The organism is Pseudomonas sp. PGPR40 (assembly GCF_022014505.1).
Lineage (GTDB): Bacteria > Pseudomonadota > Gammaproteobacteria > Pseudomonadales > Pseudomonadaceae > Aquipseudomonas.
Genome location: NZ_JAKLSP010000020.1, coordinates 1 through 55166 on the forward strand (window position 1 = coordinate 1; position 55166 = coordinate 55166).

Genomic DNA, 55166 nt, shown 5'->3' on the forward strand with positions numbered 1-55166 from the left:
AGTGAAACGATGCATCGCCGATGGTAGTGTGGGGTTTCCCCATGTGAGAGTAGGTCATCGTCAAGATTAAATTCCGAAACCCCTATCTGCATCTGCAGGTAGGGGTTTTGTTTTGTCCGCAGGAAAATCTCGCTTGCAGGGTTTCTATGCAACAGCCCGGGGCATGGCTATTATGCGGGCCTCATTGTGAGGCGGGACTTGCATGCTGACGTTGTTAAAGCTTCTTAAGGATGGTCGATTCCATTCAGGTCAGGCCCTGGGTGCTGCCTTGGGCGTCAGTCGTAGCGCTGTATGGAAGCAGCTTCAGCACTTGGAAGCCGAACTCGGTTTATCCATTCACAAAGTGCGCGGTCGCGGCTATCAACTGGCTGTGCCATTGACACTGCTTGATCCTGCGGAAATAAGCGCGCGGGCGTCTTCTTGTGAGTGGCCCATTCTAGTCTTCGATTCAATTGACTCCACCAACGCTGAAGCCTTGCGCTCTATCGAGCGTGGTCAGCCTGCGCCATTTCTGGTGCTAGCTGAACGGCAAACGGCCGGTCGCGGACGGCGTGGACGCAAATGGGTGAGCCCGTTTGCAGAAAACCTCTATTACAGTCTGGTGCTGCGCATTGATGGTGGGATGCGCCAATTGGAAGGCTTGAGTCTTGTCGTTGGGCTTGCCGTAATGCAGGCCTTGCGAGAGCTTGGTGTTTCAGGTGTGGGGTTGAAGTGGCCGAATGATCTTCTGGTGGGGCAGAAAAAGATCGCTGGAATACTGCTCGAATTAGTGGGCGACCCTGCTGATGTGTGTCACGTGGTAATCGGTGTCGGAATCAATGTAAACATGCAGATGACCGATGAGGTTGATCAGCAATGGACGTCCATGCGACTCGAGTCGGGTATGGCGGTTGATCGCAATCATCTGGTTGCGGAGTTAGGGGTGATGCTCCAGGCCTATTTAAATCGCCACCAGGCCGGCGGATTTCCTGCTATCCAGGCGGAGTGGGAGCAAAATCATCTATGGCAGGGGCGGGCGGTGTCGTTAATTGCCGGTGTTAGTCAGATAGATGGTGAGGTGCTGGGTATCGATAGTCAGGGTGCCTTGCGCTTGAAGGTGAATGGTGTGGAGAAGGTCTTTAGTGGTGGCGAGCTCAGCCTGAGGTTGCGTGATGATTCTTGAGCTCGATTGTGGAAACAGTTTCATCAAGTGGCGTGTGCTCGGCAAGGATGTCCGGCGGGTGGTTGGTGAGGGGGTCGTTGATTCGGATCTCGCACTGCTGGAGAGTTTGAAGGGGCTCAAGGGGCTCGCTCTCATGCATTGTCGTTTAGTCAGTGTCAGAACTGCCGAAGAAACCAGTGCGCTGATTTCTCTGCTGGCCGAGGTTTTCGGCGTTTCCGTAGTGTGCGCGACGCCGGCTCGCGAAATGTCCGGGGTTCGAAATGGCTATGAGGAGTTCGAGCGGCTAGGGCTTGATCGCTGGCTTGCAATGCTCGGAGGATTTCATCTGGCTTCGGGTGCTTGTCTCGTGTTCGATTTTGGTACGGCTGTTACGGCTGACTTTATTGCAGGGGATGGTGAGCATCTCGGAGGATTTATCTGTCCGGGGATGCCTTTGATGCGCAACCAGCTGCGTACCCATACCCGTAGAATTCGTTATGGAGATCTTGCTGCCGAGCGCGCTTTGGAGAGTCTCGTTCCTGGGCGTACAACCGTCGAGGCGGTCGAGCGAGGTTGTTTGCTAATGTTGAGAGGGTTTGTCCTGACTCAGCTAGAGTTGGCGCGTAGCTATTGGGGAGAAGATTTCGCAGTTTTCCTGACTGGAGGGGATGCTGATCTGGTCTCTGAGATTGTACCCAAGGCCAGGGTGGTTCCAGACCTGGTATTTGTAGGTTTAGCGATGGCCTGTCCCTTGTCCTGAGGTTTTTATGCGTTGGTTGTTCCTGCTGTTGCTTGTTCTCAATGTGCTCTATTACGTCTGGCACCAACAGGAGGCTCCGCTTCGAGCGAAAGATGTAACCCCTTTGAGTTTGTATCGCGGCTCGCAGCAGGATATTCGTTTGTTGAGCGAGGCAACTGATACGGCTCGAGACAAAGGAAAATCTACGCAGGCGGATAGCAGTTGTCTCTATCTGGGAGGTTCTGCTCGACAGGAAATCGCCCAGGTAATCGAGCGTCGATTGAATGACATGGATATCAAGTTTCAGTCCCTGTCGAAGGACCTCCCCGAATATGCGGGTTACTGGGTGCGCATAGCCCCGGAAAGCCGGCGTTTGCTGGGTGATTCGCAGTTGCAAAACCTTTCTAAAGAATTCAATGAGTTAAAACATAAAATAATGCCATGCGAGGGGGTTGCACCCATCGAATAGTTTGCATAGAATGGCGCCCGCTCCGCAGTGAAGACCTTTAACGGTTGACAGTGCGAAGCGAGGTCAACGCAGCTAAGCTCAGGTTTTTAATGAGAAAAATGCTTGACAGAAGGCTGGCATGATGTAGAATGCCGGCTCGCTTAGGAGGGGTTCCCGAGCGGCCAAAGGGATCAGACTGTAAATCTGACGTCTACGACTTCGAAGGTTCGAATCCTTCCCCCTCCACCATTTTTAGCGAGAGCTGCAAGCCTCGCGGGTATAGTTTAGTGGTAGAACCTCAGCCTTCCAAGCTGATGATGCGGGTTCGATTCCCGCTACCCGCTCCAAGTTTGCAGGTTTTGCAAAGTGTTACGCTCTTGTAGCTCAGTTGGTAGAGCACACCCTTGGTAAGGGTGAGGTCAGCGGTTCAAATCCGCTCAAGAGCTCCATATAACAAGGCAGATATGAAAATATCTGCCTTTGTTTTAATGGCTTGTGGTTGTTCTGTGCTGTTCGCGAGGGTGGTTGTTTGCTCTGGTGTCGGTGGGGCGGTCGAGGTCATTGAGTAAGTTGTTGTAAAGTCTTTTTCGGATCGGCATAATCGTCGGCCTGATTTCGTTTTAGGTCAGTAGCTCAATTGGCAGAGCGACGGTCTCCAAAACCGTAGGTTGGGGGTTCGATTCCCTCCTGACCTGCCAGATTCACCAGGTGTGTCTGGCTTTCTTTTCACAGGATCTTCATAGATGACTCCTAAAGCTGAAGCTCAAGGCTCTCGCTTCGATCTGCTCAAGTGGCTAGTAGTAGTCGCTTTGGTGGTTGTTGGCGTTGTTGGCAATCAGTATTACTCTGCTTCGCCGATCCTGTACCGCGTACTCGCTTTGCTCGTGATTGCTGCTGTAGCTGCCTTTGTAGGTCTGCAGACAATCAAGGGCAAGTCTTTCTTTGTGCTTGTCAAAGAGGCACGCACCGAGATTCGTAAAGTCGTATGGCCAACTCGCCAGGAAACCACGCAGACCACGTTGATCGTTGTGGCTGTTGTTCTGGTTATGGCGTTGCTGTTGTGGGGGCTTGATTCCCTGCTCGGCTGGCTTGTTTCTTTGATCGTCGGCTAAGGGTGTCCCGTGGCTAAGCGTTGGTATGTTGTGCATGCTTACTCCGGTTACGAGAAGCATGTAATGCGCTCGCTCATTGAGCGCGTAAAGCTGGCTGGCATGGAAGATGGCTTCGGCGAGATTCTGGTCCCCACTGAAGAAGTGGTTGAAATGCGCAATGGCCAGAAGCGCAAAAGCGAGCGCAAATTCTTCCCAGGCTATGTGCTGGTGCAGATGGATATGAACGAGGGTACTTGGCACTTGGTCAAGGATACGCCTCGGGTGATGGGTTTCATTGGCGGTACCGCCGACAAGCCAGCCCCAATCACCGATAAAGAAGCAGAAGCGATTCTGCGTCGTGTTGCTGATGGTAGCGATAAGCCGAAGCCGAAGACGTTGTTCGAGCCAGGCGAGTCGGTGCGTGTCAATGACGGACCGTTTGCTGATTTTACTGGCACGGTTGAAGAGGTTAACTACGAGAAGAGCCGGATCCAAGTGGCAGTGCTCATTTTCGGTCGCTCTACTCCGGTAGAGCTAGAGTTCAGTCAGGTCGAAAAGGTCTAGCTGAGCAAGCATCCCAACCCCACAGCCTTAGGCTGTGGGGTTTTGTCGTCACTGGGATAAACGCGCAAGTAACCGGGGAGCCTTTCGAGGCGTTCGAACCCGTAATTGGAGTGCCTCATGGCCAAGAAGATTACCGCTTACATCAAGCTGCAAGTGAAGGCCGCTCAGGCTAACCCAAGCCCACCTGTTGGTCCTGCTCTGGGTCAGCACGGCGTGAACATCATGGAGTTCTGCAAGGCTTTCAACGCCCGTACTCAGGGTCTTGAGCCAGGTCTGCCGACTCCAGTGATCATCACTGTCTACAGCGACCGTAGCTTCACTTTCGAAACCAAATCCACCCCTGCTTCGGTTCTGCTGAAGAAGGCGGCCGGTCTGACTAGCGGTTCCGCTCGTCCGAACACCGTTAAGGTTGGCACTGTGACCCGTGCTCAGCTGGAAGAAATCGCGAAAACCAAAAACGCGGATCTGACTGCAGCTGATATGGAAGCAGCCGTGCGTACCATCGCCGGTTCTGCTCGTAGCATGGGCCTTAACGTGGAGGGTGTGTAATGGCTAAGTTGACCAAGCGTCAAAAGGCTATCGCCGGCAAAATCGAAGCAGGCAAGGCCTACAACTTTGTAGATGCTGCTGCTCTGCTGGCCGAGCTGTCGACTGTCAAGTTCAGCGAGTCGTTCGACGTTGCTGTGAACCTGGGTGTTGACCCGCGTAAATCCGACCAGGTCGTTCGTAGCGCTACTGTGCTGCCACATGGCACTGGCAAGACCGTTCGCGTTGCTGTGTTCACCCAGGGTCCAGCTGCCGAGGCTGCTCTGGCTGCCGGCGCTGACCGTGTAGGTATGGACGACCTGGCTGCTGAAATGAAAGGCGGCGACCTGAACTATGACGTAGTTATCGCATCCCCGGATGCCATGCGCGTTGTTGGTCAGTTGGGTCAGATCCTCGGTCCACGTGGTCTGATGCCTAACCCTAAAGTCGGCACTGTAACTCCAGACGTAGCTACCGCGGTTAAAAACGCCAAGGCTGGTCAGGTTCGTTATCGCACCGACAAAAACGGCATCATCCACACTTCCGTTGGCAAGATCGGCTTCGACGCCGTCAAGCTGAAGGAAAACGTTGAAGCCCTGATCGCTGATCTGAAGCGTATCAAGCCAGCTTCCTCGAAAGGCATTTACGTCAAGCGCGTTACCCTGAGCACCACTATGGGCCCAGGTCTGGTCATCGACCAAAGCTCGCTCGACGCGTAAGACACAAATTGGCGCAAGCGATTGCGCCAATTGAAAAATTGGGGTCCCTGCCTGGCGGGGGCTATCCAAGACCGTAGGCGACGCAAGTCTTAAACCACAAGCCTACGCAGATGGTGCTCCCGGTTCCTTACCGAATCAGACACCAAAACGACATCCGGCTCCGGCCAGATGAAACGGTAACAAGCAGGAGTTAAACCCGTGGCAATTAAACTCGAAGACAAGAAGGCCATCGTCGCTGAAGTCAACGAGGCTGCCAAAGTCGCTCTGTCCGCTGTCGTGGCTGATGCCCGTGGCGTAACAGTAGGCGCGATGACCGGACTCCGTAAAGAGGCTCGTGAAGCTGGCGTTTACGTACGTGTTGTGCGTAATACCCTGCTCAAGCGCGCTGTTGCTGACACTGAATTCAGTGTTCTCAACGACGTGTTCACTGGCCCTACCCTGATTGCCTTCTCCAAGGAACATCCAGGCGCTGCTGCCCGGATTTTCAAAGAGTTCGCAAAGGGTCAGGACAAGTTCGAGATCAAGGCAGCTGCGTTCGAGGGCAAGTACCTCGCAGCTAACCAAATCGACGTACTGGCAACTCTGCCGACCCGTGACGAAGCAATTTCTCAGCTGATGAGCGTGATTCAAGGCGCTACCAGCAAATTGGCTCGTACTCTGGCGGCAATTCGCGACCAGAAAGAAGCTGCTGCAGCCTAAGGCTCGTCAACTTCTCGCGTTTTTTGTTTTTTTCGATGGTCGCGTAGGCCGTCCCCAATATCAGGAATTAGATTCATGTCTATCTCTCAGAACGATATCCTTGAAGCAGTTGGCAACATGTCCGTAATGGAAGTTGTTGAGCTGATCAAAGCTTTCGAAGAAAAATTCGGCGTTACCGCTGCTGCTGCATCGGCTGGTCCAGCTGCTGCTGCCGCCGTTGTTGAAGAGCAAACTGAATTCAACGTCATGCTGACCGAAGCTGGCGAGAAGAAAGTTAACGTGATCAAGGCAGTACGTGAACTGACCGGTCTGGGCCTGAAAGAAGCCAAGGCTGTAGTTGACGGCGCTCCTGCCATGGTTCTGGAAGCTGTTTCGAAAGACGCAGCTGACAAAGCCAAAGCAACTCTGGAAGAAGCAGGCGCTAAAGTCGAGCTGAAGTAAGCATCGACTTTGCACCTCCAGCCCGAGCGTTAAGCGAAAGGCTGATGGCTGGTGGCTCTTGCCACCGGCCTTTTTCCGTTATTGGCAGCCGACTGGGTCGGTGCTGGTAACGAGCTGTAACCACCCGATGCGGTGGCGCAAACCATGGGGTTTGCACGATTTTCTGGCTGCTCCCGTCGGGAGGGGCCAAACAAGCAGGTGACCAAGCTGGGGAACGCTGATGGCTTACTCATATACTGAGAAAAAACGTATCCGCAAGGACTTTAGCAAGTTGCCGGACGTCATGGATGTGCCGTATCTCCTGGCAATCCAGCTGGATTCGTATCGTGAATTCTTGCAGGCGGGAGCGACTAAAGATCAGTTCCGCGACGTGGGCCTGCATGCGGCCTTCAAATCCGTTTTCCCGATCATCAGCTACTCCGGCAATGCTGCGCTGGAGTACGTCGGTTATCGCCTGGGCGAACCGGCATTTGATGTCAAAGAATGCGTATTGCGCGGTGTAACTTACGCCGTACCTTTGCGGGTAAAAGTGCGCCTGATCATTTTCGACAAAGAATCGTCGAACAAAGCGATCAAGGACATCAAAGAGCAAGAAGTCTACATGGGTGAAATTCCCCTGATGACTGAAAACGGTACCTTCGTAATCAACGGTACCGAGCGTGTAATCGTCTCCCAGCTGCACCGTTCCCCGGGCGTGTTCTTCGACCACGACCGCGGCAAGACGCACAGCTCCGGCAAACTGCTGTACTCCGCGCGCATCATCCCTTACCGCGGTTCGTGGCTGGACTTCGAGTTCGACCCGAAAGACTGCGTATTCGTGCGTATCGACCGTCGTCGCAAGCTGCCTGCATCGGTACTGCTGCGTGCGTTGGGCTATACCACTGAAGAAGTGCTCGACGCGTTCTACACCACCAACGTTTTCCACCTGAGCGGCGAAACCCTCAGTCTGGAACTGATTGCTTCGCGTCTGCGTGGTGAAATCGCTGTTCTGGATATTCAGGACGAGAAGGGCAAGGTCATCGTTGAGGCTGGTCGCCGTATTACTGCGCGCCACATCAATCAGATCGAGAAAGCCGGTCTGAAGACCCTGGAAGTGCCTCTGGACTACGTCCTGGGCCGCACTACTGCCAAGGCCATCGTGCATCCGGCAACCGGCGAAATCCTGGCAGAGTGCAACACCGAGCTGAACACCGAGATCCTGGCAAAAATCGCCAAGGCCCAGGTTGTTCGCATCGAAACTCTGTACACCAACGATATCGACTGCGGTCCGTTCGTCTCCGACACTCTGAAGATCGATTCCACCAGCAACCAATTGGAAGCGCTGGTCGAGATCTATCGCATGATGCGTCCAGGCGAGCCGCCAACCAAGGATGCTGCCGAGACTCTGTTCAACAACCTGTTCTTCAGCCCTGAGCGCTATGACCTGTCTGCGGTCGGCCGGATGAAGTTCAACCGTCGTATCGGTCGTACCGAGATCGAAGGTTCGGGCGTGCTGTGCAAGGAAGACATCGTCGCGGTACTGAAGACTCTGGTCGACATCCGTAACGGTAAAGGCATCGTCGATGACATCGACCACCTGGGTAACCGTCGTGTTCGCTGCGTAGGCGAAATGGCCGAGAACCAGTTCCGCGTTGGCCTCGTACGTGTTGAGCGTGCGGTCAAAGAGCGTCTGTCGATGGCTGAAAGCGAAGGCCTGATGCCGCAAGACCTGATCAACGCCAAGCCAGTGGCTGCGGCGGTGAAAGAGTTCTTCGGTTCCAGCCAGCTTTCCCAGTTCATGGACCAGAACAACCCGCTGTCCGAGATCACCCACAAGCGTCGTGTTTCTGCACTCGGCCCTGGCGGTTTGACTCGTGAGCGTGCTGGCTTTGAAGTTCGTGACGTACACCCGACTCACTACGGTCGTGTATGCCCGATTGAAACGCCGGAAGGTCCGAACATCGGTCTGATCAACTCCTTGGCTGCCTATGCGCGCACCAACCAGTACGGCTTCCTCGAGAGCCCGTACCGTGTGGTGAAAGACGCTCTGGTCACCGACGAGATCGTGTTCCTGTCCGCCATCGAAGAAGCTGATCACGTGATCGCCCAGGCTTCGGCCACGATGAACGACAAGAAAGTCCTGATCGACGAGCTGGTAGCTGTTCGTCACTTGAACGAGTTCACCGTCAAGGCGCCGGAAGACGTCACCTTGATGGACGTATCGCCGAAGCAGGTAGTTTCGGTTGCAGCGTCGCTGATCCCGTTCCTCGAGCACGACGACGCCAACCGTGCGTTGATGGGTTCGAACATGCAGCGTCAAGCTGTACCAACCCTGCGCGCTGACAAGCCGCTGGTCGGTACCGGCATGGAGCGTAACGTAGCCCGTGACTCCGGCGTTTGCGTCGTGGCTCGTCGTGGCGGCGTGATCGATTCCGTCGACGCCAGCCGTATCGTGGTTCGTGTTGCTGATGATGAAGTTGAAACCGGCGAAGCTGGTGTCGACATCTACAACCTGACCAAGTACACCCGCTCCAACCAGAACACCTGCATCAACCAGCGTCCGCTGGTGAGCAAGGGTGATCGGGTTCAGCGCAGCGACATCATGGCCGACGGTCCGTCCACCGATATGGGTGAACTGGCTCTGGGTCAGAACATGCGTATCGCGTTCATGGCATGGAACGGCTTCAACTTCGAAGACTCCATCTGCCTGTCCGAGCGTGTGGTTCAGGAAGACCGTTTCACCACGATCCACATTCAGGAACTGACCTGTGTGGCGCGTGACACCAAGCTTGGGCCAGAGGAAATCACTGCAGACATCCCGAACGTGGGTGAAGCTGCACTGAACAAGCTGGACGAGGCCGGTATCGTTTACGTAGGTGCTGAAGTTGGCGCAGGCGACATTCTGGTCGGTAAGGTCACTCCGAAAGGCGAGACTCAACTGACTCCAGAAGAGAAGCTGTTGCGTGCGATCTTCGGTGAAAAAGCCAGCGACGTTAAAGACACCTCCCTGCGTGTGCCTACCGGCACCAAGGGTACTGTCATCGACGTACAGGTCTTCACCCGCGATGGCGTTGAGCGTGATGCTCGTGCACTGTCGATCGAGAAGACTCAACTCGACGAAATCCGCAAGGATCTGAACGAAGAGTTCCGTATCGTTGAAGGCGCCACTTTTGAACGTCTGCGTTCCGCTCTGGTCGGCCACAAAGCCGAAGGCGGCGCCGGTCTGAAGAAAGGTCAGGATATCACCGACGAAATTCTCGACGGTCTTGAGCATGGTCAGTGGTTCAAACTGCGCATGGCTGAAGATGCTCTGAACGAGCAGCTCGAGAAGGCTCAGGCCTACATCGTTGATCGCCGCCGTCTGCTGGACGACAAGTTCGAAGACAAGAAGCGCAAACTGCAGCAGGGCGATGACCTGGCTCCAGGCGTGCTGAAAATCGTCAAGGTTTACCTGGCAATCCGTCGTCGCATCCAGCCGGGCGACAAGATGGCCGGTCGTCACGGTAACAAAGGTGTGGTCTCCGTGATCATGCCGGTTGAAGACATGCCGCACGATGCCAATGGCACCCCGGTCGACGTCGTCCTCAACCCGTTGGGCGTACCTTCGCGTATGAACGTTGGTCAGATCCTTGAAACCCACCTGGGCCTCGCGGCCAAAGGTCTGGGCGAGAAGATCAACCGGATGGTAGAAGAGCAACGTAAAGTTGCTGAACTTCGCACCTTCCTGGACGAGATCTACAACCAGATCGGCGGTCGTAACGAAGATCTGGATAGTTTCTCCGACCAGGAAATCCTGGATCTGGCGAAGAACCTGCGTGGCGGCGTACCAATGGCCACTCCAGTGTTCGACGGCGCCAAGGAAAGCGAAATCAAGGCCATGCTGAAACTGGCAGACCTGCCAGAAAGCGGCCAGATGCAGCTGACCGACGGCCGTACCGGCAACAAGTTCGAGCGCCCGGTTACTGTTGGCTACATGTACATGCTGAAGCTGAACCACTTGGTAGACGACAAGATGCACGCTCGTTCTACCGGTTCGTACAGCCTGGTTACCCAGCAGCCGCTGGGTGGTAAGGCGCAGTTCGGTGGTCAGCGTTTCGGGGAGATGGAGGTCTGGGCACTGGAAGCATACGGTGCCGCTTACACTCTGCAAGAAATGCTCACAGTGAAGTCGGACGATGTGAACGGTCGGACCAAGATGTACAAAAACATCGTGGACGGCGATCACCGTATGGAGCCGGGCATGCCCGAGTCCTTCAACGTGTTGATCAAAGAAATTCGTTCCCTCGGCATCGATATCGATCTGGAAACCGAATAACACGTGACGCGAATCGAGAGCGGGGCAGGATTGCCCGCTCTCTGCTCCGCCAGGAGGAAAGGCCTTGAAAGACCTACTGAATTTGCTGAAAAACCAGGGTCAAGTCGAAGAGTTCGACGCCATCCGTATTGGATTGGCATCGCCTGAGATGATCCGTTCGTGGTCGTTCGGTGAAGTTAAAAAGCCGGAAACCATTAACTACCGTACGTTCAAACCTGAGCGTGACGGCCTGTTCTGCGCCAAGATCTTTGGCCCGGTAAAGGATTACGAGTGCCTGTGCGGTAAGTACAAGCGCTTGAAGCACCGTGGTGTGATCTGCGAGAAGTGCGGCGTTGAAGTTGCGCTGGCAAAAGTTCGTCGTGAGCGCATGGCGCACATCGAACTGGCCTCGCCGGTTGCCCACATCTGGTTCCTGAAATCGCTGCCGTCGCGTATCGGCTTGCTGATGGATATGACCCTGCGTGATATCGAACGCGTTCTCTACTTCGAGAGCTATGTCGTTATCGATCCAGGCATGACCACCCTTGAAAAAGGTCAGCTGCTCAACGACGAACAATATTTCGAAGCGCTGGAAGAGTTCGGCGACGATTTCGATGCCCGCATGGGTGCCGAAGCTGTCCGCGAACTGCTGCACGCTATCGACCTGGAACACGAGATTGGCCGCCTGCGTGAAGAAATTCCGCAAACCAACTCCGAAACCAAGATCAAGAAGCTGTCCAAGCGTCTGAAGTTGATGGAAGCCTTCCAGGGTTCCGGCAACCTGCCAGAGTGGATGGTGCTGACCGTTCTGCCGGTTCTGCCGCCAGATCTGCGTCCACTGGTCCCGCTGGATGGCGGTCGCTTCGCGACTTCCGACCTCAACGATCTGTATCGTCGAGTGATCAACCGTAACAACCGCTTGAAGCGTCTGCTCGATCTGTCCGCTCCGGACATCATCGTGCGCAACGAAAAGCGTATGTTGCAGGAAGCTGTCGACGCACTGCTCGATAACGGTCGTCGTGGCCGCGCTATCACCGGTTCCAACAAGCGTCCTCTGAAATCCCTGGCTGACATGATCAAGGGTAAGCAGGGTCGTTTCCGTCAGAACTTGCTCGGTAAGCGTGTTGACTACTCCGGCCGTTCGGTAATTACCGTAGGTCCGACCCTGCGTCTGCACCAGTGCGGTCTGCCGAAGAAAATGGCTCTCGAGCTGTTCAAGCCGTTCATTTTCGGCAAGCTGGAAATGCGTGGTCTTGCTACCACCATCAAAGCTGCCAAGAAGATGGTCGAGCGCGAGCTGCCAGAGGTTTGGGACGTTCTCGCTGAAGTGATTCGCGAACACCCGGTTCTCCTCAACCGTGCACCGACCCTTCACCGTCTGGGTATCCAGGCGTTTGAACCGGTACTGATCGAAGGTAAGGCTATCCAGCTGCACCCTCTGGTCTGCGCCGCGTACAACGCCGACTTCGACGGCGACCAAATGGCCGTGCATGTACCGCTGACACTGGAAGCCCAGTTGGAAGCGCGTGCGTTGATGATGTCGACCAACAACATTCTGTCGCCAGCCAACGGTGAGCCAATCATCGTTCCGTCGCAGGACGTTGTATTGGGTCTGTACTACATGACGCGTGAAGCGATCAACGCCAAGGGCGAAGGTCGTGTGTTCGCGGATCTGCAGGAAGTTGACCGTGTGTTCCGTGCCGGCGAAGCCGCACTGCACGCCAAGGTCAAAGTGCGGATCAACGAAACCGTCAACGATCGTGATGGTGGCAGCGTCAAGAACACCCGTATTGTCGACACCACTGTCGGCCGTGCGCTGTTGTTCCAGGTTGTTCCACCTGGCCTGTCGTATGACGTCGTCAACCAGCCGATGAAGAAAAAGGCGATCTCCAAGCTGATCAACCAATGCTACCGCGTGGTTGGTTTGAAAGAGACCGTGATCTTCGCTGACCAGTTGATGTACACCGGTTTTGCTTATTCGACCATCTCCGGCGTTTCCATCGGTGTTAACGACTTCGTTATCCCGGATGAAAAAGCCCGCATCATCGGTGCAGCCACCGACGAAGTGAAAGAGATCGAAAGTCAGTACGCCTCCGGCCTGGTAACCCAGGGCGAGAAGTACAACAAAGTGATCGACCTTTGGTCCAAGGCGAACGACGAAGTTTCCAAGGCGATGATGGCCAACCTCTCGAAAGAGAAAGTCATCGACCGTCATGGCGTCGAAGTCGACCAAGAGTCTTTCAACTCGATGTACATGATGGCCGACTCGGGCGCACGGGGTTCTGCTGCGCAGATCCGTCAGCTCGCCGGTATGCGTGGCCTGATGGCCAAGCCGGACGGTTCCATCATCGAAACGCCAATTACTGCGAACTTCCGTGAAGGTTTGAGCGTACTTCAGTACTTCATCTCCACTCACGGTGCTCGTAAAGGTTTGGCGGATACCGCGTTGAAAACTGCGAACTCCGGTTACCTGACTCGTCGTCTGGTAGACGTGGCGCAGGATCTGGTTGTGACCGAGATCGATTGCGGCACCGAACATGGCCTGGTAATGACTCCGCACATTGAAGGCGGTGACGTTGTTGAGCCGTTGGGTGAACGCGTATTGGGTCGTGTCATTGCCCGTGACGTATTCAAGCCAGGTACCGAGGAAGTTATTGTTCCTGCCGGCACTCTGGTAGACGAGAAGTGGGTCGAGTTCATCGAGCTGAACAGCATCGATGAAGTGATCGTGCGTTCGCCGATCAGCTGCGAAACCCGCTACGGCATTTGCGCCAAATGCTACGGCCGTGACTTGGCTCGTGGTCACCAGGTGAACATCGGTGAAGCGGTCGGCGTTATCGCTGCCCAGTCCATCGGTGAGCCGGGTACCCAGCTGACCATGCGTACGTTCCACATCGGTGGTGCGGCAAGCCGGACCTCCGCGGCCGACAGCGTTCAGGTGAAGAATGGCGGTACCGTCCGTCTGCATAACCTGAAGCACGTTGAGCGAGTGGATGGTTGCCTGGTTGCTGTGTCCCGTTCCGGTGAGCTGGCCATCGCTGATGACTTCGGTCGTGAGCGCGAGCGTTACAAGCTGCCGTACGGTGCTGTGATTTCGGTTAAAGAAGGTGACAAGGTCGACGCTGGCGCAATCGTGGCCAAGTGGGATCCGCACACTCACCCAATCGTTACCGAAATGAAAGGTACCGTGACCTACGTGGGCATGGAAGAAGGCATCACGATCAAGCGTCAGACTGACGAATTGACCGGTATGACCAACATTGAAGTACTCGACGCCAAAGACCGTCCAGCTGCCGGTAAAGATATCCGTCCTGCTGTGAAGATGGTTGATGACAACGGCAAGGATCTCTTGCTGCCGGGTACCGACGTAATCGCTCAGTACTTCCTGCCTGCTAACGCCCTGGTCGGTGTAGCGGACGGTGCGAAAATCGCGATCGGTGATGTTATCGCTCGTATCCCGCAAGAGACTTCGAAGACCCGTGACATCACCGGTGGTCTGCCGCGTGTTGCCGACTTGTTCGAAGCCCGTCGTCCGAAAGAAGCCTCGATTCTGGCTGAAGTCAGCGGCACCATCGCGTTCGGTAAAGAGACCAAAGGCAAGCGCCGTCTGGTTATCACCCCGAACGACGGTAGCGATCCGTACGAAGAGCTGATTCCGAAGTGGCGTCACCTGAACGTCTTCGAAGGCGAACAGGTAAACCGCGGCGAAGTTATCTCCGACGGCCCGAGCGATCCACACGACATCCTGCGTCTGCTGGGTGTGAGTGCGCTGGCCAAGTACATCGTGAACGAGATCCAGGACGTTTACCGTCTGCAAGGCGTGAAGATCAACGATAAGCACATTGAGACCATCCTGCGTCAGATGCTGCGTAAAGTTGAAATCGCTGAATCCGGCGATTCCAGTTTCATCAAGGGCGACCAGATGGAATTGACTCACGTTCTGGTAGAGAACGAGCGTCTGGCTGGCGACGAGAAATTCGTTTCCAAGTTCACTCGCGTACTGCTGGGTATCACCAAGGCGTCGTTGTCCACCGAATCGTTCATCTCGGCGGCTTCCTTCCAGGAAACCACTCGCGTACTGACCGAGGCGGCGGTAACCGGCAAGCGCGATTACCTGCGCGGCCTGAAAGAAAACGTAGTCGTGGGTCGTTTGATCCCGGCAGGTACCGGTCTGGCTTATCACAGCGAGCGCAAGCGCCGCCGTGATGCTGACAAACCGTTGCGCGTAAGCGCCAGTGAAGTGGAAGCTGCACTGACCGAAGCGCTGAACTCGAGCGGTAACTGAGTTCTGCGATAAATGAGCGTAGGGCCCTGGCCGTTCCGTTCATCGAATCGAGACAATTTGTCGAGGTTGGATGAGCGGGGAGGTCGGGGCCTTGCCTTGACTGGGGGCAAGATCCTCTTTAGACTCTTGTACCCCTAAATTTGGCGGGAATTCGTTCCTGCCATTTTGCTTTTCTTGCAAGACAATAGCGTCGCAAGACAACAGTGGAGCTAGTAGATGGCAACTATCAACCAGCTGGTACGTCAGCCGCGTAAGCGTATCGTCGAGAAATCCGACGTGCCTGCGCTGCAGAACTGCCCGCAACGTCGTGGCGTATGCACCCGTGTGTATACCACCACGCCGAAAAAACCTAACTCGGCACTGCGTAAAGTATGCCGTGTGCGTCTGACCAACGGTTTCGAGGTTTCCTCGTACATCGGCGGTGAAGGCCACAACCTGCAAGAGCACAGCGTGGTACTGATCCGCGGCGGTCGTGTAAAAGACTTGCCAGGTGTTCGTTACCACACCGTACGCGGTTCTTTGGATACTTCCGGCGTTAAAGGTCGTAACCAGGGTCGTTCGAAGTACGGTACCAAGCGTCCGAAGTAATAGCCGCTTGCTGCAAAAAACTGATTTCTATTTTTCTGAGTCGATAAGAGTAAGGTCGGAGGCGTCCCGTGAAGGGCACCGATTCCGAGCGAACCTGAAGACCGTTTGAGGGCTTATCCATGCCAAGAAGACGCGTAGCAGCCAAGCGCGAAGTGCTTGACGATCCAAAATACGGCAGCCAGATCCTGGCCAAGTTCATGAACCACGTAATGGAAAGCGGCAAGAAAGCCGTTGCCGAGCGTATCGTTTATGGCGCGCTGGAAAAGGTTAAAGAACGCAAGAACAGCGATCCCCTGGAAATCTTCGAGAAAGCTCTCGACGCCATCGCTCCGCTGGTCGAAGTAAAGTCGCGCCGTGTAGGCGGTGCTACTTACCAGGTTCCGGTCGAAGTTCGTCCGTCCCGTCGTAACGCTCTGGCAATGCGCTGGTTGGTAGACTTCGCTCGCAAGCGCGGCGAGAAGTCTATGGCTCTGCGTTTGGCTGGCGAACTGTTGGATGCTGCCGAAGGCAAAGGTGCTGCAGTTAAGAAGCGTGAAGACGTGCACCGTATGGCTGAAGCCAACAAGGCTTTCTCGCACTACCGCTTCTAATTTTAGCGTCACTAATTTTGCGAGGGCTTTATGGCTCGTACTACACCGATTAACCGCTACCGTAACATTGGTATCGTTGCTCACGTGGATGCTGGTAAAACCACCACCACCGAGCGCGTCCTTTTTTACACTGGCAAAAGTCACAAGATGGGCGAGGTGCATGACGGCGCCGCGACCACAGACTGGATGGTGCAGGAGCAGGAGCGTGGTATTACCATTACTTCTGCTGCTATTACCGCCTTCTGGCAGGGTTCTGCGAAGCAGCACAAGGACCAATACCGCTTCAACGTCATCGATACTCCCGGTCACGTAGACTTCACTATTGAAGTTGAACGTTCCCTGCGTGTACTCGACGGCGCTGTCGTTGTGTTCTGTGGTACTTCGGGCGTTGAGCCGCAGTCCGAAACCGTATGGCGTCAAGCCAACAAGTACGGTGTTCCACGTATCGTTTACGTGAACAAGATGGACCGTGCCGGTGCAAACTTCCTGCGCGTGATCGCTCAGATCAAGCAGCGCCTGGGTCACACCCCGGTGCCTATCCAGTTGGCTATCGGTTCCGAAGACAACTTCCAGGGTCAGATCGATCTGATGACCATGGAAGCGGTTTACTGGAACGATGCCGACAAGGGCATGACTCCACGTCGAGAAGCTATCCCTGCTGAGTTGCAGGAGCTGGCTGAAGAGTGGCGCAGCAACATGGTTGAGGCTGCGGCCGAAGCCAGCGAAGAGCTGATGAACAAGTACCTTGAAGGTGAAGAACTCACCATCGAGGAAATCAAGGCCGCTCTGCGTCAGCGTACTATCGCTGGTGAGATCGTTCTGGCTGTTTGCGGTTCTTCCTTCAAGAACAAGGGTGTTCCCCTGGTTCTCGACGCTGTTATCGACTACCTGCCTGCACCAACTGATATTCCTGCCATCAAGGGTACTGACCCGGATGACGAGGAAAAGCAGATGGAGCGTCATGCAGACGACAACGAGCCGTTCTCGGCTCTGGCGTTCAAGATCGCTACCGACCCATTTGTGGGTACCTTGACCTTCGTCCGCGTTTACTCGGGCGTGTTGGCCTCCGGCGACGGCGTGATCAACTCGGTCAAAGGCAAGAAAGAGCGCGTGGGTCGTATGGTGCAAATGCACGCAAACGCCCGTGAAGAGATCAAGGAAGTGCGCGCTGGCGACATCGCGGCCTTGATCGGCATGAAGGATGTCACCACTGGTGAGACTTTGTGCAACGCTGACAAGCCAATCATCCTGGTTCGCATGGACTTCCCGGAGCCGGTTATTTCGGTTGCCGTTGAGCCAAAGACCAAGGATGACCAGGAAAAAATGGGTATCGCTCTGGGCAAGCTTGCTCAGGAAGACCCGTCTTTCCGCGTCAAAACTGATGAAGAGACTGGTCAGACGATCATCTCCGGCATGGGCGAGTTGCACCTGGACATCCTGGTTGACCGGATGCGCCGTGAGTTCAACGTCGAAGCCAACATCGGTAAGCCTCAGGTTTCCTATCGTGAGCGCATCACGAAGAACTGTGAAATCGAAGGCAAGTTCGTTCGTCAGTCCGGCGGTCGTGGCCAGTTCGGTCACTGCTGGATCCGTTTTGCTCCTGCTGACGAAGGTCAGGAAGGTCTGCAATTCGTGAACGAAGTAGTGGGTGGTGTGGTTCCTAAGGAATACATCCCGGCTATCCAGAAGGGTATCGAAGAGCAGATGAAGAACGGTGTTGTTGCCGGCTATCCGCTGATCGGCCTGAAGGCTACCGTGTTTGATGGTTCCTACCACGACGTCGACTCGAACGAGATGGCGTTCAAGGTGGCTGCTTCCATGGCGACCAAGCAACTGGCCCAGAAGGGTGGTGGTGAGCTGCTTGAGCCGATCATGGCGGTAGAGGTTGTTACGCCTGAAGACTATATGGGTGACGTGATGGGCGACCTTAACCGTCGTCGCGGCATGATTCTGGGTATGGAAGATACGGTCTCCGGTAAGGTGATCCGTGCTGAAGTTCCGTTGGGCGAGATGTTCGGTTATGCGACCGACGTTCGTTCGATGTCCCAGGGTCGCGCAAGCTACTCTATGGAATTCAAAAAATACAATACAGCTCCGTCGCACATCGTCGAAACTGTTACCAAAAAACAAGGCTGATTCAGCCCCTTTAGGCTAGGAGTTAATTGTCGTGGCTAAAGAAAAATTTGATCGTTCCCTTCCGCACGTCAACGTTGGCACCATCGGTCACGTTGACCACGGTAAAACCACTCTGACTGCTGCTCTGACTCGCGTCTGCTCCGAAGTTTTCGGTTCGGCTCGTGTTGACTTCGACAAGATCGACAGCGCACCAGAAGAGAAAGCTCGCGGTATCACCATCAACACCGCGCACGTTGAGTACAACTCGAGCATTCGTCACTACGCTCACGTTGACTGCCCAGGTCACGCTGACTATGTGAAGAACATGATCACCGGTGCTGCCCAGATGGACGGCGCGATCCTGGTTTGCTCGGCCGCTGATGGTCCGATGCCACAAACCCGTGAGCACATCCTGCTGTCCCGTCAGGTAGGCGTTCCGTACATCGTGGTTTTCCTGAACAAGGCTGACCTGGTAGACGACGCTGAGCTGCTGGAACTGGTTGAGATGGAAGTGCGCGATCTACTGAGCACTTACGACTTCCCAGGTGACGACACTCCAATCATCATTGGTTCGGCCCGTATGGCGCTGGAAGGCAACGATGAAAACGAGATGGGCACCACTGCTGTCAAGAAGCTGGTTGAAACTCTGGACAGCTACATCCCAGAGCCAGAGCGTGCTATCGACAAGCCGTTCCTGATGCCAATCGAAGACGTGTTCTCGATCTCCGGTCGCGGCACTGTTGTGACTGGTCGTATCGAGCGCGGTATCGTTCGCGTTCAGGACCCACTGGAAATCGTTGGTCTGCGTGATACCACTGTCACCACCTGCACCGGTGTTGAGATGTTCCGCAAACTGCTCGACGAAGGTCGTGCTGGCGAGAACTGCGGCGTTCTGCTGCGTGGCACCAAGCGTGACGACGTTGAGCGTGGTCAGGTTCTGGTTAAGCCGGGTTCGGTTAAGCCGCACACCAAGTTCACCGCAGAAGTTTACGTTCTGAGCAAGGAAGAAGGCGGTCGTCACACTCCGTTCTTCAAAGGCTACCGTCCACAGTTCTACTTCCGTACTACTGACGTGACTGGTAACTGCGAGCTGCCAGAAGGCGTTGAAATGGTAATGCCAGGTGACAACATTCAGATGACTGTTACCCTGATCAAAACCATCGCGATGGAAGATGGTCTGCGTTTCGCTATCCGTGAAGGCGGTCGTACCGTCGGCGCTGGCGTCGTAGCCAAAATCATCGAGTGATCTCTTTGTTGAGATAGCTTCGATGCTTTGAAAAAGCCCCCGCTCAGCGGGGGCTTTTTTATTGGGTTGACACCTATCTGGGGCGTCTATAGAATTGCGCCTCCTTTTAACGGGCGTATTGCGCTCGGTGGGAATAGCAGCCGGAGTCTGAAATCCAATGCAAAATCAGCAAATCCGTATCAGGTTGAAGGCTTTTGACCATCGCCTGATCGACCAATCCACCCAGGAAATCGTGGAAACCGCGAAACGTACTGGTGCTCAAGTGCGTGGTCCAATTCCACTGCCTACCCGTAAAGAGCGGTTCACCGTTCTGGTCTCCCCGCACGTCAACAAAGACGCGCGTGACCAGTACGAGATCCGTACTCATAAGCGCGTTCTGGACATCGTCCAGCCAACGGATAAAACCGTTGATGCTCTTATGAAGCTTGATCTTGCGGCCGGTGTGGAAGTGCAGATCAGCCTCGGCTAAGACTCGGTCTTAGTCGTGTAACGCTCTGAAATGGGCGGCCATAGCGGGTGAAAGCCCCGTACACTCATGAGGTTTACAACATGACTATTGGTGTAGTCGGTCGTAAATGCGGTATGACCCGTATTTTCACCGAAGAAGGTGTCTCCATTCCGGTCACGGTCATTGAGATCGAGCCGAATCGCGTCACCCAGTTCAAAACTGAAGAGACCGATGGCTATCGTGCAGTGCAAGTCACTGTCGGCGAGCGTCGTGCTTCGCGTGTAACAGCAGCTCAGGCTGGCCACTTCGCTAAAGCGAACGTTGCCGCTGGTCGTACCGTAATGGAATTCCGTCTTGAAGAAGGCGAGTACCAGGCCGGCGATCTGATCAACGCTGAAATCTTCGCCGCTGGTCAACTGGTTGATGTAACCGGTCAGTCCAAAGGTAAAGGCTTCCAGGGTACGATCAAGCGTTGGAATTTCCGCGGGCAAGATAATACCCACGGTAACTCCGTATCCCACCGCGTTCCAGGCTCTATCGGCCAGTGCCAGACTCCTGGTCGTGTATTCAAGGGCAAAAAAATGTCCGGTCATATGGGCGCTGAGCGCGTGACCGTGCAGTCCCTCGAAGTAGTGCGCGTGGACGCTGAACGCAATCTGTTGTTGGTCAAGGGCGCTGTTCCTGGCGCTACTGGCGGCAACTTGGTTGTACGTCCAGCAGCCAAGGCTCGCGGTTAAGGGGAAGCTGACATGCAATTAAATGTAAATGACGCTCAAGCGATCGAAGTTTCCGAACTGACATTTGGCGGCGAATTCAACGAGACGCTGGTTCACCAAGCAGTCGTGGCCTACATGGCCGGCGGCCGTCAGGGTAGCAAGCAGCAAAAGACCCGTTCCGACGTTCGTGGTGGCGGTAAGCGTCCATGGCGTCAGAAAGGTACTGGCCGTGCTCGTGCCGGTACTATCCGTAGCCCAATCTGGCGTGGCGGCGGTACCACTTTCGCAGCTCGTCCTCAGGATCACTCCCAGAAGCTGAACAAGAAGATGTATCGCGCAGCAATGCGTTCCATTCTTGCTGAGCTGGTGCGTACTGATCGTCTGGTTGTGGTTCAGGATTTCGCCGTTGAAACGCCGAAAACCAAAGACCTGCTGGGCAAGCTGAACAACATGAGCCTGACCGACGTTCTGATCGTGTCGGACGCTGTTGATCAGAACCTGTACCTGGCTGCTCGTAACCTGCCACACGTAGATGTACGTGACGTGCAAGGTTCCGATCCAGTTAGTCTGATCGCATACGACAAGGTGTTGATCACCGTGTCGGCCGTGAAGAAATTCGAGGAGCTGCTGGGATGAACCAGGAACGCGTATTTAAAGTTCTGCTTGGCCCGCACGTTTCCGAGAAGGCTACGGTTCTGGCAGACAAGAAAGGCCAGTTCGTTTTCAAGGTTGCTACTGATGCAACCAAGCTGGAAATCAAGAAGGCCGTCGAAAGCCTGTTCAGCGTGAAAGTAGAGCGTGTTACTACCCTGAATGTTCTGGGTAAGAGCAAGCGCACTGCTCGCGGTCTGGGCAAGCGTAATGACTGGAAGAAGGCAGTTATCTCCCTTCAACCAGGCCAAGATCTCGATTTCAGCAGCAGTGCTGAGTAAGGAAGGGGTGCATCATGGCAATCGTTAAATGCAAACCGACTTCCCCTGGCCGCCGTTTTGTGGTCAAGGTGGTCAACCAGGAGCTGCATAAAGGCGCTCCTCACGCACCGCTGCTCGAGAAAAAATCGAAGACTGGTGGTCGTAACAACAATGGTCGTATTACCACTCGTCACATTGGTGGTGGCCATAAGCAGCATTATCGTCTGGTCGATTTCCGTCGCAACGACAAAGATGGCATCTCTGCCACTGTCGAGCGTATTGAATACGATCCAAACCGTACTGCTCACATCGCTCTGCTGCTGTACGCAGATGGCGAGCGTCGCTACATCATCGCCCCTAAAGGCGTGAGTGCTGGTGACCAGCTGATCGCAGGTGCTTTGGCGCCGATCAAGCCGGGCAACGCTCTGCAACTGCGTAACATTCCAGTTGGTAGCACCGTACACGGCATCGAATTGAAGCCAGGTAAAGGCGCGCAAATCGCTCGTTCCGCTGGTGCTTCGGCTCAGCTGATCGCTCGTGAAGGTGTCTACGTGACCCTGCGTCTGCGTTCTGGTGAGATGCGTAAAGTGCTGGCTGAATGCCGTGCGACCCTGGGTGAAGTCTCGAACTCCGAGCACAGCCTGCGTTCGCTGGGTAAAGCTGGTGCCAAACGCTGGCGTGGCGTTCGCCCAACCGTTCGTGGTGTTGCCATGAACCCGGTTGACCACCCACATGGTGGTGGTGAAGGTCGTACCTCTGGTGGTCGTCATCCGGTATCGCCATGGGGCTTCCCGACTAAGGGCGCGAAGACTCGTGGTAATAAGCGTACCGACAAAATGATCGTCCGTCGTCGCAAGTAAATAGAGGGATACGACAGTGCCACGTTCTCTGAAAAAAGGTCCTTTTATCGATCTTCACCTACTGAAGAAGATCGAAGTGGCGGCGGAAAAGAACGATCGCAAACCAGTTAAAACCTGGTCGCGCCGTTCGATGATCCTGCCACAAATGGTCGGTCTGACCATCGCAGTACACAACGGTCGTCAACACGTCCCAGTTCTCGTTAACGAAGACATGGTCGGCCACAAACTGGGCGAGTTCGCCGGTACCCGCACTTATCGTGGGCACGTGGCAGACAAGAAAGCCAAGCGTTAAGGGGTTAGGAAATGGAAGTAGCCGCTAAGTTGTCGGGCGCTCGAATCTCCGCCCAGAAAGCCCGCTTGGTCGCCGACCAGATCCGCGGGAAGAAGGTGGGCGAAGCGCTCAACCTGTTGGCTTTCAGCAGTAAGAAAGCCGCCGAGATCATGAAGAAAGTGCTGGAGTCGGCCGTAGCCAACGCCGAGCATAACGAAGGCGCAGACGTTGATGACCTGAAGGTCAGCACCGTTTTCGTCAACGAAGGGCGTTCGCTGAAGCGCATCATGCCGCGTGCCAAAGGCCGTGCTGATCGCATCGTCAAGCGGTCTTGCCATATCACTGTCAAGGTTGCTGACAAGTAACGGAGTCGAAGAGATGGGTCAGAAAGTACATCCCATTGGCATTCGCCTGGGAATCGTCAAGGAGCACACCTCCGTCTGGTACGCAGACGGTCGGACTTATGCGGACTACTTGTTCGCTGATCTGAAGGTGCGTGAGTATCTCCAAGACAAACTAAAAAGCGCGTCCGTCAGCCGTATCGATATCCATCGTCCGGCTCAGACTGCACGTATCACCATCCACACCGCTCGTCCAGGTATCGTTATCGGGAAGAAAGGTGAAGATGTTGAGAAACTGCGTCAGGACCTGACCAAGCAAATGGGTGTGCCTGTGCACATCAATATCGAAGAGATCCGCAAGCCGGAACTCGACGGTATGCTGGTTGCGCAGAGCGTAGCTCAGCAGCTGGAGCGTCGCGTAATGTTCCGTCGCGCTATGAAGCGCGCTGTTCAGAACGCCATGCGCATTGGTGCCAAAGGCATCAAAATCCAAGTGAGCGGTCGTCTCGGCGGTGCTGAAATCGCACGTACTGAATGGTATCGCGAAGGTCGTGTGCCACTGCACACCCTGCGTGCCGACATCGACTATGCCAACTACGAAGCTCACACCACTTACGGTGTGATCGGTGTAAAGGTTTGGATCTTCAAAGGCGAAGTAATTGGTGGTCGCCAAGAAGAACTGAAACCACAAGCACCAGCGCCTCGTAAAAAAGCTGCTAAGTAAGGGGTACGCCAAATGTTGCAACCAAAGCGTACGAAGTTCCGCAAGCAAATGACTGGTCACAACCGTGGCCTGGCATTGCGCGGTAGCAAAGTCAGCTTCGGCGAGTATGCGCTGAAGTCTGTAGCTCGTGGTCGTCTCACCGCTCGTCAGATCGAGTCAGCGCGTCGTGCTCTGACCCGTCACGTAAAACGTGGTGGCAAGATCTGGATCCGTGTATTCCCGGACAAGCCTATTTCCAAAAAGCCACTCGAAGTTCGGATGGGTAAAGGTAAGGGTAACGTGGAGTACTGGGTTGCCCAGATTCAGCCAGGCAAAGTCCTGTATGAAATCGAGGGTGTTTCTGAAGAGCTGGCGCGTGAGGCTTTCGCCCTGGCTGCTGCAAAGCTGCCGCTCGCCACCTCCTTTGTTAAACGGACGGTGATGTGATGAAAGCGAATGAACTTCGTGAAAAATCCGCACAGCAGCTGAACGAGCAACTGCTCGGCTTGCTGCGCGACCAGTTCAATCTGCGTATGCAGAAAGCAACTGGCCAGTTGGGGCAGTCTCATCTGCTCTCGCAAGTTAAGCGTGACATCGCTCGCGTGAAGACTGTGCTCAACCAGCAGGCAGGTAAGTAATCATGGCTGAAGCCGAAAAAACTGTCCGTACGCTGACTGGCCGTGTTGTCAGCGACAAGATGGACAAAACCATCACCGTTCTGATCGAGCGTCGCGTTAAGCACCCGATCTACGGTAAATACGTTAAGCGTTCGACTAAGCTGCACGCGCACGACGAAACCAATCAGTGCCACATCGGCGACAAAGTCACTATTCGTGAAACTCGTCCTTTGGCCAAGACCAAGTCTTGGGCGCTGGTTGATGTTCTCGAACGCGCTGTGGAAGTCTAAGGACTAGGGGTCGGAGAAATTATATGATTCAGACTCAATCCATGCTCGATGTGGCCGATAACAGCGGCGCTCGCCGTGTTATGTGCATCAAGGTGCTGGGTGGCTCCCATCGTCGTTACGCTGGTATCGGTGACATCATCAAAGTTACCGTCAAGGAAGCAATTCCTCGCGGTAAAGTGAAAAAAGGCCAAGTGATGACTGCTGTTGTGGTCCGCACTCGTCACGGCGTACGTCGTGCTGATGGCTCCATTATCCGCTTTGATGGCAACGCTGCTGTTCTTCTGAACAACAAGCAAGAGCCGATCGGCACCCGTATCTTTGGGCCAGTGACCCGTGAACTTCGTACTGAGAAGTTCATGAAGATCGTCTCGCTCGCCCCAGAAGTGCTGTAAGGAGATCCGACATGCAAAAGATTCGTCGTGACGACGAGATCATCGTGATCGCCGGCAAAGACAAAGGTAAGCGCGGTAAGGTGCTTAAGGTTCTCGCTAACAACCGTTTGGTTATTGGCGGTCTGAACCTGGTCAAGCGTCATACCAAGCCTAACCCGATGTCGGGCGTGCAGGGCGGTATCGTCGAAAAAGAGGCTCCACTGGATGCTTCTAACGTCGCCATTTTCAACGGCGAAACCAACAAGGCTGACCGCGTTGGTTTCAAAGTAGAAGACGGCAAGAAAATTCGTGTCTTCAAGTCGACCCAAAAAGCGGTTGATGCTTGAACACTGCTAGGTAGATGAGACCATGGCACGACTAAAAGAGATTTACCGGAAGGAAATCGCACCGAAACTTAAGGAAGAACTTAAGCTTTCGAACGTGATGGAAGTTCCGCGCGTTACCAAAATCACCCTGAACATGGGTCTGGGCGAAGCGATCGGCGACAAAAAAGTCATCGAGCACGCTGTTGCTGACCTGGAAAAGATCACCGGCCAGAAAGTCGTTGTGACCTACGCTCGGAAATCCATCGCTGGCTTTAAAGTCCGTGAAGGTTGGCCGATCGGCGTCAAAGTGACCCTGCGCCGTGAGCGTATGTACGAGTTCCTGGATCGTCTGCTGTCGATCTCCCTGCCTCGGGTTCGCGACTTCCGCGGCCTGAATGCCAAGTCCTTCGATGGTCGTGGTAACTACAGCATGGGCGTTAAAGAGCAGATCATCTTCCCGGAAATCGACTACGACAAGATCGATGCTCTCCGCGGTCTGGACATCACCCTGACCACCACTGCCAAGAACGATGATGAAGGCCGCGCTCTGCTGCGTGCGTTCAAATTCCCGTTCCGCAACTGATTGGAGTAGGACCATGGCCAAGATGAGCATGAAAAACCGCGAGCTGAAGCGTCAGCTCACGGTTGCCAAGTACGCCAAGAAGCGTGCAGCACTGAAAGCTATCATCGTTGATCTGAACGCAAGTCCAGAAGCGCGTTGGGAAGCTACAGTAGCTCTGCAGAAGCAGCCACGTGACGCAAGCGCCTCGCGCATGCGTAACCGCTGCCGCCTGACCGGTCGTCCACATGGCGTTTACCGCAAGTTCGGCCTCGGCCGTAACAAACTGCGTGAAGCGGCAATGCGTGGTGACGTACCTGGTCTGGTTAAAGCCAGCTGGTAAGCACTATCAAAGTCTCGGTGTTCGGGATCGCAAGATCCTGACCACCGGTGACCTTGAAAATGAATCAAGCCCCTATTGGGGCTTGATTCATTTGTGGGGTGTGTCTAGAATACCCGGCTCGCCTGAGCCCGTGCTTTTTTTGCGCGGATGTACTCGGCGACACGTAATAGCCGCAAGGCTAATTTTTTGTGTATTAGGAGCGTCTAGCCCATGAGTATGCAGGACCCGTTAGCGGACATGCTAACTCGAATCCGTAATGCCCAGATGGCTGAAAAGTCCGTCGTAAGCATGCCATCTTCTACTTTGAAGGTAGCTGTTGCCAAAGTCCTGAAGGACGAAGGTTACATTGCGGGTTATCAGATCAGCAGCGAAATCAAACCACTGCTGTCCATCGAGCTGAAGTACTTCGAAGGCCGTCCAGTCATCGAAGAAGTGAAGCGCGTTAGCCGTCCAGGCCTGCGTCAGTACAAGTCCGTCGATGATCTGCCAAAAGTTCGTGGCGGTCTCGGTGTGTCTATCGTCTCCACCAACAAAGGTGTGATGACGGATCGTGCTGCGCGCGCTGCCGGTGTCGGCGGCGAAGTTCTTTGCACTGTGTTCTAAGGGGGGATAAGCATGTCACGCGTCGCTAAGAACCCCGTTAAGCTGCCAGCCGGTGTCGAAGTCAAATTCGCAGGCCAACAGCTTTCGGTGAAGGGTGCCAAGGGTACTCTTGAACTGAACATCCATTCGTCCGTTGAGATTGTTGAAGAAGCTGGTGAGCTGCGTTTCGCTGCTCGCAATGGCGATCAACAAACTCGCGCAATGGCTGGTACCACTCGTGCGTTGGTTAACAACATGGTCCAAGGCGTAAGCCAAGGCTTCGAGCGCAAGCTCCAGCTGGTCGGTGTTGGTTACAAAGCGCAAGCAAAAGGCACAGTGCTGAACCTGGCTCTTGGCTTCTCGCACCCAGTGGATTATGAACTGCCGGAAGGCATCACCGCTGAGACTCCTAGCCAGACCGATATCCTGATCAAGGGCATCGATAAGCAGCTGGTAGGTCAAGTGGCCGCCGAGATCCGCGACTTCCGTCCACCAGAGCCGTACAAAGGCAAAGGTGTGCGCTACGCGGACGAAGTCGTCCGTCGTAAAGAAGCCAAGAAGAAGTAGGGCATAGCAAATGACCGACAAAAAAGTTACTCGACTGCGTCGCGCTCGCAAAGCACGCCTGAAAATGCACGAACTCGAAGTCGTGCGTCTCTGCGTGTTCCGCTCGTCGCAGCACATCTACGCCCAGGTCATTTCGGCCGACGGCAACAAAGTCCTGGCAAGTGCCTCGACTTTGGATAAAGAACTGCGTGATGGCGCCACTGGCAACATCGACGCGGCCACTAAGGTTGGCCAGCTGGTCGCTACGCGTGCTAAAGCCGCTGGCGTCTCGCAGGTGGCTTTCGACCGCTCTGGCTTCAAGTACCACGGCCGCGTCAAGGCGCTGGCTGATGCTGCTCGTGAAGCTGGGCTGGAGTTCTAAGTTATGTCAAATAACGACCAAAAGCGCGACGAAGGCTACATCGAGAAGCTGGTTCAAGTTAACCGCGTAGCCAAAACCGTTAAAGGCGGCCGTATCTTCACTTTCACCGCGTTGACCGTGGTTGGTGATGGTAAAGGGCGTGTTGGCTTCGGCCGTGGCAAGTCGCGTGAAGTGCCTGCTGCGATCCAGAAGGCAATGGAAGCTGCTCGCCGCAACATGATCCAGGTTGATCTGAACGGCACCACTCTGCAGTACGCAATGAAGTCCGCCCATGGCGCTTCGAAGGTGTACATGCAGCCGGCTTCTGAAGGTACCGGTATCATCGCTGGCGGCGCTATGCGTGCTGTTCTCGAAGTTGCTGGCGTTCAGAACGTTCTGGCCAAGTGCTACGGCTCGACTAACCCGGTAAACGTGGTTCACGCCACTTTCAAAGGTTTGAAAGCTATGCAGTCTCCTGAATCCATTGCCGCCAAGCGTGGCAAAAGCGTCAAGGAGATCTTCTGATCATGGCTACCGTTAAAGTTACGCTGATCAAAAGCATGACCGGCCGCATCCCTAACCACAAACTGTGCGTTAAGGGTCTGGGTCTGCGTCGCATCGGTCACACTGTAGAAGTACTTGATACTCCCGAGAACCGCGGGATGATCAACAAGGCTTACTACATGCTGCGTGTCGAGGGTTAATCGATGAAACTCAATGATCTGAGTCCAGCGCCGGGTTCCCGTCGCGAAAAGCATCGTCCGGGCCGTGGTATCGGTAGTGGTTTGGGCAAGACCGGTGGCCGTGGCCACAAAGGTCAGTCCTCCCGCTCCGGTGGCACCATTGCTCCAGGCTTTGAAGGCGGTCAACAGCCGCTGCATCGTCGCCTGCCGAAGTTCGGTTTCGTTTCCCTGAAAGCAATGGATCGCGCAGAAGTGCGTTTGTCCGAGCTGGCTAAAGTGGAAGGCGACATCGTCACCGTGCAGTCCCTGAAAGATGCCAACGTGATCAACGTCAACGTTCAGCGTGTGAAAATCATGCTGTCCGGCGAAGTTGCTCGCGCTGTCACCATCGGAAAGGGAATCGGCGCCACCAAAGGTGCGCGTGCGGCTATCGAAGCAGCTGGCGGCAAGTTCGAGGAATAAATGGCTAAGCAAGGTGCTCTCTCTGCGCTCGGCAAAGGCGGTATGTCTGAACTATGGGCTCGTCTGCGTTTTCTATTCTTGGCGATTATCGTCTATCGAATAGGCGCACACATCCCGGTTCCAGGTATCAACCCGGACCGACTCGCGGACCTGTTTCGACAGAATGAGGGGACCATTCTTAGCTTGTTCAACATGTTTTCCGGCGGCGCGCTGGAGCGGATGAGCATCTTTGCACTGGGGATCATGCCGTACATTTCGGCATCGATCATCATGCAGCTGATGACCGCCGTCAGCCCGCAGCTGGAGCAGTTGAAGAAGGAAGGTGAAGCTGGTCGTCGCAAGATCGCCCAGTACACCCGCTACGGCACTGTCGTCCTCGCTCTCGTTCAGGCAATTGGCATGTCCATTGGTCTGGCAGGGCAGGGTGTTGCGTTCACTGGTGACTTTGGCTTCCATTTCGTCGCGGTATCCACGTTTGTGGCTGGTGCGATGTTCATGATGTGGCTGGGTGAGCAGATTACTGAGCGTGGTGTTGGCAACGGTATCTCGATGTTGATTTTCGCAGGTATCGTCGCCGGTCTTCCGAGAGCAATTGGGCAGTCTTTCGAGTCTGCACGTCAGGGTGACATCAACATTTTTGCCCTGGTTGCCATCGGTTTGCTGGCAGTAGCGATTATCGGTTTCGTGGTGTTCATTGAGCGTGGTCAGCGTCGTATTGCTGTTCATTACGCCAAGCGTCAGCAGGGCCGCAAGGTCTTTGCTGCGCAGACTAGCCACTTGCCGCTGAAGGTGAATATGGCCGGTGTTATTCCGGCCATTTTCGCGAGCAGCATTTTGCTGTTTCCGGCTTCGCTGGGTACCTGGTTTGGTCAGTCTGAAGGTATGGGCTGGCTGCAGGACATCTCGCAGTCGATCGCTCCTGGTCAGCCGTTGAATATTCTGCTGTTTAGTGCAGGGATTATTTTCTTCTGCTTCTTCTATACGGCGTTGATGTTCAATCCGAAAGACGTAGCGGAAAACCTGAAGAAGTCCGGTGCCTTTATTCCGGGCATCCGTCCGGGTGAGCAGTCTGCGCGCTACATTGATGGCGTTCTGACTCGTTTGACCCTGTTCGGTGCTCTATATATGACGGCCGTGTGCTTGTTGCCCCAGTTTCTGGTGGTTGCAGCAAACGTTCCGTTCTACCTTGGCGGGACCTCGTTGCTGATCGTCGTCGTGGTTGTGATGGACTTCATGTCCCAAGTACAATCGCACCTCGTTTCGCACCAGTACGAATCCCTGATGAAGAAAGCCAACCTGAAGGGTTACGGCAGCGGCATGTTGCGCTGAGTACCCATAAGGTTCGAGGAGTTGGTGATGAAAGTTCGTGCATCGGTGAAAAAGCTGTGCCGTAACTGCAAAATTATTCGCCGCGAAGGTGTTGTTCGAGTAATTTGCAGCGCGGAACCGCGTCACAAACAGCGCCAAGGCTGAGTGTGATTGTGCTTCAAGCCCGGCAGCTAGTGCGCTGCCGGGTTGATTATTTGTTATTACAGCGATATTATCTCGCGCCCTATTTCTTGGCTTCCGGGGCGTAGGTAGCTGTCAATTGGAGTCCCACTGAATGGCCCGTATTGCAGGCGTTAACATTCCAGATAACAAGCATACTGTTATCTCGCTGACCTACATCTATGGTGTTGGTCGCACTACTGCACAGAAAATTTGTGCAGTGACTGGGGTAAACCCAGCCGCAAAGATCAAAGATCTGAGCGACGAGCAGATTGAACAGCTGCGTGGCGAAGTGGCGAAGTTCACCACTGAAGGTGACCTGCGTCGCGAAATCAACATGAAAATCAAGCGTTTGATGGACCTCGGTTGCTATCGCGGTCTGCGTCATCGTCGTGGTCTTCCAGTGCGCGGTCAGCGTACCAAGACTAACGCGCGTACCCGTAAAGGTCCGCGTAAGCCGATCCGCAAGTAATCGCCCCAGCGAATCGACAGGAAATTAATCATGGCTAAACCTGCTGCTCGTCCTCGTAAAAAAGTTAAAAAGACAGTGGTTGATGGCATCGCCCACATCCATGCATCTTTTAACAACACAATCGTGACCATCACCGACCGTCAAGGCAACGCTCTTTCCTGGGCTACCTCCGGTGGTTCGGGTTTCCGCGGTTCCCGCAAGTCCACCCCGTTCGCTGCTCAAGTAGCTGCTGAACGTGCTGGTCAAGCTGCGCTGGAATACGGCCTGAAAAACCTCGACGTTAACGTCAAAGGTCCAGGCCCAGGTCGTGAATCCGCAGTCCGCGCTTTGAACGGCTGTGGCTACAAGATCGCCAGCATCACCGACGTGACGCCAATCCCGCACAACGGGTGCCGTCCGCCGAAGAAGCGCCGCGTGTAATCCAGGAGATTGTAAAGAATGGCTCGTTACATTGGTCCAAAATGCAAACTCGCTCGTCGCGAAGGCACCGATCTCTTTCTGAAGAGCGGCGTGCGCGCGATCGAATCGAAGTGCAACATTGAAGCAGCACCTGGTATCCACGGCCAACGCCGCGGTCGCCAGTCCGATTACGGCACCCAACTGCGTGAAAAGCAGAAGGTCCGTCGTATCTACGGCGTTCTCGAGCGTCAATTCAGCGGCTACTACAAAGAAGCTGCTGGCAAGAAAGGTGCAACCGGTGAAAACCTGCTGCAACTGCTCGAATGCCGTCTGGACAACGTTGTATACCGTATGGGTTTTGGCTCTACTCGTGCCGAATCCCGTCAGCTGGTATCGCACAAGTCGATCAGCGTTAACGGTCAGACCGTAAACGTTCCGTCTTACCAGGTTCGTGCTGGTGACGTGGTCGCAGTTCGCGAGAAAGCAAAGAACCAACTTCGCATTGTCCAAGCTCTCGATCTGTGTGCCCAACGTGGCCGCGTAGAATGGGTAGAAGTAGACACTGAGAAGAAGTCGGGCGTTTTCAAGAACGTTCCTGCTCGCAGTGATCTGTCCGCCGACATCAACGAAAGCCTGATTGTCGAGCTCTACTCCAAGTAAGGGCTAGAAAATAGGTGCATCCATGCAGATTTCGGTAAATGAGTTCCTGACACCCCGCCATATTGATGTGCAGGTTGTCAGTCCAACCCGCGCCAAGATCACTCTCGAGCCTCTCGAGCGTGGTTTCGGCCACACCCTGGGCAACGCGCTGCGCCGCATCCTGTTGTCCTCAATGCCCGGCTGTGCAGTAGTCGAGGCCGAGATTGACGGTGTACTCCATGAGTACAGCGCCATCGAAGGCGTACAGGAAGACGTAATTGAAATCCTGTTGAACCTTAAAGGTCTGGCTATCAAGCTGCACGGTCGTGACGAAGTTACGCTGACCTTGTCGAAGAAGGGTTCGGGGGTGGTTACCGCTGCCGATATTCAGCTGGATCATGATGTCGAGATCGTTAACCCCGATCACGTAATCGCTAACCTGGCGTCTAACGGCGCCCTGAACATGAAGCTCACCGTAGCTCGTGGTCGTGGTTATGAGCCGGCAGACTCGCGTCAGAGCGATGAAGACGAAAGCCGCAGCATCGGTCGCTTGCAGCTTGACTCTTCGTTCAGCCCGGTTCGCCGTATCGCATACGTGGTGGAAAACGCCCGTGTCGAACAGCGTACTAACCTGGACAAGCTGGTTATTGATCTGGAAACCAACGGTACCCTGGATCCTGAAGAGGCTATCCGTCGTGCTGCAACCATTCTGCAACAGCAGTTGGCTGCGTTCGTCGACCTCAAAGGTGACAGTGAGCCAGTGGTTGTCGAGCAGGAAGACGAGATTGATCCGATCCTGCTTCGCCCGGTTGACGATCTGGAACTGACTGTACGTTCGGCTAACTGCCTTAAGGCGGAAAACATCTACTACATCGGTGACCTGATTCAGCGTACCGAAGTAGAGCTGTTGAAGACTCCGAACCTTGGCAAGAAATCCTTGACTGAAATCAAGGACGTTCTGGCCTCCCGCGGTCTGTCCCTCGGCATGCGCCTCGACAACTGGCCGCCTGCAAGTCTTAAGAAGGACGACAAGGCGACTGCCTGATCGTCGTAATCACCGAACGTAGTGTTTGGTAAGGAATGAACCATGCGTCATCGTAAAAGTGGTCGTCACCTGAGCCGCACCAGCTCGCACCGCAAGGCCATGTTTCAAAACATGGCGGTGTCGCTGTTCGAGCACGAGCTGATCAAAACTACACTGCCAAAAGCCAAAGAACTGCGCCGCGTTGCTGAGCCGCTGATCACTTTGGCCAAGACAGACAGCCTGGCTAACCGCCGTCTGGCTTTCGACCGTACTCGTTCGAAAGCTATCGTTGGTAAGCTCTTCAACGACCTGGGCAAGCGTTACGCTACCCGTGAGGGTGGCTACCTGCGCATCCTCAAGTGCGGTTTCCGCGCTGGCGACAACGCGCCTATGGCGTACGTCGAGTTGGTTGATCGTGCTGTCGGCGGTGAAGCTGTATCCGCTGAGTAAGACGTCAGTCTGAAACAAGAAACCGGGCCTAGTGCCCGGTTTTTTGTGCCTGTAAGAAACGCGCTGTTTGTACAAGCTTCTTCCTGGGTCAAGTTGTCATCATGGGATGGGGGATGGTCATTAGTAATTTTCTATCGATGCCTGCAAATTAATGAATTTGTAGGTGTCACATTGAATGATCAATACTCCTTCTCAGCCGATTAGCCGGCAGTTCAAGACCGACAGAGGAAGGAAAATCGCATGAGCCAAAATAAAACGCTTACAACCGCCAGTGGCGCTCCTGTCGCCGACAACCAGAATTCCCGTTCCGCCGGCGCGCGCGGTCCTTTGCTGCTCGATGATTTCCACCTGATTGAGAAGCTTGCTCACTTCAATCGTGAAAACATCCCCGAGCGTCGTGTACACGCCAAAGGCTCAGGTGCTTACGGTACATTTACTGTGACTCGCGATATCACTCAGTACACCAGTGCCAAGCTATTTGAGTCCATCGGCAAACAAACCCCGACATTCTTGCGATTCTCAACCGTAGGTGGCGAACGCGGTTCAGCCGACACCGAACGTGATCCCCGCGGTTTTGCCCTGAAGTTCTACACAGAGGAAGGCAACTGGGACATCGTCGGTAACAACACCCCGGTTTTTTTCATTCGTGATCCGCTGAAGTTCCCCGACTTCATCCATACCCAGAAACGCCTGCCGCAAAGCAATCTGAAAAGCGCGCAGGCGATGTGGGATTTCTGGTCGCATTCGCCTGAGGCGTTGCACCAAGTCACCATTTTGTTTTCGGATCGCGGCATTCCCGACGGTTATCGGCACATGCACGGCTTCGGTAGCCACACCTACAGCCTGATCAACGCCAATGGCGAGCGTCACTGGGTGAAGTGGCACTATAAAACCAGGCAAGGGATCAAGAACCTCGCGCCGGCAGAAGCAGCGCGCCTGGCGGGTACCGATCCGGATTACGCACAGCGTGACTTGTTCGGTGCGATTGAGCGCGGTGATTTCCCGAAATGGAGTGTCAACATTCAGATCATGACCGAAGCCCAAGCGGCGGCTCATTACGAGAACCCGTTTGACGTGACCAAAACCTGGTCGCAGAAAGAGTTCCCACTGATCGAAGTGGGTGAATTGGAGCTCAACCGTAATCCGCTGAACTACTTTGCTGAAGTCGAGCAAGCGGCGTTCGGTCCGAGCAACATGGTCCCGGGTGTTGGTCTATCGCCTGATCGCATGCTGCAAGGCCGTGTGTTCGCTTACGCTGATGCCCACCGCTACCGTGTTGGCACCAATCACCAGCAATTGCCGGTGAATGCGCCTCGCAGCCCGGTCAACACCTACCAGCGCGACGGCTCCATGGCGTTTGGCGGCAATGGTGGTGCAGCGCCGAACTACGAGCCGAACAGCTACGTAGAATCACCGAAACAGGCACCGCGCTATGCGGAACCTGCCTTGGCCCTGAATGGCGCGGCTGATCGTTACGATCATCGCGAAGATACCGACTACTACAGTCATGCTGGGGCGCTGTTCCGCCTGATGAACGATGAGCAGAAAAACCTGCTGGTCAACAACATTGCCGGCGCCATGGCTGGTGTTTCCAGCGATGTGGTCGATCGCCAATTGCAGCATTTCTTCAAGGCCGATCCGGCGTATGGAGAAGCAATCGCAAAGGCACTCAACGTACAGCTTAACTAAGTCTAAACGATAAGCAGAACCGCCCTCATTTGGGCGGTTTTTGCGTTATTTAAGCTGGTTTTCTCAGAATATCTTTGCTTTTGTTGCGTAGGGCGAGTGACCTTCCGGTCAGGTTGGTTCAAACTACAGACTTTCAAGCAGGGAGATGTAGGGCGATGCAAGGTCACCCAGACGTAATCGATTACCTCAACACGTTGCTGACAGGCGAACTGGCCGCGCGTGACCAATATTTCGTGCACTCGCGGATGTATGAGGACTGGGGTTTCACCGAGCTCTACGAACGTATTAACCATGAGATGGAAGAAGAAGCAGGGCACGCTGATGCACTGATGCGCCGGATCCTCATGCTCGAAGGTACCCCTCGTATGCGTCCGGACGATCTGGATGTCGGCACCTCCGTGCCTGACATGCTCGCCGCTGACCTGCGCCTGGAATACAAAGTCCGTGCTGCTCTCTGCAAGGGCATAGAGCTTTGCGAGCTGCACAAGGACTATGTCAGTCGCGAGATGCTGCGAGTTCAGCTGCACGACACCGAGGAGGATCACACCTACTGGCTCGAAAAGCAGTTGGGTCTGATCAAACTGATTGGACTGGAAAATTACCTGCAATCGCAGTTCTGACGCAGTAGGAGCGAGGCTTGCCCACGAAGGGATCGCTGCGGTGCATTCAGACCGAGGTGAGGCCTTCGCGGGCAAGCCTCGCTCCTACAGAAACGCACAAAAAAGCCCCTCTCACTGTTGAAGTGACAGGGGCTTTTTCGTGGGGCAAGGTCAGGCTCGATCACGCTCCAGCAGCGGTTTGAGATAGAAGCCGGTGTGAGACTGCTTCATCTCGGACACTTCCTCCGGTGTACCGACGGCGATGATCTGGCCGCCTTTGGAACCACCTTCCGGCCCCAGGTCCACCAACCAGTCGGCGGTCTTGATCACATCCAGGTTGTGCTCGATCACTACCACGGTATTGCCGTGGTCGCGAAGACGATGCAGTACGTCGAGCAGTTGCTGGATATCCGCAAAGTGTAGGCCGGTGGTCGGCTCATCGAGGATGTAAAGCGTCTTGCCGGTATCGCGCTTGGACAGCTCGCGGGACAGTTTCACCCGCTGGGCTTCACCGCCGGACAGCGTCGTCGCCGATTGCCCCAGCTTGATGTACGAAAGGCCTACGTCCATCAAGGTCTGAAGCTTGCGCGCCAAAGCTGGAACTGCATCGAAGAACACCCGTGCTTCCTCGATGGTCATCTCGAGGGTTTCGTGGATGCTCTTGCCCTTGTACTTGATCTCCAGCGTTTCGCGGTTGTAACGCTTGCTCTTGCAGACGTCGCACGGGACATAGATATCCGGCAGGAAGTGCATTTCCACCTTGATCAGGCCATCGCCCTGACAAGCTTCGCAGCGTCCGCCCTTCACATTGAAGGAGAAGCGCCCCGGTCCGTAACCGCGGGAGCGAGATTCCGGTACACCGGCGAACAACTCGCGAATCGGCGTGAACAGCCCGGTATAGGTCGCCGGGTTGGAGCGTGGCGTGCGACCGATCGGGCTCTGATCGATGTCGACGACTTTATCCAGATGCTCCAGGCCTTTGATGTTGTCGTGAGCTGCCGCTTCCAGAGTCGTGGCGCCATTGAGTGCGGTAGCGCTCAAAGGAAACAGCGTGTTGTTGATCAGTGTCGACTTGCCCGAGCCGGACACACCAGTCACGCAGGTCAGCAGACCGATCGGAATCTCCAGGTCGACGTTACGCAAATTGTTGCCGCGAGCGCCCTTGAGGGCCAGCGACAATTTCTTGTTACGCGGCGTGCGTTTGGCTGGAACTGCGATCTTTACCCGGCCCGACAAGTACTTGCCGGTCAGCGAATCAGGGTGAGCCATGACCTCGGCCGGCGTCCCTTCGGCGACGATATGCCCACCGTGCACGCCGGCGCCCGGGCCGATATCCACCACATAGTCGGCCAGACGAATCGCATCTTCGTCGTGCTCGACCACAATCACCGTGTTGCCGATGTCGCGCAGGTGTTTGAGGGTGCCCAGCAACCGGTCGTTGTCCCGTTGATGCAGGCCGATCGACGGTTCATCGAGGATGTACAGAACGCCCACCAGGCCGGCGCCAATCTGACTGGCCAGACGAATACGCTGGGCTTCGCCGCCCGACAGCGTATCGGCACTGCGATCCAGGGACAGGTAGTCCAGGCCAACGTTGACCAGAAATTGCAGTCGCTCGCGGATTTCCTTGAGAATCTTGTCGGCGATCTCGCCGCGGCGACCGGTCAGTTTCAGCACGCCAAAATATTCACAGGCGTCGCCAATCGGCAGATTGGTCACCGCCGGCAGGGTCTTCTCGCCGACCCACACGTGCCGCGCCTCGCGACGCAGACGAGTGCCGCGGCAATCCGGGCAGGGTTGGGTGCTGAGGAACTTGGCCAGCTCTTCACGGACCGAAGCCGATTCGGTTTCGCGGTAGCGGCGTTCCAGGTTCGGCACGATCCCTTCGAACGGGTGCGAACGTTTGACGATGTCGCCACGGTCGTTCAGGTATTTGAAATCGACGTTCTGCGAGCCACTGCCATGCAGGATGAATTTCTGCTGATCGGCCGGCAGGTCGTTGAACGGCACTTCAAGGCTGAACTTGTAGTGTGAGGCCAGCGAGCCAAGCATCTGGAAGTAATAAACATTGCGCCTGTCCCAGCCGCGAATCGCACCTTCGGCCAGGGTCAGTTCACCGTTCACCAATCGTTTGGTGTCGAAGAATTGTTTAACCCCCAGACCATCGCAGGTCGGGCAGGCGCCGGCCGGGTTGTTGAAGGAAAACAGCTTGGGCTCCAGCTCGCTGATGGCATGGCCGCAGATTGGACAGGCGAAGCGTGCGGAGAAGATGATTTCTTCGCCGGGCTCGTCATCCATCGGCGCAACGAGGGCGATACCGTCTGCCAGTTTCAGCGCGGTCTCGAACGATTCGGCCAGGCGTTGTTGCAAATCGGCGCGGACCTTGAAGCGATCGACCACGACATCGATCGAGTGCTTCTTCTGTTTATCCAGCTTCGGCAGTTCGTCCAGTTCGCAGAGCCTGCCGTTGACCCGGGCCCGCACAAAACCCTGGGCCCGCAGTTCTTCGAAGACCGAGAGGTGCTCGCCCTTGCGCTCGCGGATCACCGGGGCCAGCAGCATCAGTTTGCTGCCCTCCGGTTGTGCCAGCACCAGATCGACCATCTGGCTGACGGTCTGGGCTTCCAGCGGAATGTCATGGTCCGGGCAGCGCGGAATACCGACGCGAGCGTAGAGCAGGCGCAGGTAGTCGTAGATTTCGGTAATGGTGCCGACCGTCGAACGCGGGTTGTGCGAGGTCGACTTCTGTTCGATGGAGATCGCTGGCGACAGACCTTCGATGGTGTCGACGTCAGGTTTTTCCATCATCGACAGGAATTGCCGGGCGTAGGCCGACAGCGATTCGACATAACGGCGCTGGCCTTCGGCGTACAGCGTGTCAAAGGCCAGGGACGACTTGCCGGATCCGGACAGGCCGGTGATAACGATCAGTTTGTCCCGTGGCAGGGTCAGGTCGATGTTCTTCAGGTTGTGGGTTCGGGCCCCACGAATCAGGATCTTGTCCAAAGTGGCCTCGCTCGGCGGGCGTCGAAAACGTAGGAGTATACGGCCAAATACTGGATGGATGCACACTATCAAATGCGGGGTGCGCAACCTCGCATGAAGACTGCGTCATCTGTGCGCGTCATAGCGTCGCGATGTACCCCGTCAATCGATGGGACTGGTAGAATCGCCGCCGGTTCACATGAGGTTTTTCCATGCACGATCCCCACAGCGAACGCATGAGTGGCAGTGAGACCCGCGCAGCAAGCGGTCTGGCCCTGGTGTTCGCCTTCCGTATGCTTGGCATGTTCATGGTGTTGCCGGTTCTGGCGACCTATGGGATGGACCTGGCAGGAGCGACCCCTGCCCTCATCGGGTTGGCGATTGGCGCTTACGGCCTGACCCAGGCGGTTTTTCAGATTCCTTTTGGCTTCATTTCCGACCGCATCGGTCGTCGTCCGGTGATTTATCTGGGGCTGATCATCTTCGCTCTGGGAAGTGTACTGGCGGCCAATGCCGATTCGATCTGGGGCGTCATCGCCGGACGCATCCTGCAAGGTGCAGGGGCGATTTCCGCGGCGGTCATGGCGTTGCTGTCAGACCTGACCCGCGAACAGCATCGGACCAAAGCCATGGCCATGATCGGCATGACGATTGGTCTGTCATTCGCTGTCGCCATGGTTGTAGGACCGTTGCTGACCCGTGTTTTCGGTCTGTCCGGGTTGTTCTTCGCCACTGGTGGCATGGCGCTGTTCGGCATCGTCATCGTGATGTTCATGGTGCCGCGTGCTACCGGGCCGTTGCAGCACCGGGAGTCCGGCGTCGCGCGACAGGCGCTGATACCGACGCTCAAGCACCCGGACCTGCTGCGCCTGGATCTGGGCATTTTTGTGTTGCACGCGATGTTGATGTCGAGCTTCGTGGCATTGCCCCTGGCCTTGGTCGAAAAGGCCGGGCTGCCCAAGGAGCAGCACTGGTGGGTGTACCTGACCGCGCTGCTGATTTCCTTCTTTGCCATGATCCCGTTCATTATCTACGGCGAGAAGCGACGCAAAATGAAACGAGTTTTGCTCGGTGCCGTCGTGACGCTGATGTTCACTGAGCTATTCTTCTGGCAGTTCGGCGACAGCTTGCGGGCTCTGGTAATCGGCACGGTGGTGTTCTTCACCGCGTTCAATCTGCTGGAAGCCTCTTTGCCATCGCTGATCAGCAAGGTTTCACCGGCAGGCGGCAAGGGCACGGCGATGGGGGTTTATTCCACCAGTCAGTTCCTCGGTTCGGCACTGGGCGGGATCCTCGGCGGCTGGCTGTTCCAGCATGGCGGTTTGTCGGTTGTGTTCCTTGGATGCGCAGGTCTGGCTGCCCTCTGGTTAGCCTTTGCTGTTACCATGCGAGAACCTCCGTATGTGACAAGCCTGCGCTTGCCGTTGTCGCCCGAAGCGATTCGTGAAGCTGGCCTGATCGAGCGCCTGAAGGCCGTCGTTGGAGTAACCGATGCAATCGTGGTTGCCGATGAAGCGGCGATTTACATCAAACTGGACACCGAATTATTGGATCGCACTACCTTGGAGCGTCTGGTGAACAACCCGGCCGCGACAGCGTGCGAAGCCTAGGAGAACGTTATGGCCCGTGGGGTTAACAAAGTCATATTGGTCGGCACTTGCGGCCAGGATCCCGAAGTTCGCTACTTGCCTAACGGTAACGCCGTGACCAACCTGAGTCTGGCGACCAGCGAACAGTGGACCGACAAGCAAACCGGTCAGAAAGTCGAAAAGACCGAATGGCACCGTGTGTCGATGTTCGGCAAGGTTGCTGAAATTGCCGGCGAATACCTGCGTAAAGGTTCGCAGGTCTACATCGAAGGCAAACTGCAAACCCGCGAGTGGGAAAAAGACGGTATCAAGCGTTACACCACTGAAATCGTGGTCGACATGCAAGGCACCATGCAGCTGCTGGGCGGCCGTCCACAGCAGGGCGACCAACAAGGCGGGGGCAACAACTACCAGCAGTCCGCCCCGGCTCCACGCCAACAGGCGCCGCGTCCGCAGCAGTCGGCACCGCAACAATCGCGTCCGGCTCCACAGCAGCAGGCCGCTCCGCAGCCAGCTCCGGATTTCGACAGCTTTGATGACGATATCCCGTTCTAATTCCTACCTAAGACTATTTTGTAAGGTTTAGCCTCGAAACCCCCAATCAGTCCTTTGACTGGTCGGGGGTTTTCTTTTGCGCCTCATTTTGTAGGAGCCAGCTTGCTGGCGAAAAACGATGACGCGGTTTGCCTGATTACCCGCGTGACCGTTCTTCGCCAGCAAGCTTGGTTCCTACAGGATTGCGGTCCGCGCCGAGTGCAGTTTCTTGTAGCTATCGATCAACCGCAGGTGCCTGTCGAGCCCCTCCAGTTTCATGCTGGTCGGTGTCAAGCCATGGAAGCGCACGCTGCCGTCCACCGATCCGATCGCTGCATCCGTCCGCTCGCTGCCAAACATCCGCCGGAAATTGGCCTCGTAATCTTCCAGTTCCAGGTCTTCGTCCAGCTTCATCTCCAGCACCACATTCACGGCCTGGTAGAACAAGCCACGCTCAACCGTGTTGTCGTTGTACTGCAGGAACATTTCCACCGCCTCTTTCGCCTCTTCAAATTGCTGCAAGGCGAGATAGATCAGCAGCTTCAACTCCAGGATCGTCAGCTGACCCCAGGCGGTATTGTCGTCAAACTCGATGCCGATCAGGGTGGTGATATCGGTGTAGTCGTCCAGCTCACTTTCCACCAGGCGCTCAACCAGCGCTTGCAGTTCGTCTTCGTCCAGGCGATGCAGGTTCAGAATATCGGCGCGGAAAAACAGCGCTTTGTTGGTGTTATCCCAGATCAGATCGTCTACCGGATAAATTTCCGAATAGTTCGGTACCAGGATGCGGCAGGCCTTCGCGCCGATATGCTCGTAGACCGCCATGTACACTTCCTTGCCCATGCCTTCGAGAATGCCGAACAAGGTCGCGGCTTCTTCGGCATTCGAGTTTTCACCCTGGCCGGAGAAGTCCCACTCTACAAATTCGTAATCAGACTTGGCACTGAAGAAGCGCCACGACACCACGCCGCTGGAATCGATGAAGTGCTCGACGAAGTTATTCGGCTCGGTTACTGCGTGACCTTCAAAAGTCGGCTGTGGCAGGTCGTTGAGGCCTTCGAAACTGCGGCCCTGCAGCAATTCCGTCAAGCTGCGTTCCAGCGCCACTTCCAGGCTCGGATGCGCGCCGAACGAGGCGAACACACCGCCGGTACGCGGGTTCATCAACGTGACGCACATCACCGGGAACTCGCCACCCAGGGACGCATCTTTAACCAGCACGGGGAAACCCTGCTCTTCCAGCGCCTGGATACCGGCCAGAATCCCGGGGTATTTCGCCAACACTTCGGCCGGCACGTCAGGCAGTGCAAATTCACCTTCGATGATTTCGCGTTTTACCGCGCGTTCGAAGATCTCCGACAGGCACTGCACCTGGGCTTCGGCCAGCGTGTTACCGGCACTCATGCCGTTGCTGAGGAACAGGTTTTCGATCAGGTTGGACGGGAAATACACCACCTCACCGTCTGACTGGCGCACGTACGGCAGCGAGCAGATGCCGCGCTCTTCATTGCCGGAGTTGGTATCGATCAGATGGGAGCCACGCAGTTCGCCGTCACGGTTGTAAATCTTCAGGCAGTATTCGTCGAGAATTTCAGTCGGCAGTTCATCCTTGCGACCAGGCTTGAACCAGCGTTCATGCGGGTAATGCACAAACGGCGCGTTGGCGATGTCTTCGCCCCAGAACTGGTCGTTGTAGAAAAAATTACAGTTCAGACGCTCGATAAACTCGCCCAGCGCCGACGCCAACGCGCCTTCTTTGGTCGCGCCCTTGCCATTGGTAAAGCACATCGGCGAGTGCGCATCGCGGATGTGCAGCGACCACACATTGGGCACGATATTGCGCCACGAAGCGATTTCAATCTTCATGCCCAGGTCCGCCAGAATGGCTGACATATTGGCGATGGTTTGCTCCAGCGGCAGGTCCTTGCCGGCAATATAAGTGCTCGCCTCGGAATTAGAAGCAGGCATCAATAACGCCTGGGCATCGGCGTCGAGGTTTTCCACCTCTTCGATCACAAACTCAGGCCCGGCTTGCACTACTTTTTTCACGGTGCAACGGTCGATGGATCGCAGAATGCCCTGGCGGTCCTTGTCGGAGATGTCCGCTGGCAACTCGACCTGGATCTTGAAAATCTGGTTGTAGCGGTTTTCCGGGTCAACAATGTTGTTCTGCGACAGGCGGATGTTATCCGTGGGAATACTGCGAGTGTCGCAGTACAACTTCACGAAATAAGCTGCACACAACGCCGACGAAGCCAGGAAATAGTCGAATGGACCAGGTGCCGAGCCATCGCCCTTATAGCGGATAGGTTGATCGGCCACCACCGTGAAGTCATCGAACTTGGCTTCAAGCCGAAGGTTGTCGAGAAAGTTGACCTTGATTTCCATGGGGGGATTACCAGAATAACGGGCTAGACAATTTGGCCGCCATTATCCGGTATTTCAGCCGTAAGTCTTGCGGGTAGCTTATTTATGTCCATACCGGCGATGGATGGGTCAATCGAGTATCAGGTGTGGCAAAAACCGGCTCGAATCCTTGGTGATCAAACTGTTGTCTTCCCGCACGCCAATCCCCGCTGCTTGATCCCCGATTACCCAAGAGCCAATCAGCGTAAAGCTATCGCCAAACTGCGGCAGCGGGGCGAATTCCTGAAGGATAAACGGCGCATCGGTGTAGGGGCCGTCTTCTTTTACGATCAGGCCGTCGGCGGTTTGCAATTCAATGTTGGCGCCTTCCCGGGAGAAGAACGGCTTGCGCACCCAGCCCTTGGGTACCGCTTTGCTCGGGTCGGCATCCAGGTGCGCCGCGAGCAGGTTCGGGTGACCTTTGTTGAACTCCCACAGCAGCGGCAAAATGCCCTTGTTGGAAATGATCGATTTCCACGCCGGTTCGAAAAACTGTGTATCGCTCTGGGCAATCGCAGCACCAAAGGGCTCGTGGAAGATGAACTCCCAGGCATGCAGCTTGAACAGGTGAGGAATCCAGCGATCTTCCAGGTCGACGAAGCATCCTTCATGGGTGAGGCCGATGTCCTCGATGTCGATGTGCCGTGACTCGATGCCGACTTTTTCCGCGATCAGGCGCAGATAGTCGGTGGTGCCTTTGTCTTCGACCGAGTCTTTCATCGAGGCGAAATAGAAGGGCTGTTTGAGCTGCAGTTGGGCAAAGGCCTGATGCAACTTGGTGTCGATGCTGTTGAACTGATCGGCATGTTTGGGCAGCAAACCACGTTCGATACATTGTTCCAGCCAACCCCACTGAAACGCCGCTGCCTCATACAGGCTGGTCGGCGTGTCGTAGTTGAGTTCCAGCAACTTGGCCGGCCCGCTGCCGTTGTAGGAAAAATCCATACGCCCGTACAGATGCGGGTGGCCTTCGAGCCATGAAGTGCGAAGCATGTCGAAGAATGGCGCGGGAATGCTCAGGCGCTCCAGCAAGTCCTCGCTCTGAACCACGCGGGCCACCAGGTCCATGCACATCTCATGAATCTCGGTGGTCGGGTCTTCGAGATCGTGCTCGATCTGTTTGAGCGTGAACTGGTAATACGCGCTCTCGTCCCAATAAGGTTCGTCGTCGATGGTATGGAACAGGAAGCCAAGACTTTCAGCGGTCTGTTTCCAGTCATGACGCTCGGCGCAGAGGATCTTCTTCATGGTGCTCGTTCCTTAACTGCTCGATTGGCCAGCGCTGCTCGAACCGCCCCAACCGCTGCGGGCGCTGGCTTTGCTGCCGAAGCCGCCACGGGATGTGGACGACGCAACGGAAATCGGCTTGCTGGCGGAACGGACTGAGTCGGTATAGCTGCTGCTGCCGTACCTTGCCTGATTGGATTTGGTAAAGGTTGCGCCTTTCGAAATCCGCTGGTTAAGCGTCGAGGAGCCGTAGTTGCCGCGATCATCGCGGTAGCGGTAGACCGGCTGGGAGTAATAGCTGTTGCGGTTGTTGCTCAGCATGTTGCCGATCAGCAGGCCGGTCAGCAGGCTGGTGCCGGAGAACCCGGAGCCGCCACTGTTCGCTTCTGAGGCGGGCAATTGAGCCTTGGCGGCGTCCACTTGGGATTGGGTCACCTCGCCATCGGCGGTCAGTTCGAAACCACCCAGCTTGGGGATGAACTTGCCGGCGGAATCCTGCTGACACCAGTCAGCGACAAAGTCGGCATCGCAATCGGCCTGGTTGTCGTACACCGGCGCGATACGGCGATGCTCAGCCATGGCGGCCATGTAGGCGTCAGAGCAGACGTCCACCGGGAGCTTTTCATCGGCACACTGCTGAACAGACTGGAAGTTGTACTTCTTCTGCATCGCGTAAGTTTTTTCTTCCTGGCCGCAGCCTGATATCGCCATGGCGACCGACGCTGCCAGCGAGAGCTGAACGTACTTGCTTCGTTTCATCGGGATCTCCGTGGCGCAATCAGTTCTGGGAAGGGGTCATGCACGCGGCGTTCAACATGCCGACGCTGATGGCCACTGCCGCGATATAGATGCCCGCAGCGATTTCACCTTTTTTAATCCGTTCAGAGGCGCCTTTAAGCACCAGGCTGGTCAGCAGAAACGCCAGCAGCTGCACGAAAGCGGCGATCACTGCCCAAACGACGAAGTCCAGAAGGCTGATCGAGTAGGCAATCACATTGCTGGCTGGAATGGCGAAACCGATCATGGCGCCTCCCAGGGCGATCGCGGCGGCAACGTTACCCGAACGGATCAGTTCGAACTCCCGGTGCGGCGTGATTCGGGTGTAGATGAACTGAAACAGCGCGAACAGCACGGCAGCGCCAAGAATGTACAAAACAAACCCGAGCACGGCGGCTTTGTTCAGGGAGATGGAGAGCGCTTCAAGCATGGACTTCTTCCTTTTTAAAAAGTGTTCAGGTCAGTGGTGTACAGCGAAATGCCCAGCGAAGTGCTCAAGCTGATGGTGCCTTCGGCGTCTTCTTCGACCGAAAACAGCAGGAATTCCCGGCGATCGGTCAGGCCGGTTTCCCGGACGTATAGCATCGAACGGTGTTCGATACTGTAGGACTCATCCGGATTTTTCAGGTGTTCGCTCAGCGCCACCAGTTCCGTCTGGCCGCTCTCGGTGCCCCATTCGCGGGTGTATTCGACGCCGTCGTGGTTGTAGGTCGGCAGGCCAATCAAGCTTTGAGGGCCGGCCAGCCGACTCAGCTCCGCTTCACTGTTGATGGTGATGTAACTGAGGTAATTGAACAGGATCACCGACTCGACCTGTCCGGCGATGCCACCGGTAGTGTGTACTTGCAGCCAGTAATCTTCGTCGTTCATGTAATAGCGCGACAGCCAGGTCGACTGCCCGAGATCAACAGTGCCAGCGCTCCAGATTTGCTGGGAGCCAGGGATGACCACAGTGGTGTTACCGTCGAGCAACAACTTCAGGGTGGTATCGAACATCACCTCTTTGCCCAATGTCAGGCCCAGTGGACCGATGGCGGGCAGGGTTTCATCGGTTGCCCATTTCGATTGCGTATTCGCTTTCGGGGCCTCAAGCCCCATCAACTGCTTAAACCATCCCATGGGTGATTTCCTTGAGGCGCATGGAGGCGATGTAGAAGAGTTCGCCGCCCTCGACGCGAGTGGCGCCGGGTGGGTTGATCGACGGGTGTCGGGCGCCTTTGGCGCGGTAGCCGATAAGGGTCGCGTTGTGGTGTTCTTTCATCTGTGCGTACAGATCGCCGAACGTTGCTTCAAAGGTGTCGGGCAGTTTCATCAAGTATTGGGTGGCGCCTTGACCCACGCACAGCAATTCATTGATGACCACGGATGAGCCCGGATCCTGAGAGGCGCGCACCAACATCTCGATGGCCATGCTCGAGGTGCACTCCAGGCGGGGCGCGTAGGCGCTGGCGAGCGCAGCGATTTCACTTTCATTGAAGTGGGCGACCACATGGCCGACAGGGCTCAGTTGATTGACCGCCAGCACGGTGGCCAGGGTCAGATCGTCTGAGTGGGTACGCACCAGGACGCGCTCGGCACCGGGAACGCCGGCACGCAGCAAAAGTGCGGCAGAGGACAGGCTTTCGCCTTTGATAAAGTCCGCTTTGCCCGGCATGGGATTTTCTTCGAGGTCGCAATCGCAAATGACGATCAGGTTGTCATTGGATGTTTCGTCCTGCAGCAATAATTCAACGACCCGCTCGCTGGATGCGCCTTCCCAGCCGATGAGAACCGTATGGCCGACCTTGCCGGTGAAATCGCCTTTACCCTTCATGCCTTTTCTCCATACATCGATGACACTGCTGGTGGTTTTGCCGATGGCTGCCGTCAGCAGCGCAATGCCCCCGAGCATGACCCAGGTCGCCACGAAAATTCGTCCTGCGGCTGTTTGTGGCGCGAGATCGCCATAGCCGACAGTGAGTGTGGTGGTGAGATAGAAGTAGGTAAACGTGGCGGCGGCGATGAGATGTTGTTCGCCCAGAAGCACCAGGCCGATCCAGGCCGTACTCAGGTGGATGCCCAACGCAATGGCCAGGCCTGCCCAGCCGAACCGATGGAAGAAGGATGAGGCGTACGTGCGCAATAAAAGGAAAATTGACATTACATCCCTGACTCCGTGGGGCTCATTCCTGGCGACGTAATCGCTCTGGCGTCTGAGTGCTCAAGTGCGTTTACCGGGCGGCATTAAACCTGCTGCGCGGCGTAGATAACAGTACCTTGGCTGCAATAAACCCGGCGATCGCCCCAAAGATATGCCCTTCGAAGGACATGCCCTGGCGAGGAAGGAAGCCAAAGATCAAGCCGCCATAGAGCAGGACCACGACACTGGCTGTTATCAGGTTGCTCCAGCTCCTCTGGAACCAGGCGCGCGACAGAAGATACGCCCACAGCCCGAATACCCATCCGCTGGCACCGACGTGTACACCTGAAAAACCGAACAGCCAGACCAGCGAACCGCCCAGCAAAATAATGATAGCGCTGACGACCATGAACCGGCTGAGTCCTTCGACAATGACCAGGGTACCGAGGATCAAAAAGGCAATCAGGTTGGTGCTCAGGTGCGCAAAGGACCCATGCAAGAAAGGCGAGGTGATGATGCCGGCCAATCCGTGCAGTGTTCTCGGCACCAGGCCGAAGGCAGTCAGGCTGTAGCCGGTCGCAACATTGAGCAATTGCAGCACAACCATGAAGAGGGCCACGCCTGCGATTGTCTTGAAACCCTTCAGGGTATCCATCCGTGACCTCGACTCAAAAAAGAAGGGCAATCAATTAATGCCTGTCAGTCAAGCACAACCCATGTGGGAGCGGGCTTGCTCGCGAAGGCAGTGTGTCAGGCAACATTGATGTCGACTGACACTCCCTCTTCGCGAGCAAGCCCGCTCCCACAGGTTCCGCAGCTCGGCATTAAATGCCCTTCCTGCTGCGGTGTTGCTTACTCAGCCGATTTTTTCTTCAGGCGCTCCAGAATCGCATTGGCGCTGCCTTCGTTCGGCGTGATGCCGGCTTCGCGCAGCTTGCGCTCCAGGTCGGTGCCGGTCGATGCATCGGCCAGTTGGTCCTGGGCTTGCAGTTCAGCGGCACGTTGCTGCTGCTTGGCTTGCAGGCGGTTCAGCGTACCGACGGCGGTTTCCAGTTTGCCGTTGGCGCCGCCACTGGCGATCGAAGCACTGACCTGGGCTTTCTGTACGCTTTCACGCGCCTTGGCCATGTCCACTTGCTGACGCAGGCTTTTGATGCGGTTTTCGGCCTTGGTGATGTCTTTACGCATGCTGTCCGCGTAACCGCCGAATTCGGTGGCCTGCTTCTGCTCGACATCCAGTTCATTGGTCAGGGTCGAAATGGCTTCGGCCACTTCCAGTGCCAGATCTTCGCGGTTGGCCTGGATCGCGGCCAGGGCCTTGGATTCCAGGTCCTTGATCTTGGCGTTGTACTCGCTGACGCGATCAGTCGACAGTTTGTGCTTGGCCATGATGGTGACCAGCTCACGCTTGGCGTTGGCCAGCGCGCTGTCAGCATCGCGAATTTCCTGGTCGAGGATGCGCAGGGCCTGTTGGTCGACGATCGATTCACCGACTTCATTGGCACCGCCACGCAGCGCGGTGAACAATTTGCTCCAGATGGACTGAGTCATTGGATAGTTCCTGTTCCCGAAAAATTAGATGAAGAAACGTTCGAAGGCTTCGCTGGCGCGCTGGACGTTGTCGACGAGGGTTTTGACCTCGGTCACGACGTTGGTCAGGCTGGAGTCGGAGCTCAACGCGCCGAACATGTTGTAAACGACCTGACCGTTGGGCATGGACTCGATACCGATCGAGGACAGCGGGAACATTTCCCGGCTGCGCAGCACGGCATCGTTGAAGGCCGGTACGTCGTTGATGGACTCGACATCGACCAGAACGGTATCGACGATGACCTGATCGCCCACCACCGCGATGTAAATCGGCAAACCACCGAAATCGTTCATTTCCAGCTTGATGCTGGACTCGGAGCCTTGAACGAGGGAGAGGGTGATGTCGTTCGAAACCACTTCGTCGAGGGCCTGAAGGGCGCTGTAGAGGCGATCGATGTTCCAGTTATTACCTGCGCTCATGTAATTCTCCGACATGAATGAGCCAGCCAGAATCGGTTGGCGTAGCTGTTTCTCCATCTGCTTGAGCAGGCTTCGATTTTCGGGAAGCACCCAAGTCTCGTGTTTCACATAGCCGGCGGCACCCAGGCCCGCGCGCATCTGCTTCATGTAGAAGCTGGAGGGTTTTTTCGCGGACGGTTTCGAGCGCTCTCCCTTGCTGCTCGCGGAATCGGTAACAGATCCGGTAGGCGGATCTGATGGAGAGCTGCTTTGCATGATGCTGGCCTCGTTGTGAAAAATCTCACGCGTGAGAAACACTACAGGCATTTTTTGCAGCTCTCAATAGCTCACGCGTGAGATTTTTTCGACTGTGTAGGAGCGGGCTTGCCCGCGAAGACGGCAGCACAGTCAACATTGATGTTGCCTGATACACCGCTTTCGCGGGCAAGCCCCAATGCCAGTCAGTTAAGCGAGTAAACCCGCTTTTCGTAGGAGCCAGGCTTGCCGGCGAAGGCGCACTTAAGGACGTCTTCGCCGGCAAGCCTGGCTCCTACAGATCCGATTTGCCCTTAACTGACTGGCATTGGGGCAAGCCCGCCCCCACAGGTTTCTCACCTCAACCAGCCAGAAAATCGTCGGTGGACACCACGCTGGCATAGGCAAAACCCAGGGCCGACATGAAGGCGGCGTGAACGTGGGCGGCCGGCACGGTGACGCCGTTGAACTCCAGGTCAAGGGTGGCGCAGGCGTCGTGAATCACCGTGACGGTGTAGCCCAGATCGGCGGCGGCGCGGGTGATGCCGTCGATGCACATGTGGCTCATGCTCCCGACCACCACCAGGTGCTCGATGCCTTGCTGGTCGAGGAGGGCTTCCAGCTCAGTCTCGCGGAACGAGTTGACGAAGTGTTTGAGCACCACCGGTTCGTCGGCGCGGTTAAGGACTTTGGGGTGCAACTTCGCACCTTCGGAGCCTGGCGTGAAGAACGGTGCGGCGTCGGAGGTGAATTCGTGGCGGATATGCACCACCGGATCACCGGCCTCGCGAAACGCCTGAATCAACCGTGCGGCGTTGTCTGCTGCGGCGTCGGCGTCCACCAGCGGCCACTTGCCCTGGGGGAAGTAGTCGTTCTGGATATCGACTACGATGAGTGCTTGCTTGGCCATGACTGTTTCCTCGAAGTGTGTGTTGGGTGTGCAATCAAGTATTGGGTTTAGCGGGCTGTGCGAGGATTGGCCGCACCGACAATAGAAGGGGGAAAACTGACAATGGGTGTAGAAAGGGCAGTCGCCGAACTGGGAGTGCTGATTTATCCCGGTGCGCAGATGGCGGCGGTGCATGGGCTGACGGACCTTTTCGGCGTGGCCAACCGGATCGCCGCCGAGCATCAGGCGGCGCAGCTACCGTTGCTGCGGGTCAGTCACTGGCAGGTCGATGGCGATCAAGTGCCCGAGCGGGTCTATGACACTCATCCTGGCCCGGCCGGCGCATTGGTCGCCGTGTTGATCCCGCCCTCGATCGGAGGTTTTTCCAAGGGGCAGGCGCCCCAAGGACTGATTCGCTGGATTCGGCAGCAACACGCCAACGGTGCGACCCTTGGCGGGGTCTGCGTGGGTTCTATTCTATTGGCCGAAAGCGGCCTGCTCGATGGCCGTAGCGCCACTACCCACTGGACTTCGGCCAAGGCCTTCGCCGAGCGTTATCCGGCGATCAAACTCAAGGCCGACACGCCCATAGTCGATGATGGCGACCTGATCACCACCGCCGGCTTGATGGCCTGGTCAGAGCTGGGGTTGTGGCTGGTGAACCGCTTGCTCGGGCCGAGTATCGCTACCGGCACGGCGCGGTTTCTGGTGGTGGAACACAGCGACAGCGCGAGCGAGTGCGGCAGCAATTTTTCACCGATTCTCAGCCATGGCGATGCGTCGATTCTCAAGGTCCAACATTGGTTGCAAAGCACCGGGGCGACCGATGTTTCGGTGGCGGCGATGGCCGAGCGGGCGGGGCTGGAAGAGCGCACTTTCCTGCGGCGTTTTCGTGCGGCGACCGGGTTAAAACCCACCGAGTACTGCCAGCACCTGCGAGTCGGCAAGGCACGGGAAATGCTCGAGTTTACCAACGGCACCATTGATCACATTGCCTGGACCGTGGGTTACCAGGACCCGAGTGCGTTTCGGGCAACGTTCAAAAAGATTACCGGGCTGGCGCCGAGTGATTACCGGGCGCGGTTTGGTGTGTCTGCGACCGCGGCAACGGCTCGGTAGCGAGCATCACCACAGATCAAAATGTGGGAGCGGGCTTGCTCGCGAAAGCGGTCTATCATTCGACATTGATGCTAACTGACCCACCGCATTCGCGAGCAAGCCCGCTCCCACATTAGATCTGCGTCAGGCTTTGGTCGTGCAAAATGCCGGAAGTATTGGAAGGCGTCGTGCAGAATAAAACAGGCTTGGTGCCATCATGCATTTCGCAACCGGCTGATTTGAACCCCGTTTTGCTCCAGCCGCTGTTGGCCTGATCTCTGCACCCCTTCAACTACATTCATCAAGCGCAGATTGAAGGGGAACGCATGACCCCAACAAACCGCAAGAAACTGGTGCTCGCCCATTCGGTGCGCCCCGACGCCTCGCTGCACGAAGTCGAAACCAATCGCGCGCTGGCCCGTTGGCTGGCGCAGGTCGTCGGGCTCGAATACGGCGGCAGTTATGACGTGGACCTGCATAGCGGCCGTGATGTTTATCTGTTGCCGACTCAGACGCTGGTGGGCGTTGCTGCCGCCCGGCAGTTGGGTGTCAAAGGGCCGGAGGATTTGTGGGGCGGTTACGTCGACCACGATTTCATCTGCACCAAAGCCATCAGCCATGGGTTGTTGAATCGCTATGCGTTCGCACCCGAAGGTTGGGTGCCGTTGTTTTCCGAACGGGTGCGCAGTGTCGTGCTTGATGGCCTCAGCGTGTTCTCCCTGGAGGATGCTCGCCCGGCAGCGGAGCATCTGCTCTACAGCGGTCCGATCCGCATGAAGCCTATTCATGCCTGCGCCGGACGCGGTCAGGAAGTGATCGAAAGCCTCGATCAGTTCGACGCCATCCTCGCTCGTCCCGAGGTCAAAACGTTGTTCACCGAAGGTGTGGTGCTGGAACAAGACTTGACCGAGGTGGTCACCCATAGCATCGGTCAAAGCTTCATCGGCGACAAAGTGCTGAGTTATTGCGGTGATCAATACTTGACCGAAGACGGTCAGGGCGAGCAGGTTTATGGAGGCTCCAACCTGTTGGTGGTGCAGGGCTATTACGAGGATCTGCTGGCGCTGGAACTGCCGGATGACACAAGGCTGGCGATCCAGCAAGCGCAGGTGTTCGACAGCGCAGCGGATGAAGCCTACCCCGGTTTCTACGCCTCGCGACGCAACTACGACATCGCCCAGGGGCTGGACTGCAATGGCAAAAAACGCAGCGGCGTGCTCGAACAGTCCTGGCGCATCGGCGGTGCAAGCAGTGCTGAAGTCGCGGCGCTGCAGAGCTTCGTCAACAACCCCGGCTTGCGCGCAATTCGCGTGTCGTCGGTCGAAACCTATACCGACCGACCGCTGCCGGCCAACGCCATTGAGGTTTATCGCGGACCAGCGGAACACAGTGACTTTCTTCTCAAGTACGTAACGGTCAAATCCTATGACGGCTAGAAGCGAAACCATTGCGATCGACATCGACGATGAACAGATGAGCGGGACCTTTCTCAGTCCCAAATCGAAAGTCCCGGGTGTGCTTTTCGTCCACGGTTGGGGCGGTAGTCAGGAACGTGATCTGGAGCGCGCCAAGGGCATCGCCGGTTTGGGTTGCGTGTGCCTGACGTTCGACTTGCGCGGCCATACCGGCGGGACCGGTATTCCATTGTCGCGGATAACCCGCGAAGACAATCTGCGCGACCTGCTGGCAGCCTACGACCGCTTGCTCGCTCACCCGGCGCTCGACACTTCAGCGATCGCCGTGGTCGGTACCAGTTATGGGGGTTATCTGGCGGCGATCCTGACCTCCTTGCGCCCGGTGCGCTGGTTGGCATTGCGGGTGCCAGCGTTGTATCGCGACGACTTTTGGCACACGCCCAAGCGTGAGCTGGACAAGCTCGATTTGCGCGATTATCGCAGCACGCGGGTCAGCGCCGACAGCAATCGCGCGCTGCATGCCTGTTCGCAATTTACCGGGGATGTGTTGCTGGTGGAGTCCGAGACCGATGCCTATGTGCCCCACGCGACCATCATGAGTTACCGCGCCGCGTGTCAGCAGACCCACTCGCTGACTCACCGGATTATCGACGGTGCCGATCACGCCTTGAGCGAGCCTGTCTCGCAACAGGCGTACACCTCAATCCTGGTGGGCTGGATCACGGAAATGGTGGTGGGCGAGCGGTTGAGCATTATTCAGTCGAGTTAGATTTGCAGTGTTCTTGCGATCATTCGCGAGCAAGCCCGCTCCCACATTTGATCCGCACTGCCTGTCTAAGCGCTATCAATGTGGGAGCGGGCTTGCTCGCGAAAGCGGCATCCGTTTCAACCAATCTCTCAAGAAGGTTTCTTCTGGATCCGCAACGACCTCGCCTTGGCCTCCACCACCAGGTACATCACCACGGTAATCAGCAGCGGCAAGAGGAAATAGATCGCCCGATAAGCGAGCAACCCCGCCACCAGGCTTCCCCGCGAGACCTCATGTTGCAGCAACGCCACGAACACCGCCTCCAAGACGCCGAGCCCGGCCGGAATGTGGGTAATAACCCCGGCAAAGGCGCTGATCAGCAACACGCCAAGCACCAGCGGATAGTCCAGCTTGCTTGGCAGCAGGGTGAAGATCACCGCCGCCATCAGCGACCAGTTCAGCGCGCCGAGGGCCAGTTGCAGGACGGCCATGTGCAGCGACGGCAGATTGATTTCCACGCCGCGAATCGACCACTCCCGTCGCCTGGAAAACCGGCAGGCCGCCAGATAACCCGCGCTCAGCAGCAGCAATAACATGCCCACGCCTTGCAGGGCATCGCTGCTCAACTTCCAGCCCGGCGGCATTCGCACCAGTCCGCTGCTGAACACTGTGCCGGCAATCACCATGTAGCCGAACCAGTTGGTCGCCAGGCTCAGCCCGAGGATTTTCGCGATGCCGCTTTTGCTCACGCCAAGCCGCGAATACAGCCGATAACGCATGGCGACCCCGCCGACCCAGGCGCTCAGGTTAAGGTTGAAGGCATAGCTGATGACGCCCACTGGCAGGATCTGTCGCCAGGTCAGGTCCTGTCGGATATAGGTGCGACCGATCAGGTCGAAACAGGCGTACACCAGAAAACTCATCAGGGTTATCCCGAATGCGAGGATCAGTGTGCGCACTTTGAAATCGGCGAGGGTATCGAACACTTCGCCCCACTCGATGCGCTGGGCAAGCATCGTGAACAGCACGATCAGCGCCAGAAAAAACAGCATCGTCAGCGGCTTTTTCCAGCGGTGCCAGTGGGATTTTCGCGGCGTGTCGGAGTGAGGGGCAGGCTGCGCATCAGAATGCCTCATGCCTTATCGCTCCCGGTCGGATGGATGAAGGGTTTCAGGCGCGGTTTATGCGCCGGCAGCCAACCGGCCCACGCCGGGAAATGCCGCAGGAAGTGAAACACCAGAAAGCCGACGGTCATGTGCCAGATCCGCCCGCGAGGCGCCTTGTTCGCCGACATGACCTGGCAGTGATTGCTGCTCAATTCGTCGAGACGCTCGAACAGGTCGCGGTTGAAGGCTCGGTCGCGGATCAACACATTGGCTTCCAGGTTCAGGGCCAGGCTCAGCGGATCGAGGTTGCTTGAGCCGACGGTACTCCAGTCCTCGTCGACCAGGGCGACTTTGCCATGCAGGGGTCGGTCGCAATATTCGTAAATCGCTACACCGGCTCGCAGCAGATAATCGT

Annotated in this window: 63 protein-coding genes and 4 tRNA genes (1 of these 67 running past the window's edge); 54 read left to right on the forward strand and 13 right to left on the reverse strand. The window is 56.1% G+C overall.

What is annotated here, in order from left to right:
- Positions 1–202 precede the first annotated feature (202 nt).
- From birA to bfr, 49 genes are all read left to right on the forward strand, one after another.
- The gene (birA, locus tag MEB48_RS17630) at positions 203–1162 is read left to right on the forward strand and encodes a bifunctional biotin--[acetyl-CoA-carboxylase] ligase/biotin operon repressor BirA (RefSeq protein ID WP_237885328.1); all 960 of its coding nucleotides are present in this window, start codon (positions 203–205) and stop codon (positions 1160–1162) included.
- A complete protein-coding gene (locus tag MEB48_RS17635; RefSeq protein ID WP_237885329.1) occupies positions 1152–1901 on the forward strand; it encodes a pantothenate kinase in 750 nt (249 codons plus the stop codon). The genes birA and MEB48_RS17635 overlap by 11 nt, the downstream gene beginning before the upstream one ends.
- A 7-nt stretch (positions 1902–1908) precedes the next feature.
- Entirely contained in the window at positions 1909–2349 is a 441-nt protein-coding gene (locus MEB48_RS17640; RefSeq protein WP_237885330.1) for a hypothetical protein, read from the forward strand.
- Positions 2350–2492: 143 nt separating this feature from the next.
- Positions 2493–2577, forward strand: a tRNA-Tyr gene (locus tag MEB48_RS17645).
- Positions 2578–2601: 24 nt separating this feature from the next.
- Positions 2602–2675: transfer RNA gene (locus MEB48_RS17650), tRNA-Gly, on the forward strand.
- Between the two features lie 26 nt (positions 2676–2701).
- Positions 2702–2777, forward strand: a tRNA-Thr gene (locus MEB48_RS17655).
- Positions 2778–2950: 173 nt separating this feature from the next.
- Positions 2951–3026 (forward strand) — tRNA-Trp (locus MEB48_RS17660).
- Positions 3027–3071: 45 nt separating this feature from the next.
- A complete protein-coding gene (secE, locus tag MEB48_RS17665) occupies positions 3072–3440 on the forward strand; it encodes a preprotein translocase subunit SecE (RefSeq protein ID WP_030131215.1) in 369 nt (122 codons plus the stop codon).
- A 9-nt stretch (positions 3441–3449) separates the two neighbouring features.
- Positions 3450–3983 carry a transcription termination/antitermination protein NusG gene (nusG, locus tag MEB48_RS17670; RefSeq protein WP_007933727.1) on the forward strand — a complete coding sequence of 178 codons (534 nt, stop codon included), beginning with the start codon at positions 3450–3452 and terminating at the stop codon, positions 3981–3983.
- 117 nt (positions 3984–4100) lie between these two features.
- A complete protein-coding gene (gene rplK, locus MEB48_RS17675; protein WP_007933726.1) occupies positions 4101–4532 on the forward strand; it encodes a 50S ribosomal protein L11 in 432 nt (143 codons plus the stop codon).
- Complete coding sequence (gene rplA, locus MEB48_RS17680; protein WP_003186095.1) at positions 4532–5227, forward strand: 50S ribosomal protein L1; 696 nt, start codon at positions 4532–4534, stop codon at positions 5225–5227. Before rplK ends, rplA begins: the two co-directional genes overlap by 1 nt.
- A 198-nt stretch (positions 5228–5425) precedes the next feature.
- Complete coding sequence (rplJ, locus tag MEB48_RS17685; RefSeq protein WP_095054550.1) at positions 5426–5926, forward strand: 50S ribosomal protein L10; 501 nt, start codon at positions 5426–5428, stop codon at positions 5924–5926.
- Positions 5927–6001: 75 nt separating this feature from the next.
- Entirely contained in the window at positions 6002–6367 is a 366-nt protein-coding gene (gene rplL, locus MEB48_RS17690) for a 50S ribosomal protein L7/L12 (RefSeq protein ID WP_095054551.1), read from the forward strand.
- 220 nt (positions 6368–6587) lie between these two features.
- On the forward strand, positions 6588–10661 hold the full coding sequence (gene rpoB, locus MEB48_RS17695; protein WP_237885331.1) for a DNA-directed RNA polymerase subunit beta: 4074 nt from the start codon (positions 6588–6590) through the stop codon (positions 10659–10661).
- Between the two features lie 64 nt (positions 10662–10725).
- Complete coding sequence (gene rpoC / locus MEB48_RS17700) at positions 10726–14925, forward strand: DNA-directed RNA polymerase subunit beta' (protein WP_017341073.1); 4200 nt, start codon at positions 10726–10728, stop codon at positions 14923–14925.
- A 216-nt stretch (positions 14926–15141) separates the two neighbouring features.
- The gene (gene rpsL, locus MEB48_RS17705; protein ID WP_003186084.1) at positions 15142–15513 is read left to right on the forward strand and encodes a 30S ribosomal protein S12; all 372 of its coding nucleotides are present in this window, start codon (positions 15142–15144) and stop codon (positions 15511–15513) included.
- A gap of 119 nt (positions 15514–15632) precedes the next feature.
- On the forward strand, positions 15633–16103 hold the full coding sequence (rpsG, locus tag MEB48_RS17710) for a 30S ribosomal protein S7 (RefSeq protein ID WP_002555493.1): 471 nt from the start codon (positions 15633–15635) through the stop codon (positions 16101–16103).
- Between the two features lie 30 nt (positions 16104–16133).
- Positions 16134–18239, forward strand: coding sequence for an elongation factor G (fusA, locus tag MEB48_RS17715; RefSeq protein ID WP_030131211.1), 2106 nt, complete (start codon positions 16134–16136; stop codon positions 18237–18239).
- A gap of 31 nt (positions 18240–18270) precedes the next feature.
- Positions 18271–19464, forward strand: a complete 1194-nt coding sequence (tuf, locus tag MEB48_RS17720; RefSeq protein ID WP_237885332.1) for an elongation factor Tu — start codon at positions 18271–18273, stop codon at positions 19462–19464.
- Positions 19465–19621: 157 nt separating this feature from the next.
- Positions 19622–19933, forward strand: coding sequence for a 30S ribosomal protein S10 (gene rpsJ, locus MEB48_RS17725; RefSeq protein WP_003186070.1), 312 nt, complete (start codon positions 19622–19624; stop codon positions 19931–19933).
- Between the two features lie 80 nt (positions 19934–20013).
- Entirely contained in the window at positions 20014–20649 is a 636-nt protein-coding gene (gene rplC, locus MEB48_RS17730) for a 50S ribosomal protein L3 (protein WP_003186059.1), read from the forward strand.
- A 12-nt stretch (positions 20650–20661) separates the two neighbouring features.
- The gene (gene rplD, locus MEB48_RS17735) at positions 20662–21264 is read left to right on the forward strand and encodes a 50S ribosomal protein L4 (RefSeq protein WP_003228735.1); all 603 of its coding nucleotides are present in this window, start codon (positions 20662–20664) and stop codon (positions 21262–21264) included.
- Positions 21261–21560 carry a 50S ribosomal protein L23 gene (gene rplW, locus MEB48_RS17740; protein ID WP_002555488.1) on the forward strand — a complete coding sequence of 100 codons (300 nt, stop codon included), beginning with the start codon at positions 21261–21263 and terminating at the stop codon, positions 21558–21560. The genes rplD and rplW overlap by 4 nt, the downstream gene beginning before the upstream one ends.
- A 14-nt stretch (positions 21561–21574) precedes the next feature.
- A complete protein-coding gene (rplB, locus tag MEB48_RS17745; RefSeq protein ID WP_003176423.1) occupies positions 21575–22399 on the forward strand; it encodes a 50S ribosomal protein L2 in 825 nt (274 codons plus the stop codon).
- A 16-nt stretch (positions 22400–22415) separates the two neighbouring features.
- Complete coding sequence (rpsS, locus tag MEB48_RS17750; protein WP_002555486.1) at positions 22416–22691, forward strand: 30S ribosomal protein S19; 276 nt, start codon at positions 22416–22418, stop codon at positions 22689–22691.
- Positions 22692–22702: 11 nt separating this feature from the next.
- On the forward strand, positions 22703–23035 hold the full coding sequence (gene rplV / locus MEB48_RS17755) for a 50S ribosomal protein L22 (protein WP_003103908.1): 333 nt from the start codon (positions 22703–22705) through the stop codon (positions 23033–23035).
- Positions 23036–23048: 13 nt separating this feature from the next.
- Positions 23049–23735: a 30S ribosomal protein S3 gene (gene rpsC, locus MEB48_RS17760; protein ID WP_003176422.1), complete on the forward strand. Its 687-nt coding sequence runs from the start codon at positions 23049–23051 to the stop codon at positions 23733–23735.
- A 12-nt stretch (positions 23736–23747) separates the two neighbouring features.
- Complete coding sequence (gene rplP / locus MEB48_RS17765; protein WP_019409905.1) at positions 23748–24161, forward strand: 50S ribosomal protein L16; 414 nt, start codon at positions 23748–23750, stop codon at positions 24159–24161.
- Entirely contained in the window at positions 24161–24352 is a 192-nt protein-coding gene (gene rpmC / locus MEB48_RS17770) for a 50S ribosomal protein L29 (protein WP_002555481.1), read from the forward strand. Before rplP ends, rpmC begins: the two co-directional genes overlap by 1 nt.
- 2 nt (positions 24353–24354) lie before the next feature.
- Positions 24355–24621, forward strand: coding sequence for a 30S ribosomal protein S17 (rpsQ, locus tag MEB48_RS17775; RefSeq protein WP_003176419.1), 267 nt, complete (start codon positions 24355–24357; stop codon positions 24619–24621).
- A 23-nt stretch (positions 24622–24644) separates the two neighbouring features.
- Positions 24645–25013 carry a 50S ribosomal protein L14 gene (gene rplN, locus MEB48_RS17780; protein WP_002555479.1) on the forward strand — a complete coding sequence of 123 codons (369 nt, stop codon included), beginning with the start codon at positions 24645–24647 and terminating at the stop codon, positions 25011–25013.
- Between the two features lie 11 nt (positions 25014–25024).
- Positions 25025–25339 (forward strand): 50S ribosomal protein L24, encoded by a 315-nt coding sequence (gene rplX / locus MEB48_RS17785; protein ID WP_003176416.1) that lies wholly within the window; start codon positions 25025–25027, stop codon positions 25337–25339.
- Positions 25340–25361: 22 nt separating this feature from the next.
- Positions 25362–25901, forward strand: coding sequence for a 50S ribosomal protein L5 (gene rplE, locus MEB48_RS17790; RefSeq protein ID WP_003210069.1), 540 nt, complete (start codon positions 25362–25364; stop codon positions 25899–25901).
- A 13-nt stretch (positions 25902–25914) separates the two neighbouring features.
- On the forward strand, positions 25915–26220 hold the full coding sequence (gene rpsN, locus MEB48_RS17795) for a 30S ribosomal protein S14 (protein WP_003176414.1): 306 nt from the start codon (positions 25915–25917) through the stop codon (positions 26218–26220).
- A gap of 210 nt (positions 26221–26430) precedes the next feature.
- On the forward strand, positions 26431–26823 hold the full coding sequence (rpsH, locus tag MEB48_RS17800; RefSeq protein WP_003186040.1) for a 30S ribosomal protein S8: 393 nt from the start codon (positions 26431–26433) through the stop codon (positions 26821–26823).
- 12 nt (positions 26824–26835) lie between these two features.
- On the forward strand, positions 26836–27369 hold the full coding sequence (gene rplF, locus MEB48_RS17805) for a 50S ribosomal protein L6 (RefSeq protein WP_003176412.1): 534 nt from the start codon (positions 26836–26838) through the stop codon (positions 27367–27369).
- 10 nt (positions 27370–27379) lie between these two features.
- On the forward strand, positions 27380–27730 hold the full coding sequence (rplR, locus tag MEB48_RS17810) for a 50S ribosomal protein L18 (RefSeq protein ID WP_003186037.1): 351 nt from the start codon (positions 27380–27382) through the stop codon (positions 27728–27730).
- A gap of 3 nt (positions 27731–27733) precedes the next feature.
- The gene (rpsE, locus tag MEB48_RS17815; RefSeq protein ID WP_003186035.1) at positions 27734–28234 is read left to right on the forward strand and encodes a 30S ribosomal protein S5; all 501 of its coding nucleotides are present in this window, start codon (positions 27734–27736) and stop codon (positions 28232–28234) included.
- A gap of 2 nt (positions 28235–28236) precedes the next feature.
- On the forward strand, positions 28237–28413 hold the full coding sequence (gene rpmD / locus MEB48_RS17820; protein WP_003186033.1) for a 50S ribosomal protein L30: 177 nt from the start codon (positions 28237–28239) through the stop codon (positions 28411–28413).
- Positions 28414–28416: 3 nt separating this feature from the next.
- On the forward strand, positions 28417–28854 hold the full coding sequence (gene rplO, locus MEB48_RS17825; protein ID WP_134103401.1) for a 50S ribosomal protein L15: 438 nt from the start codon (positions 28417–28419) through the stop codon (positions 28852–28854).
- The gene (gene secY, locus MEB48_RS17830; protein ID WP_007896784.1) at positions 28855–30183 is read left to right on the forward strand and encodes a preprotein translocase subunit SecY; all 1329 of its coding nucleotides are present in this window, start codon (positions 28855–28857) and stop codon (positions 30181–30183) included.
- Between the two features lie 27 nt (positions 30184–30210).
- The gene (gene rpmJ / locus MEB48_RS17835; RefSeq protein WP_002555468.1) at positions 30211–30327 is read left to right on the forward strand and encodes a 50S ribosomal protein L36; all 117 of its coding nucleotides are present in this window, start codon (positions 30211–30213) and stop codon (positions 30325–30327) included.
- Positions 30328–30457: 130 nt separating this feature from the next.
- Positions 30458–30814 carry a 30S ribosomal protein S13 gene (rpsM, locus tag MEB48_RS17840; protein WP_003186020.1) on the forward strand — a complete coding sequence of 119 codons (357 nt, stop codon included), beginning with the start codon at positions 30458–30460 and terminating at the stop codon, positions 30812–30814.
- Positions 30815–30844: 30 nt separating this feature from the next.
- The gene (rpsK, locus tag MEB48_RS17845) at positions 30845–31234 is read left to right on the forward strand and encodes a 30S ribosomal protein S11 (protein ID WP_002555466.1); all 390 of its coding nucleotides are present in this window, start codon (positions 30845–30847) and stop codon (positions 31232–31234) included.
- 18 nt (positions 31235–31252) lie between these two features.
- Positions 31253–31873 (forward strand): 30S ribosomal protein S4, encoded by a 621-nt coding sequence (gene rpsD / locus MEB48_RS17850; protein WP_003176404.1) that lies wholly within the window; start codon positions 31253–31255, stop codon positions 31871–31873.
- 22 nt (positions 31874–31895) lie between these two features.
- Complete coding sequence (locus tag MEB48_RS17855; protein ID WP_003186012.1) at positions 31896–32897, forward strand: DNA-directed RNA polymerase subunit alpha; 1002 nt, start codon at positions 31896–31898, stop codon at positions 32895–32897.
- Positions 32898–32939: 42 nt separating this feature from the next.
- A complete protein-coding gene (rplQ, locus tag MEB48_RS17860; protein ID WP_007924175.1) occupies positions 32940–33326 on the forward strand; it encodes a 50S ribosomal protein L17 in 387 nt (128 codons plus the stop codon).
- 240 nt (positions 33327–33566) lie between these two features.
- On the forward strand, positions 33567–35015 hold the full coding sequence (locus MEB48_RS17865) for a catalase (protein ID WP_237885333.1): 1449 nt from the start codon (positions 33567–33569) through the stop codon (positions 35013–35015).
- 155 nt (positions 35016–35170) lie between these two features.
- Positions 35171–35635, forward strand: coding sequence for a bacterioferritin (bfr, locus tag MEB48_RS17870; RefSeq protein ID WP_237885334.1), 465 nt, complete (start codon positions 35171–35173; stop codon positions 35633–35635).
- 150 nt (positions 35636–35785) lie between these two features.
- Here bfr and uvrA read toward each other — a convergent pair whose 3' ends face one another.
- On the reverse strand, positions 35786–38620 hold the full coding sequence (uvrA, locus tag MEB48_RS17875) for an excinuclease ABC subunit UvrA (protein ID WP_237885335.1): 2835 nt from the start codon (positions 38618–38620) through the stop codon (positions 35786–35788).
- A 191-nt stretch (positions 38621–38811) separates the two neighbouring features.
- Between uvrA and MEB48_RS17880 the strand changes: the two genes are divergently transcribed.
- Entirely contained in the window at positions 38812–40209 is a 1398-nt protein-coding gene (locus MEB48_RS17880) for an MFS transporter (RefSeq protein WP_237885336.1), read from the forward strand.
- Between the two features lie 9 nt (positions 40210–40218).
- Positions 40219–40743, forward strand: a complete 525-nt coding sequence (locus MEB48_RS17885; protein WP_007896798.1) for a single-stranded DNA-binding protein — start codon at positions 40219–40221, stop codon at positions 40741–40743.
- Between the two features lie 174 nt (positions 40744–40917).
- Here MEB48_RS17885 and MEB48_RS17890 read toward each other — a convergent pair whose 3' ends face one another.
- From MEB48_RS17890 to MEB48_RS17935, 10 genes are all read right to left on the reverse strand, one after another.
- Positions 40918–43110 carry an OsmC domain/YcaO domain-containing protein gene (locus MEB48_RS17890; protein ID WP_237885337.1) on the reverse strand — a complete coding sequence of 731 codons (2193 nt, stop codon included), beginning with the start codon at positions 43108–43110 and terminating at the stop codon, positions 40918–40920.
- 108 nt (positions 43111–43218) lie between these two features.
- The gene (locus MEB48_RS17895; protein ID WP_237885338.1) at positions 43219–44376 is read right to left on the reverse strand and encodes a glutathionylspermidine synthase family protein; all 1158 of its coding nucleotides are present in this window, start codon (positions 44374–44376) and stop codon (positions 43219–43221) included.
- A gap of 12 nt (positions 44377–44388) precedes the next feature.
- On the reverse strand, positions 44389–45114 hold the full coding sequence (locus tag MEB48_RS17900; protein WP_237885339.1) for a DUF1190 domain-containing protein: 726 nt from the start codon (positions 45112–45114) through the stop codon (positions 44389–44391).
- A gap of 19 nt (positions 45115–45133) precedes the next feature.
- A complete protein-coding gene (locus MEB48_RS17905; protein ID WP_237885340.1) occupies positions 45134–45562 on the reverse strand; it encodes a DUF350 domain-containing protein in 429 nt (142 codons plus the stop codon).
- A gap of 14 nt (positions 45563–45576) precedes the next feature.
- A complete protein-coding gene (locus MEB48_RS17910; protein ID WP_237885341.1) occupies positions 45577–46251 on the reverse strand; it encodes a DUF2491 family protein in 675 nt (224 codons plus the stop codon).
- The gene (locus MEB48_RS17915; RefSeq protein ID WP_237885342.1) at positions 46238–47272 is read right to left on the reverse strand and encodes an ion channel; all 1035 of its coding nucleotides are present in this window, start codon (positions 47270–47272) and stop codon (positions 46238–46240) included. The genes MEB48_RS17910 and MEB48_RS17915 overlap by 14 nt, the downstream gene beginning before the upstream one ends.
- Positions 47273–47342: 70 nt before the next feature.
- Entirely contained in the window at positions 47343–47906 is a 564-nt protein-coding gene (locus tag MEB48_RS17920) for a rhomboid family intramembrane serine protease (protein ID WP_237885343.1), read from the reverse strand.
- A 197-nt stretch (positions 47907–48103) separates the two neighbouring features.
- Entirely contained in the window at positions 48104–48802 is a 699-nt protein-coding gene (locus tag MEB48_RS17925) for a PspA/IM30 family protein (protein WP_237885344.1), read from the reverse strand.
- A gap of 24 nt (positions 48803–48826) precedes the next feature.
- Positions 48827–49408, reverse strand: coding sequence for a YjfI family protein (locus MEB48_RS17930; protein ID WP_030131197.1), 582 nt, complete (start codon positions 49406–49408; stop codon positions 48827–48829).
- A 448-nt stretch (positions 49409–49856) separates the two neighbouring features.
- Complete coding sequence (locus tag MEB48_RS17935) at positions 49857–50405, reverse strand: cysteine hydrolase family protein (protein WP_237885345.1); 549 nt, start codon at positions 50403–50405, stop codon at positions 49857–49859.
- A gap of 102 nt (positions 50406–50507) precedes the next feature.
- Between MEB48_RS17935 and MEB48_RS17940 the strand changes: the two genes are divergently transcribed.
- The 3 genes from MEB48_RS17940 to MEB48_RS17950 all read left to right on the forward strand — a co-directional run bounded on the left by MEB48_RS17940 (position 50508) and on the right by MEB48_RS17950 (position 53666).
- Positions 50508–51503 (forward strand): GlxA family transcriptional regulator, encoded by a 996-nt coding sequence (locus tag MEB48_RS17940; RefSeq protein WP_237885346.1) that lies wholly within the window; start codon positions 50508–50510, stop codon positions 51501–51503.
- A gap of 305 nt (positions 51504–51808) precedes the next feature.
- Positions 51809–52918, forward strand: coding sequence for a DUF3182 family protein (locus tag MEB48_RS17945; RefSeq protein WP_237885347.1), 1110 nt, complete (start codon positions 51809–51811; stop codon positions 52916–52918).
- Positions 52908–53666: an alpha/beta hydrolase family protein gene (locus MEB48_RS17950; protein WP_237885348.1), complete on the forward strand. Its 759-nt coding sequence runs from the start codon at positions 52908–52910 to the stop codon at positions 53664–53666. The genes MEB48_RS17945 and MEB48_RS17950 overlap by 11 nt, the downstream gene beginning before the upstream one ends.
- 128 nt (positions 53667–53794) lie before the next feature.
- On the opposite strand, the gene MEB48_RS17955 is transcribed toward MEB48_RS17950, so the two are convergent.
- A complete protein-coding gene (locus MEB48_RS17955) occupies positions 53795–54781 on the reverse strand; it encodes a lysylphosphatidylglycerol synthase domain-containing protein (protein ID WP_237885349.1) in 987 nt (328 codons plus the stop codon).
- Positions 54778–55166: the final stretch of a cardiolipin synthase ClsB gene (gene clsB / locus MEB48_RS17960; protein ID WP_237885350.1), read on the reverse strand. 898 nt of this gene lie beyond the right edge of the window; the window shows 389 of its 1287 coding nt (coding positions 899–1287); its start codon lies off the right edge, out of view; it ends in the stop codon at positions 54778–54780. The genes MEB48_RS17955 and clsB overlap by 4 nt, the downstream gene beginning before the upstream one ends.

Excerpts from the sequence above, each read along its gene's own strand:
- birA (WP_237885328.1), top strand. The coding sequence starts at position 203 with ATGCTGACGTTGTTAAAGCTTCTTAAGGATGGTCGATTCCATTCAGGT.
- MEB48_RS17635 (WP_237885329.1), top strand. The coding sequence starts at position 1,152 with ATGATTCTTGAGCTCGATTGTGGAAACAGTTTCATCAAGTGGCGTGTG.
- MEB48_RS17640 (WP_237885330.1), top strand. The coding sequence starts at position 1,909 with ATGCGTTGGTTGTTCCTGCTGTTGCTTGTTCTCAATGTGCTCTATTAC.
- secE (WP_030131215.1), top strand. The coding sequence starts at position 3,072 with ATGACTCCTAAAGCTGAAGCTCAAGGCTCTCGCTTCGATCTGCTCAAG.
- rplK (WP_007933726.1), top strand. The coding sequence starts at position 4,101 with ATGGCCAAGAAGATTACCGCTTACATCAAGCTGCAAGTGAAGGCCGCT.
- rplA (WP_003186095.1), top strand. The coding sequence starts at position 4,532 with ATGGCTAAGTTGACCAAGCGTCAAAAGGCTATCGCCGGCAAAATCGAA.
- rplL (WP_095054551.1), top strand. The coding sequence starts at position 6,002 with ATGTCTATCTCTCAGAACGATATCCTTGAAGCAGTTGGCAACATGTCC.
- rpoB (WP_237885331.1), top strand. The coding sequence starts at position 6,588 with ATGGCTTACTCATATACTGAGAAAAAACGTATCCGCAAGGACTTTAGC.
- rpsL (WP_003186084.1), top strand. The coding sequence starts at position 15,142 with ATGGCAACTATCAACCAGCTGGTACGTCAGCCGCGTAAGCGTATCGTC.
- rpsG (WP_002555493.1), top strand. The coding sequence starts at position 15,633 with ATGCCAAGAAGACGCGTAGCAGCCAAGCGCGAAGTGCTTGACGATCCA.
- fusA (WP_030131211.1), top strand. The coding sequence starts at position 16,134 with ATGGCTCGTACTACACCGATTAACCGCTACCGTAACATTGGTATCGTT.
- rpsJ (WP_003186070.1), top strand. The coding sequence starts at position 19,622 with ATGCAAAATCAGCAAATCCGTATCAGGTTGAAGGCTTTTGACCATCGC.
- rplC (WP_003186059.1), top strand. The coding sequence starts at position 20,014 with ATGACTATTGGTGTAGTCGGTCGTAAATGCGGTATGACCCGTATTTTC.
- rplD (WP_003228735.1), top strand. The coding sequence starts at position 20,662 with ATGCAATTAAATGTAAATGACGCTCAAGCGATCGAAGTTTCCGAACTG.
- rplW (WP_002555488.1), top strand. The coding sequence starts at position 21,261 with ATGAACCAGGAACGCGTATTTAAAGTTCTGCTTGGCCCGCACGTTTCC.
- rplB (WP_003176423.1), top strand. The coding sequence starts at position 21,575 with ATGGCAATCGTTAAATGCAAACCGACTTCCCCTGGCCGCCGTTTTGTG.
- rplV (WP_003103908.1), top strand. The coding sequence starts at position 22,703 with ATGGAAGTAGCCGCTAAGTTGTCGGGCGCTCGAATCTCCGCCCAGAAA.
- rpsC (WP_003176422.1), top strand. The coding sequence starts at position 23,049 with ATGGGTCAGAAAGTACATCCCATTGGCATTCGCCTGGGAATCGTCAAG.
- rplP (WP_019409905.1), top strand. The coding sequence starts at position 23,748 with ATGTTGCAACCAAAGCGTACGAAGTTCCGCAAGCAAATGACTGGTCAC.
- rpmC (WP_002555481.1), top strand. The coding sequence starts at position 24,161 with ATGAAAGCGAATGAACTTCGTGAAAAATCCGCACAGCAGCTGAACGAG.
- rpsQ (WP_003176419.1), top strand. The coding sequence starts at position 24,355 with ATGGCTGAAGCCGAAAAAACTGTCCGTACGCTGACTGGCCGTGTTGTC.
- rplN (WP_002555479.1), top strand. The coding sequence starts at position 24,645 with ATGATTCAGACTCAATCCATGCTCGATGTGGCCGATAACAGCGGCGCT.
- rplX (WP_003176416.1), top strand. The coding sequence starts at position 25,025 with ATGCAAAAGATTCGTCGTGACGACGAGATCATCGTGATCGCCGGCAAA.
- rplE (WP_003210069.1), top strand. The coding sequence starts at position 25,362 with ATGGCACGACTAAAAGAGATTTACCGGAAGGAAATCGCACCGAAACTT.
- rpsN (WP_003176414.1), top strand. The coding sequence starts at position 25,915 with ATGGCCAAGATGAGCATGAAAAACCGCGAGCTGAAGCGTCAGCTCACG.
- rpsH (WP_003186040.1), top strand. The coding sequence starts at position 26,431 with ATGAGTATGCAGGACCCGTTAGCGGACATGCTAACTCGAATCCGTAAT.
- rplF (WP_003176412.1), top strand. The coding sequence starts at position 26,836 with ATGTCACGCGTCGCTAAGAACCCCGTTAAGCTGCCAGCCGGTGTCGAA.
- rplR (WP_003186037.1), top strand. The coding sequence starts at position 27,380 with ATGACCGACAAAAAAGTTACTCGACTGCGTCGCGCTCGCAAAGCACGC.
- rpsE (WP_003186035.1), top strand. The coding sequence starts at position 27,734 with ATGTCAAATAACGACCAAAAGCGCGACGAAGGCTACATCGAGAAGCTG.
- rpmD (WP_003186033.1), top strand. The coding sequence starts at position 28,237 with ATGGCTACCGTTAAAGTTACGCTGATCAAAAGCATGACCGGCCGCATC.
- rplO (WP_134103401.1), top strand. The coding sequence starts at position 28,417 with ATGAAACTCAATGATCTGAGTCCAGCGCCGGGTTCCCGTCGCGAAAAG.
- secY (WP_007896784.1), top strand. The coding sequence starts at position 28,855 with ATGGCTAAGCAAGGTGCTCTCTCTGCGCTCGGCAAAGGCGGTATGTCT.
- rpmJ (WP_002555468.1), top strand. The coding sequence starts at position 30,211 with ATGAAAGTTCGTGCATCGGTGAAAAAGCTGTGCCGTAACTGCAAAATT.
- rpsM (WP_003186020.1), top strand. The coding sequence starts at position 30,458 with ATGGCCCGTATTGCAGGCGTTAACATTCCAGATAACAAGCATACTGTT.
- rpsK (WP_002555466.1), top strand. The coding sequence starts at position 30,845 with ATGGCTAAACCTGCTGCTCGTCCTCGTAAAAAAGTTAAAAAGACAGTG.
- rpsD (WP_003176404.1), top strand. The coding sequence starts at position 31,253 with ATGGCTCGTTACATTGGTCCAAAATGCAAACTCGCTCGTCGCGAAGGC.
- MEB48_RS17855 (WP_003186012.1), top strand. The coding sequence starts at position 31,896 with ATGCAGATTTCGGTAAATGAGTTCCTGACACCCCGCCATATTGATGTG.
- rplQ (WP_007924175.1), top strand. The coding sequence starts at position 32,940 with ATGCGTCATCGTAAAAGTGGTCGTCACCTGAGCCGCACCAGCTCGCAC.
- MEB48_RS17865 (WP_237885333.1), top strand. The coding sequence starts at position 33,567 with ATGAGCCAAAATAAAACGCTTACAACCGCCAGTGGCGCTCCTGTCGCC.
- bfr (WP_237885334.1), top strand. The coding sequence starts at position 35,171 with ATGCAAGGTCACCCAGACGTAATCGATTACCTCAACACGTTGCTGACA.
- MEB48_RS17880 (WP_237885336.1), top strand. The coding sequence starts at position 38,812 with ATGCACGATCCCCACAGCGAACGCATGAGTGGCAGTGAGACCCGCGCA.
- MEB48_RS17885 (WP_007896798.1), top strand. The coding sequence starts at position 40,219 with ATGGCCCGTGGGGTTAACAAAGTCATATTGGTCGGCACTTGCGGCCAG.
- MEB48_RS17890 (WP_237885337.1), bottom strand. The coding sequence starts at position 43,110 with ATGGAAATCAAGGTCAACTTTCTCGACAACCTTCGGCTTGAAGCCAAG.
- MEB48_RS17895 (WP_237885338.1), bottom strand. The coding sequence starts at position 44,376 with ATGAAGAAGATCCTCTGCGCCGAGCGTCATGACTGGAAACAGACCGCT.
- MEB48_RS17900 (WP_237885339.1), bottom strand. The coding sequence starts at position 45,114 with ATGAAACGAAGCAAGTACGTTCAGCTCTCGCTGGCAGCGTCGGTCGCC.
- MEB48_RS17905 (WP_237885340.1), bottom strand. The coding sequence starts at position 45,562 with ATGCTTGAAGCGCTCTCCATCTCCCTGAACAAAGCCGCCGTGCTCGGG.
- MEB48_RS17910 (WP_237885341.1), bottom strand. The coding sequence starts at position 46,251 with ATGGGATGGTTTAAGCAGTTGATGGGGCTTGAGGCCCCGAAAGCGAAT.
- MEB48_RS17915 (WP_237885342.1), bottom strand. The coding sequence starts at position 47,272 with ATGTCAATTTTCCTTTTATTGCGCACGTACGCCTCATCCTTCTTCCAT.
- MEB48_RS17920 (WP_237885343.1), bottom strand. The coding sequence starts at position 47,906 with ATGGATACCCTGAAGGGTTTCAAGACAATCGCAGGCGTGGCCCTCTTC.
- MEB48_RS17925 (WP_237885344.1), bottom strand. The coding sequence starts at position 48,802 with ATGACTCAGTCCATCTGGAGCAAATTGTTCACCGCGCTGCGTGGCGGT.
- MEB48_RS17930 (WP_030131197.1), bottom strand. The coding sequence starts at position 49,408 with ATGAAGCAGATGCGCGCGGGCCTGGGTGCCGCCGGCTATGTGAAACAC.
- MEB48_RS17935 (WP_237885345.1), bottom strand. The coding sequence starts at position 50,405 with ATGGCCAAGCAAGCACTCATCGTAGTCGATATCCAGAACGACTACTTC.
- MEB48_RS17940 (WP_237885346.1), top strand. The coding sequence starts at position 50,508 with ATGGGTGTAGAAAGGGCAGTCGCCGAACTGGGAGTGCTGATTTATCCC.
- MEB48_RS17945 (WP_237885347.1), top strand. The coding sequence starts at position 51,809 with ATGACCCCAACAAACCGCAAGAAACTGGTGCTCGCCCATTCGGTGCGC.
- MEB48_RS17950 (WP_237885348.1), top strand. The coding sequence starts at position 52,908 with ATGACGGCTAGAAGCGAAACCATTGCGATCGACATCGACGATGAACAG.
- MEB48_RS17955 (WP_237885349.1), bottom strand. The coding sequence starts at position 54,781 with ATGAGGCATTCTGATGCGCAGCCTGCCCCTCACTCCGACACGCCGCGA.